Raw genomic sequence first — 57,671 nt, forward strand, 5'->3', positions numbered from 1 at the left:
TGGTTCGGGGCTTTTTTTGTGAACCGTCATCGGACGCGCGATGCAGACAGCGTCAGTTTATGACGGGATCCAGACCCATAAGGTAACTCAATGGCGCGTGATCATCGGTCAGGATCTGCGCGTTTTTCCGCTGAAGAATGGTGTCAACAAACCCGGTCTCCAGCACTTGGAAGCGGGTAACATCCGGGGCCGCCGTCTCGATCGTCGATACAGGGCTGTCCTTTGCGCTGGCCAGCAGGACAAAAACCCGACGCTCACCCGGTCGGGGCGGATTTCCTACAGTCCAGACCTCGACGCTTGGAAAAACCTTGCGCAGAGTTGCAACGACTGCGGCCAGCGCATCGAGCCGGTCCATATTATCCAGGAGGTTCATGGCAAAGACTCCACCTGAGGCCAGCCTGTCGGAAACCAGGGTAAAAAACTCCAGCGTCACCAGATGTTCAGGAACGGCAATATCGGTGAAGGCATCGCCGACGATGACATCAAACCGTTGAGCGTTGTTGCGCAGCGCCAGCCGTGCGTCGCCGTGCAGGACCGAGGCGGTCTTGGGATCAAACCAGAAGCGGTTGACGGCCATAGCCGTCACTTCGGCGTCGATCTCGGCAATCGTTATGCCTGAAATCCCCCTATCCGCCCAGGCCCGAGGCACTGAGTAGGATCCCCCACCAATATGAAAAGACGTGAAATCCGTTCGCCCCATACGCATTCGAGGCAAAGCATCCAGCATTGCCGCGTGTTCGGTAAACATGACCCGAGGTGCATCTCGGGCGCTAATCCCATGCGCAAGATGATCGACGATCATCAGGTTGATCGGATCCTGCGAATTGTCCGAAACTGCCACCGTCCGGATGCAGTAATAGCTGCTTTCCCGGTCGCATACGGGCGGCAGACCAAAAGCACTAATTCCGATCAGAGAGACTATGCTGATGCCTGAGACAGAGGTAATGAACTCGCGACGTGACGCGCCGCCGAGCCAGAAGCAAACACCCGCAGCAATGAGATAGACCACGGCAATCACGAACAGGGTTGCCACCGAGCCTAGCCATGGGACAAACACAAAGCCCGCCAGGAGTGTCCCGGCAATTGCGCCAATCGCTCCTGCCGCAAACATTGCACCGAGCGCACGCTCGGATTGGTCATTGTTGCGCATCGCGGCCACTGTCAAGACAGGTGCCGGCACACCTGCGAAAAGTGAAGGCAGGAAGAATGCCAGCGTGCTGAGGGCCGTAATTGCAGCCAAAGGATGCTGGAGAGTTTCAAGAACAGGACTGGCGACAGCCCGTAGGAAAACCGTTGCCGCGGCAGTCGTGCAGGCGGCTGCGATCATGGTCCAGCCCGTAAACCGCAGAGCGCGGCCGGTCTGGAGCCCGGCGATCCTTCCGCCCCACCAGTGGCCGGCTGAAAAGCCTGCAAGCACCACCGCGATGATAGATGTCCAGGTGTAAAGGCTCATACCGACATAGGGCGCAATCATGCGCCCCGCGAGGATCTCGACAACAAGGCTCGACGCGGAAATGCCAGCCTGAAGGAAGATCAGCAACCAAAGCGGTATCAGCCTGGGGAGGGAGGGTTTTGTCATCAGCAGACGAGTATCTCTACGCCGGAAAACCAGTCAAGTGGCCTTGACTGTCTCCCGGACAAAGAAGCTTCATCCACGTCATGCGCAAAGCTGTCATCTGTGTCGAGCGTAGAGACGGTCCTCCCGCCCAAGTTTTGAAGTCCGCCCCAATTCGCCGCCTCTCATTTCCCAGCCCTACTTCAGCCCCGTCCTGGCGATCTTTTCAGCCAGCTGTGACGTTGCCGCGCTGCGGGCGGTGGCGATCTGGATCGGGGTGGGTTTTGCCGGCAGGGGTACCGAGATCGAGAACTGGCCGGAGCGGTCGGCCTTGGCATTCTCGGGGGCTACGAAGAACTGGCCGGCAATCCTGAAGGCACCGTCAGACGTCGCCAGCATTTCCTCGATGCGGACATCGACCCTGGCCTCGGCACGGCCGCGGAATGGCCATGGCTCGGGCACCACCCTCGCGCCGGTGATGGCTCCCATGTCGCGCGCCAGCTTCAAGGTGATCGCCCGCGCAGGATTGTCGGCCCATAGCGGCCCGAGCTCGGTGATCGCACCGTCTGCGCCTTGCGTGAAAATCTGCTCGGAAGCCGCATAGACCGGCAAGGTGACCTCGACCACTTCCACGGTCTCATAGCGGGAACTGATCCGCGCGGAGGGTTCGATCTGCTCGCTGGCGTAGCGGATATCCTTGGTGGTGCAGGCGCTCAGCGCAACGGCCGAGAGCACAAGCATCAGCGTGGAGATATGGCGTTTTGGCATTGGTTTACCGTCCCAGAAGAAGCGAATTCGGGTTGCGTTCGATGGCGCGGGCCAGGCTTTCGATGGCGCGCGCGGCTGCGTCGATCTTGTTGATGGCGCCGCGGGTGTCGCGGCTGAACTCTGAATCGCCGGAATAGGCCTGCAGCGTCACACCGGCCTGACCTGCGACCTTGCGCAACTCGCCGGCAAGCTGCGGCAGCGTTGCCGAGGCTTCGGCGATGGCGTCAGCAGCCTCACGCGCCGAGGACAGCGTCGCATTGGCATTGTCGACAAGACCACCGTTCTGCAACTCATCCAGCGTCTGGCGCATGGCGGCGAGTGCGCCATTGAGTTCTGCGGGCAATTGCCGGGTCGAATCCTGATCGAGCAGCAGATTGGCTGCCTCGAGCAGGTTTGCAGCCCTGTCGGCGAGTTCGTTCAGCGGCACCTCGCCAGCGTTTTTCAGGATGCCGCGCGCCTCTTCGACCAGTTGCGGCAGGCCGTCAGCGGCGGTTGCGACAGCATCAACCGTCTCGGTCAGGCGTTCGATGGTCTTTTGGGTTTCGAGTTCGCGCATCAGCCGGTTGAGCGTCGCGCTGGTGGTCTTGAGTTCATCGAGAAGCCCGCCGATCTGCTCGGGCATGCCCTGGACACGCTGGCTTTCAGCCACGGTGCGGACAGCCGCCAGCAGGCCGGTGAGTTCGGCCGGTGCGGCTTGCAGTTCCTTGGAGCCGACCAGAGCGGTGGCATTGCCGAGAAAGGCGATCACCGACTGCATCAGTTCCTCGATCGGGAGATCGCTGACACGCTGCAGCACGCCCTGGGCGGTGGCCCCGACATCGGCGACATCAGCCGGTGCGGTGGGAATTGTCGGCAAGGGGGTGGCGGCACGGTCAAGTGTCGCCGGCTTGGCATCGGGCAGATCGGCGAGCTCGATCTTGAGGCCGCCGGTAAACAGCGATGCGTTGACAAGCCGGGCCCGCAAACCATCCTTGGTGCGGTCTTCGAGGTAATCCAGCAGCGCGTCTTCGCCGGCGCCCTCGCCCAGGCCGAGCCGGCCCGGATTGAGCCTCACCGAGGCGATGAGACGGACATAGCTGTCGCCGAAACGCTCCTTGTCGACCAGCCCATTGATGCCGGTGACATCGCCGACCCGCAAGCCGCCGAGTTCCACGGCCGCACCTGTGGACAGTCCGGGCAGGTTCTGGTCGAACACCATGGCGACATCGACGGCCTTGCCTTCGTCTTCGATCAGGAATTCGTCGCGGGCCTCATCTTCGGACTTGAACAGATCATAGACCGTGCCCTCGGTCAGCGGCTCGCCACCCGATCCGATTGTCTCGAAGGTCACGCCGCCGGAAATCAGTGATGCGAGAGAGTTGAAATTGACCTTCGCGCCGGTGGCGCCGAGCGAAAAGCTGAAGCCTGAAATGTCCCAGAAGCGGGTCGATGTGGTGACGAAACCGGTCATCGGTTCATAGATCACCGCATCGGCGATTACCCCGGTGCCGTCCTTGTTGAACGAAGTCTCGCCAATCGCGCCAACCTCGACATCCTTGTAAAGGATCGGCGTACCGGCGCCCGGCAGGCCTTTGGTGGAGCGCAGCTTGAAGGTGATGCCTTCGCGGCCCAGACCGATCAGCGGCGCGTCGGCCAGCCCTTCGAATGTGGCTCTGGGGCTGGCAATGACATTGTCCCAGACACCCTGAATATAGACGCCCGAGAGCACCGTATCGAGGCCGGAAACGCCGCGGGCGCTGACTTCCGGACGTACGACCCAGAATTTTGCATCGGCATCAATGTAGCGGGCCAGATCCTTCTCGATGCGGATCGACACCACGACCTTCTCCAGATTGTCGCTGAAGCGGATCTGCTCGACCTTGCCGACGCTGAGGTCGCGATAGCGAAGCTGGGTCTCCTGCGCCTTGATCCCAGCGGCTTCGGTAAACGAAATCTCGATCAGCGGGCCGCGCTGATTGTAGCTTTGCCAGGCAGCCGCAAGCGCAATGCCGAGCGCTATGACCGGGATCGCCCAGATCAGCGACGCGCTGTCCCAAAAGGTTTTTTTTCCGGGCTTCACCGGAACGTCGCCGGGCCTGCCGGAAGCGGGAGTATCGATATCGTTCATCCGGTCGTGTCGCTTTCTTGAAGAGGTTCGTCCCAGATGAGACGGGTATCGAAGGACTGTGCGGACAGCATGGTGAAGACAACCGACAGCGCAAAGGTCAACGCCGCCGGTCCGGGATGAATGGATGCGACAACGGACAATTGCACAAGCGAGCTGAGAATTGCCACGACGAACACGTCGATCATCGACCAGCGGCCGATGAACTCGACCACCTCATAAAGATGGTGGCGGCGGCCGGACGACATCTTCGTGCCCCTGCGCACAGAGATTGCCAGATAGGCAATGGCCATGAATTTCCCCACCGGGATCAGCACGCTGGCCACAAGGATGATACCCGCGACACCGAATGAGCCGTGCTGCAGCAGTTCCACCGCGCCACCGACAATGGTACTCTCCGAGTGCTGCAACAAAGTCTGGGTCACCAGCATCGGATAGATATTGGCCGGAACATAGCAGATCAGTCCCGCCAGCCACAGCGCCCAGACCTTTTGGAGACTGTGGGTGTCGCGCGATTGCAGATGACTGCCGCAGCGTTCGCATTGCACGGTTCCAGCCGGCCAGACCCGCGCACAATGGCGACAGGCAACCAAACCAGCCGCGCGTGCGGTCAATCCTGTTGATGTTCCAGTGATTTCCATACCGACCATGTACAGTAAAAGTTGTCGCTAACAAGGACTATGAACACGAAAGCCGTGAACATCCAGAACGCCGGCCCGAAGCCGATTGATGCCAAAGCGGCGACCTTGACCAGTGCAACCGCGCAGCCAATGGCAAAAATTTCGGCCATGGCCCAGGGCTTGAGCCGCTGCGACAGCCCGAATGCGGATTTCGCATACCGATAGGGAACGCGGTCCCGAACGATCGGAGTCAGCACATAGAGCACCAGCAACAGGCGTAACGCCGGGATCAGCACGACCATGGCGGCTGTCGCCACCGCCAGCAGTGCCATCAGGCCAGAGCGGAACGACAGCGCCGTGTCGAGAATGGAGGCCTGATTGGTGAAGCCGGAGACCTCGATGTTGAGAAACGGAAAGAACACCGCCGAAACGATCAGGATCAGCATGGCCACCGTCAGCGCGATGATCTTGAGGCCAGCCTTGCGGATCGGCGCAATCAGCACGGTGTGACAGCGCGCGCAGACCGCCTGCTCACCGCTCGCGGGCACGTGGGCCGTGTAAAGCGCGTCGCAATGCGGACATGCAATCAGGTCTCCGAGGTGCACTGCACCGGGAAGAGCATTCCGGGGAAATTCTGCGTCGGTCTCTGCCACTCAATCCAGTCCTTTCCCGGTGAGATGTTTCATGTAGCGACGATCATAGCGAAAAAGAGGCGAACACGGCCTGGGCACAAAGAAATGCCGGCACAGGCGATTCACCACCATGCAGCAAGCGATCAGGCACTTTGTTCCCGTGCGGTTTGTTCTTGGCTTTTCAACTCGACTTCGCAAGTGCGGCCGGCGATCACCTCGACGATCGGGCAGCCCAGAATCCGCGCCTCGGCATCGGAGAGCGCGGTCAACAGGCGACGAATCGCAGCGGTTTCCTCAGCAAGCCCCTCGATGGCTTCGAGGCCCGTATCAGCCTTGCGATCGGCAGCGATACCCAATGCCAGTTCCATTTCCGTCGCCAGTTCGAAGATTGTCGTGGTGTGGAGATCGCGAGCCAGCACCACGCTGCCTTCTTCGGTCTGCAGAACATAGCCCGAAGCCTGAAGGATGTTGTAAATTTCGTCACGGGCCTCGATAGGGATCGTTTCAACCAGTTCTTCCTCGGCCACGGCACCGCCGGTCTGCGCTTGCTGATAGAGCTTTGCCAGGAGTGCGATGGCGATTGTCAGCTTTCCGGAAGCTTTCAAATGCACGCTGAGCACAGCGGCCCTGGCCAATCTCCAATCGGGAATGGCTGCGGCCACAACCGCGCCCAGAATGATCACCGTCCACGATGCGTAGATCCAGACCAGGAAGACGGGAACCGCGGCGACTGCGCCATAGATCGTTTCGTAGCTTGAACCAGAGGTGAGAAACGAATTGAACCCCCACGACAAGACCTCAAGCACGACAGCTGCAAATGTTGCGCCGATCGCGGCGTGACGGATACGGACACGGCGTGCAGGAACAAGAACAAACAGGGCCGTAAAGCCGCAGATTTTGATTGCCAGGCTCAACAGGTTGCTCAGCGACGACCATCCTTCCAGAAGCACCTCGTCGACTGCGCCGCCCAAGTCAAAGAATCCGGACCGGCGGGCAATCGCGGCGATGTCCGAGGTCATGGTGAAGCTGGCGCCGAAGACAAGCGGACCCATGGTCAGGATCGCCCAGAAGATCAGGAATCTTACAAAGATCGGACGCGGCCGTTCGACATGCCAGACACGATTGAGCGTGTCCTCAATTGTCGAGAGCAGCAAAAGTGCTGTGATCGCCAGTGCAACCACGCCGACAGCGGTCAGATTGTTGGCGCTCTGTGTGAAATTGGACAGGTATTCGGTGATCGCCGCACCCGCCTCCGGCACCACGGCGGCGAAGAAAAGCGCCTGCATCCGATCCTTGACCACATCGAAGGCTGGAAAACTCGACAGGATCGCGAATGCGATAACCAGCATCGGCACCAGCGCCAGAAGTGTCGAATAGGTCAGCGAGGCGGCGGCGCTGCTCATGCGCTCGTTGAAAAACCTGCGGATCGCAAACACGATGAAGTGTCCGATGTTCTTCAGGATTGGGCTGATGCTGGGTTGCTGCCATTTGCTCATGCAGTCTTTTACAGTCTTCGTCTTTCTACAGATAGACCTGAATATCGGGAAGATTTCTCACAACGACCTGCCCGCCAAAACGCGAAAAACCCCCGGATTTTGCAATCCGGGGGCTTTTCAATTTCTCAGCTCGGGCAGCGCGCCGCCCCTGGCCAGTTGTCGTCGGGGCTTATTCGCCGCCTTCGACTTCCTTGCCGGTTTCCTGATCGACGACCTTCATCGACAGGCGGACCTTGCCACGTTCGTCGAAGCCCAGGAGCTTGACCCAGACTTTCTGGCCTTCCTTGACCACATCGCCAGTCTTGGCAACGCGTTCGGCGGCCAGCTGCGAGATGTGGACCAGACCGTCCTTGGGACCGAAGAAGTTCACGAAGGCGCCGAAATCGGCGACCTTGACGACTGTACCTTCATAGATCACGCCGATTTCAGGCTCGGCAACGATCGAGTGGATCCACTTCTTGGCGGCCTCGATTTCCTTACCCGAGGACGAAGCGATCTTGATGGTGCCATCGTCGTCGATGTTGATCTTGGCGCCGGTCTTTTCGACGATCTCGCGGATGATCTTGCCGCCTGTGCCGATGACATCACGGATCTTGTCGACCGGGATGTTCATCACTTCGATGCGCGGAGCGAACTCGCCCAGCTGGCCACGGCTTTCGGCAATGGCGTTGCCCATCTCGGTGAGGATGTGCAAACGACCGTCCTTGGCCTGGCCAAGCGCGATCTGCATGATTTCCTCGGTGATGCCATCGATCTTGATGTCCATCTGCAGGGCAGTGATGCCGTCGGTGGTGCCGGCAACCTTGAAGTCCATGTCGCCGAGGTGATCTTCATCACCAAGGATGTCGGACAGGACTGCAAAGTCCTTGTCTTCCTTGATCAGGCCCATGGCGATACCGGCGACAGGCTTGGCCAGAGGCACGCCCGCATCCATCAGCGCCAGCGATGTGCCGCAGACTGTGGCCATCGAGGACGAACCGTTGGACTCGGTGATTTCCGAGACAACGCGCAGCGTGTAGGGGAACTGGTCAGCGGACGGCATCATCGGGTGGATGGCGCGCCATGCGAGCTTGCCATGGCCGATTTCGCGGCGGCCGGGCGAACCGGTACGGCCGGTTTCGCCAACCGAGTAAGGCGGGAAGTTGTAGTGCAGCATGAAGGTGGCCTTCTTGGTCCCCGTCAGGCTGTCCACATACTGCTCGTCTTCGCCGGTACCCAGCGTGGCGACAACGATCGCCTGGGTTTCGCCGCGTGTGAACAGGGCGGAACCATGGGTGCGTGGCAGAATGCCGACTTCGGAAACGATCGGACGCACGGTCGAGAGATCGCGGCCGTCGATGCGGCTCTTGGTCTCGATGATGGCGCCACGGACGACCTTGGCCTGCAGCGTCTTGAAGACAGCGCCGATGACTTCGGAGGAGAAGCGGGCTTCTTCGCCGTCAGCCGGTGCGAAGTGAGCCTTCACAGTAGCCTTGACCGCGTCGAGTGCATTGTAGCGGGCGGTCTTGTCGGTGTTCTTGTAAGCGTCGCGAAGACCCTTTTCGCACATGGCGAGCATTTCGGTTTCGAGTGCCGAATTGTCAGGAACAGAGAAGTCGCGCGGCTCTTTGGCAGCGGCTTCAGCCAGCTTGATGATCGCGTCGACGACCGGCTGCATGGCCTTGTGGCCGAACATGACGGCGCCGAGCATGACTTCTTCGCCGAGTTCCTTGGCTTCGGATTCCACCATCAGAACGGCGTCGGAAGTGCCGGCAACGATCAGATCGAGATCCGATTCAGGCATCTCATCGACATGCGGGTTGAGGACGTATTCGCCACCGATGTAACCGACGCGGGCGCCAGCGATCGGGCCCATGAAAGGAATGCCGGAAATGGTCAGTGCAGCAGAAGCCGCGACCAGAGCCAGGATGTCGGGGTTGTTTTCGAGATCATGCTGCAGAACGGTGATGATGATCTGGGTGTCGTTCTTGTAGCCATCGGGAAACAGCGGGCGCAGCGGACGGTCGATGAGGCGCGACGTCAGCGTCTCGTTCTCGCTCGGGCGGCCTTCGCGCTTGAAATAGCCACCGGGGATCTTGCCGGCTGCGTAGGTCTTTTCCTGGTAGTTGACGGTCAGCGGAAAGAAATCCTGGCCGGGCTTTGGCGATTTTGCCGAAACGACGGTGGCGAGCACGACGGTTTCGCCGTAGGTGGCGATGACGGCGCCATCAGCCTGACGGGCAACCTTGCCGGTTTCCAGTGTGAGCGGACGACCGCCCCATTCAATCTCGACCTTGTGGGTATCGAACATGTGTTGTCCTTCGTATGCGGGCATGTGGGCATGGCCTGGTTGAGGCCGCGCGCGTCACTGTCCCGGTTGTTTTGGGCGCATCTCGGGCAAGACAACAGGAGGCTTTGTGGGATTGGCCGCGCCCTGGGCGGGGCGGCAAAAGCATCCGGCAATCCTGCCCCATGACGGGCCATTGCGTATGCCCGGGACCGGAATGTCCGGTCCATCGGACGGTGTTGGCGCAATTTTCAGGGCCTCGCGGCCTGATGGCGTGCGCTTGGACGCCACGGTCCCTGCCCCGAGAGGGCGTTGCGGGGACCGGAGAATCGTTTCGGCGGGCGGCGCATGACACGCCGCCCGCACAAAATCAGTTTAGCGGCGAATGCCCAGACGGGCGATCAGCGACGTATAACGTGCTTCTTCCTTGCGCTTGACATAATCAAGCAAGGAGCGACGTGTGGACACCATCGTCAACAGCCCGCGCCGTGAGTGGTTGTCCTTCTTGTTTTCCTTGAAGTGGCCGGTCAGATTGTTGATCCGTTCGGTCAGAATAGCGACCTGGACTTCCGGTGAACCGGTATCGCCTGGCTTGATTGCGTATTCTTCGATCAGCGCAGCCTTGCGCTCAGGTGTAATCGACATCGTAAATCCTTTCAGTCTGGATGAATAATGGTGCCCGCTGCCGGGATGTCGTCCAGCAGGGGCCTCGAACGTCAGGCCGGACATAACCGGCGATAACGGCTGGGCTATAGGCCAATTCATCCCGAAATGAAAGGGAAATGTGCCGGACGCCGCCCCGGCGCAACGGCGTGGTTGCGGCTCCGGCGCGGGCTGCCGGTCCGGTTCAGCAGCCGCGCTTGACGTAGGCGTCGCGCACGGCCTCTTTCCAGGCGACTGATTCAGCTGAATCCCTTGAGACATAAGGCCCGTCGGCAACGCAGTAAAAGCCGTTGCTGAAGCCGCCGACATCCGAGGTATTGAGCACCCGCGAGCCAGCGCCGCCCCCGACCATCGGTCCCCCGAGCTGGTTCAAGGTGCGCTTGGCGTCGGATTGCCTCTTCGAACAGCCAAGAACGATGTACCAACCGCAACCGCTATTGTCATAGCCAGGCGTCTGCGCCTGGGCGGGCAAAGCCGCGGTTCCTGCGAAGGCCAAAACGAATATGCTCAAAGCAATACTGATGTTTTTCAAGATTTTCCCCCTTTTTCAGGCATTTTGACCCAATGCGGCAATGCAGACAAGCCGTGAACAGCCCGCAGGGTGTTTGAACAGACCAGACTTCCGTTTCCCGTGTCGGGGTGGCATGAAACAGGGTAATGGCCCTGCCCTCGGCGTATGCCTGTCCGATGCCCCGATCTTGAAAGGAACCACTAGCCATGACCGAGACCAGAAAAATGCGGCTCAGCCAACGTCATGTCGACCTTGTCCATCGCGACATCAAGGATCCCGGACCAAAGCTTCTGCCGGGTTTTCGCACAGCGACCGACGCGGATTTCGCTGAGGCTGTCGATGGCATGATGACGAGCTGTCCTGAGGGAGAATTCTGGCTGTTTGGCTACGGCTCTCTGATCTGGAACCCGGAAACCGCATTCGAGGAAAAGCGGCTGGCTACGGCGATGGGCTGGCGACGCAGCTTTTGCCTTGGACCGGACCACCGCTTTCGCGGCAGCCATGACACGCCGGGGCTGATGATGGCGCTGGATCGCGGCGGCCAGTGCAAGGGCATGGTGTACCGTCTGCCGCGTGCCGGGCTGGAGCAAGAACTGCACCGGCTGATCCGCCGCGAGCTGAGCCAGTTACCATCAGCTTTTCCCTGGCGCTGGATCAGCGTCAAGACCGAGCAGGGACCACTGCGTGCGCTGACTTTTGCAATGGACCGTAACAACGTCCGTTATGCCGCCGGGCTCTCCGACGAAGAGACTGCTGCGGTGCTGGCAAATGCCTGCGGCTTTCGCGGTTCAATGGCGGAGTATCTGTTTTCGACCGTCACCATGCTCGAGAGCCTCGGCATCCACGACCGCAAATTGTGGCGGCTGCAGGCGCTGGTGGCAGAGCAGATCGAGGCCGATCACGGGCTTTCGGCGTAGGGCACAGATTGTGCGATGATTGAGATGACTGAGACCGGGCTCAGTCCGATCATCAGCCCTTGAATACCCGCCGGGGCCTGAATTCACCTTCGGCAACATCACCGATGGCGAGCAGCGCACCGCGGACAAAGGCGCAGGCATCGTCGGTGGCAACCGGCGCGTCGCGGCCTCTGAGAATAATCGGGTTGCCCATGCGGATGCGGTGAGCCTGATCTTCACTGACATCGATGCGCGGCAGCATGCCGAGCGCCTCGCCTGCGGGCACGAGGTAAGCATCGAGCCTAGCCAGCCGTTCTGCCTCGTCCTCAATCTCTTCAAGCGCGATCAGATCGGCAAGTGGCACCATGGCTTCTTCGGCGAAGGGAGCCACCATTGTGCGGCGCAAGGCCGAGATATGACCGTAGCAGCCCAGTTCACGGCCAAAATCGCGCGCCAGGGCCCTGACATAGGTGCCCTTGCCGCATTCGACCTCAAACACTGCATGATCAGGATCGGGACAGCCGAGCAGCGTGATCCGGTGGATCTCCACTTCACGCGCCGGAATTTCCACCACAGTGCCTTCGCGCGCCATGTCGTAGGCACGTTCGCCAGCAATCTTGACGGCGGAGAAAGCCGGAGGAACCTGTTCAATCACGCCGGTATAGGCCGGCAGCAGGGCCTCGATGGCAGCCTGGTCAGGACGGATGTCCGAGCTGTCAGTTACCGCGCCCTCGAGGTCGTCGGTGTTGCGCTGTTCACCCCAGGCGACGGTAAATTCATAGATTTTGCGGCCGTCCATGACGTAAGGCACGGTCTTGGTGGCGTCGCCAAGTGCAATTGGCAGCATGCCCGATGCCAACGGATCGAGCGTGCCGGCGTGGCCTGCCTTTTCCGCCTTGAACAACCATTTGATCTTGGAGACAGCCTCGGTGGATCCGAAATCCCACGGCTTGTCGAGGACCAGCCAACCGGAGATCGGACGGCCCTTTTTCTTGCCGCGGCGACCCATATCAGGCGTATCCTGGCTTCTTGCGGAATGTCGCGCCGGATCGAGCAATCGTGCCTTCCGGCATCGGCTGCATCGGACCCTTTTCGAAATCGAGCGCGTAGAGCTTCTTGGCAATCAGGAAACCGGCGGCGGTGACCGTACCGTTCTGATTGTTATACTGGGTCTTCAGTTTCTTGGCGATCAGGTGTTCGATGGCAGCCAGCGGCGGCGTTCCGGCGAGGGCTGCTTCGATCAGGCCCGCATTATTGCCCGGCGCATTGACGATCAGTTCGATCATCCGCATTTCCGGGTCGGCATGCGAGATTTCCTTCTTGCGGGCATAGGGCAATTCGCTGGCGACGATCATCTCGACAATCGAAATGGCGTCTTCATTGTTTACCGTCCGCATGCAGTTCGCATAGAGCGTTGTCCGGTCTTCGGTGGACATGGCTTCAATTTTTTCCGGTGTTACGAGCGTTGCCATCTTAGTTTCCACCGTCTTGGTTGTTGTTATTGGTGTTGTCGTCATCATTAGCGTCGTCATGCCCCAGGTCGCGTGCAACCTCGGGCGAGCGCAGAAGCGCGTCGATTTTTGCGTAATTTTCGAAGCTGGTGTCATCGCGGAAGCGAAGTTCCGGCATGTATTTGAGCTGCCTTATCATCGGCGAGACACGGCCACGCAGATAGCGGGCGTGCTTGTTGAGCGCCGTTATAACAGCGGTGTGATCTTTCTGACCCAGAGGCGTCACATAGGCGGTGGCGACTTTCAAATCCGGCGACATCCGGACTTCGGAGACTGAAATCACCGACGTCTCGATCAACGGATCGCGCACATCGCCGCGCTGCAACACCTGGGTAATGGCGATACGGACCTGTTCGCCAACGCGCAACATGCGCTGGGAAGGAGCCGAGGAGGATGGCTTGGTCATGGGATTCCAACCGAATTTGCGGGCCGTGAGGCCCGGGCGCAAGACCAGAGACCACTGCCCGGTGCTTTACGCGCCGGGCAGTGACCCAATCAAAGCGTGCGCGTGATGTGCTCGACGCGGAAGCACTCGATAACGTCGGCAGCGCGGATGTCTTCGTAATTCTCGAAGGCCATGCCGCATTCCTGGCCGCCGTGAACCTCGGCAACTTCGTCCTTGAAGCGCTTGAGTGTCTTGAGCTTGCCTTCGTGGATGACAACGTTGTCACGGATCAGGCGGACGCCCGAGCCACGTTCAACCTTGCCCTCGGTGACGCGGCAACCGGCAACCTTGCCGACCTTGGTGATGTTGAACACCTCAAGGATCTCCGCGTTGCCAAGGAAGGTCTCGCGACGTTCCGGAGAAAGCATGCCCGACATCGCCGCTTTCACGTCATCAACCAGATCGTAGATGATGTTGTAATAGCGGATTTCGACGCCATCACGTTCAGCTGCGTCGCGTGCCTGCTTGTTGGCACGAACGTTGAAGCCGATGATGGCTGCACCCGAGGCCTCGGCCAGCGAGATATCGGATTCGGTAATACCGCCGGCACCCGAATGAATGATGCGAGCGCGGACTTCGTCGGTTCCGAGCTTGTCGATCGCTCCGGCGATAGCCTCGATCGATCCCTGCACATCGCCCTTGATGAGCAGCGGGAATTCCTGGCTGCCGGTATCCTGAAGCTGCGTCATCATTTGCTCAAGCGAACCGCGCGAACCGCTCTGACGAGCAGCGGCCTTGTCGCGTGAGAGACGCTGACGATATTCCGCGATTTCGCGGGCACGGGCTTCATTCTCGACCACTGCAAAGCGGTCACCGGCCTGCGGCGTGCCCTGAATACCGAGAATTTCGACCGGGAAAGCCGGTCCGGCTTCCTTGACCTGTTCACCGCGGTCATTGACCAAGGCGCGAACTCGGCCCCACTGGTCGCCAGCCACGAGGATATCACCCGGACGCAACGTACCGGTCTGAACCAGCACGGTGGCAACCGAACCACGACCGCGATCCAGCTTGGCTTCGACCACGACACCTTCAGCGGTGCGCGACGGATTGGCCTTGAGATCGAGCAGTTCTGCCTGCAGCAGGATGGCGTCCAGCAGCTTGTCGAGATTGGTGTGCTTGATCGCCGAAACCTCGACGTCAAGGACCTCACCGCCCATACTTTCAACAAACACCTCATGCTGCAGAAGACCGGTACGGACCTTCTGAGGATCAGCGGACGGCTTGTCGATCTTGTTGATCGCCACGATGATCGGAACACCAGCCGCCTTGGCGTGGTTGATCGATTCGATGGTCTGCGGCATCACCGAGTCGTCAGCCGCCACCACCAGAATGGCGATGTCGGTTGCCTGGGCGCCACGGGCACGCATGGCGGTAAAGGCCGCGTGTCCCGGAGTATCGATGAAGGTGATCAGCTTGCCGTTCTTCTCGACCTGATAAGCACCGATATGCTGGGTGATACCGCCGGCCTCACCGGACACGACATTGGCGTCGCGAATGGCGTCGAGCAGCGATGTCTTGCCGTGATCGACATGACCCATGATGGTGACCACCGGAGGCCGCGAAACCAGTTCGCCGCCTTCATCCGTGACATTGAAGATGCCCAGTTCGATATCGGATTCCGAAACACGCTTGACGGTGTGACCGAATTCGCCGGCGATGATTTCAGCAAGGTCGGCATCAATGATGTCGCCCGGCTTCATCATCTGACCTTCCTTCATCAGGAACTTGATCACATCGACCGAACGTTCGGACATGCGCTGCGAGAGCTCCTGAATGGTGATGGTTTCGGGCAGCGTGACTTCACGCATGACCTTTTCACGCGGCTCCTGCATTGAGGAACGGCGCATCTTTTCCTGGCGGCGGCGCATCGCAGACAGCGAGCGGCCACGCGAGTTGCCGTCATCATTGAGAGCAGCGGTCAGCGTCAGCTTGCCGCGACGGCGGTCTTCTTCGACCTTGGGCCGTGTCGGCTTGGGTGTTTCAGGACGCGTGACCTTGGCGCCCGGACGAGCCGGACCTCCGGTTCGTGCCGGTGCTTCGCTTTCGTTGTCGCGGCGACGGCCGCGAGCGGCTTCGTCGACCGGTACTGCAGCTGCTGCTGCGGCGGCGGCTTCCGGTGTCGGCTCGGTTGGAGCTGGCGCAGCGGCTTCGATCTTTGCCTGCTCTGCAGCTTCCTTGGCAAGGGCAGCGTCTTCGATTGCCTTGAGGCGGGCAGCCTCGGCATCAGCGACAGCCTGGCGAGCATCTTCCTCGGCGCGGCGCACAGCGTCGGCCTCGGCGCGCTTGCGATCCTCGATGTCGCGGACGCGGCTGTCCTGCAACGCACGGCGGCGAGCCTCGACTTCACCAGCAGAGAGCTGGTTGAGCACGGCGCCGCGTGGCGGTGTGGCAGGGGTGCGCGGCGGTGGCGGCGGCACAACTGTGACCACCGGCTTTTCCGTGACGGGCGCCGGGCGCGGCTTGAAGGTCACGGGCGGCACCGGATTTTCGTCTTCAGGACGGGTTACGCGGCGCTTGCGCGTTTCCACCACCACTGACTTGGTGCGGCCACGGCCCATCTCCTGGCGAACCATCCCCTGCTCAATAGCGGGGCGTTTCAGCGAGAAGGTCTTCTTGCCGGTAACACTGATCGTCTTGTCGTCGTTGCTGTCGCTCATTCCGTATCCGTTTCCGCGGGAAACCGCATCGCGCACATGCGCGTCGGCTTCTTGATCGATTGCATCCGGGCATGTCGCCCGTTGCCCGTTTTCAGTCCAGTCCCGTAGCGGGACCGTTTCTGTAGCGCGCAAGCATCTTTGCGCGCTTCACTACACCTTCTCCGGCCTGCCCTGCAAGCGCTGCGGCATGGATAAAAGCGCCGTCGCCCAAGGCAAGCGTCAATTCATCGGCTGAAAACAGCCGAAAGACGGGTATCTCCGCCTCTTTCACACCCATCGCCCGGGCCGTATTGGCCTGGCGCAATTTGCGCACACCGTCGTCAGCTGCATCTGTGGCATGCATCAGCGCCACTGCGCCGCCTGATCGTATCGCGTCTTCAACCTTGCCGGATCCGGAGATGAACTGACCCGATTTGCGCGCCAGGTTCATCATCCCAAAAAGGCTGTCACAGAGCAACCTCTCAACCACATTCCCCAATTCGGGGTCGATACTGACTTCGGTCTTCAGCGCCCGACCGAACAATTTGCGCTTGATCGCCTGATCAAGCACTGCCCGCTCAGCAGTCACCCAGCAACCGCGCCCGGGAAGTCCCAGACGCAAATCCGGAACGACGGACCCATCGGGTCCGGCAACAAACCGGATCAACCCATCGGGCTGACCCCGTTCCCGGGTGACAATGCACATTCGGTCGTTCACGGGCTCGATCCTGACCTTCACTGCAAAGCCTCCGCGACGTTCAGCCTCAGGCCTCTTCGCCGCCTGCTTCGGTTTTTGTTTCCGTCTCCGCTTCAGCTTCACCGGATTCGGCTTCAGCTTCGGCATCTTCGTCCACTTCCTGCATAACCACCTCATCCTCGGTGATCCAGCCGACAGCAAGTCGGGCTGAGAGGATCATCGATTCGGCTTCAGGGCGAGTGATGTCCAGCCCCTTGAACAGGCCGTCAAACCGCTTGGTTTCACCGTCCTTGCGTTCCGACCAGCCGGTCAGATCGTCAACAGCGCAACCGGCGAAGTCTTCAACGGTCTTGATGCCGTCAGCACCCAGCGCCACCATCATCTGCGTGGTTATACCGGGAACAGTACGCAACTCATCCTCAACGCCAAGCTCCTTGCGCTTGTTGTCGAGTTCGGCTTCGAGCCTGTCGAGATATTCCTTGGCGCGGGTCTGAAGTTCGCTTGCTGTTTCTTCGTCGAACCCCTCGATCGCGGTGATTTCACCGAGATCGACATAGGCAACTTCCTCGACCTGGCTGAAGCCTTCGGAGGCGAGCACCTGACCGACCATTTCGTCGACATCAAGCGCTTCCATGAATAGCGCCGTGCGTTCGCTGAATTCCTTCTGGCGACGCTGACTTTCTTCTTCTTCGGTCAGGATGTCGATATCCCAGCCGGTCAGCTGCGAAGCAAGACGGACGTTCTGGCCGCGACGGCCGATGGCCAGCGACAACTGCTCGTCGGGCACAACGACTTCGATACGCTCGGCATCTTCGTCAAGCACAACCTTGGACACTTCTGCCGGCTGCAGTGCGTTGACGATGAAAGTGGCCGGCGATGGCGACCATGGAATGATGTCGATCTTCTCGCCCTGCAATTCACCAACGACTGCCTGAACGCGGCTACCGCGCATGCCGACGCAGGCGCCGACCGGATCGATGGAGGAATCATTGGAGATCACGGCGATCTTGGCGCGGCTGCCCGGATCACGGGCGACCGAGCGGATCTCGATGATGCCGTCATAGATTTCCGGCACTTCCATCTGGAACAGCCGAACCATGAACTGCGGATGGGTGCGCGAGAGGAAAATCTGCGGGCCGCGCTGCTCGCGGCGAACGTCATAGACATAGGCGCGAACCCGGTCGCCATAGCGGAAGGCTTCGCGCGGAATGGTCTCGTCGCGGCGGACGATACCTTCACCGCGGCCGAGGTCGACGATGACGTTGCCATATTCGACACGCTTGACTGTGCCGTTGACGATTTCGCCAATGCGATCCTTGAATTCGTCGTACTGGCGGTCGCGTTCGGCTTCGCGCACTTTCTGCACGATGACCTGCTTGGCCGACTGGGCGGCAATGCGGCCGAAATCCATCGGCGGCAGCGGATCAGCGATGAAATCGCCAAGCTGCGCATCAGGGTTGCGATCGCGGGCCAGGGCCAGCGGGATCTGCAGGGAATAGTCTTCGGCGTGCTCGACAACTTCCAGCAGACGCTGGAGACGAATTTCGCCGGTCTTGGCGTTGATGTCGGCACGAATATTGGATTCCGAGCCGTAGCGCGAGCGCGCGGCCTTCTGGATCGCATCAGCCATGGCTTCGATCACGATTTCGCGGTCAATGGACTTCTCGCGTGCGACCGCATCGGCGATCTGAAGAAGCTCAAGCCTGTTTGCACTGACTGCCATGTCTGTCTCCATGTATCGGCCTGCAATCGGCAGGCCTTGTCTGGTTTGGGTCCATCAAGCGGACCGGATCAATTGCGCCGCAACCTGGCGCCATTCAATTCGTTTCGAACCCGGCTCAGTCCGGGGTTCCTGTTTCCGAGGTTTCAGGAACGTCCGGGACTTCCCCGGTATCATTGTCTTCAACTGCGAGCGCGGCCTTGGCCAGTTTGTCGGCGCGAAGCGATTCGCGGATCAGGTCATCGGTCAGCACAAGCTTGGCTTCGGCCAGCGCCGTGAACGGGATGACCGCGAGATTGTCCTCACCATAGGCCGGCTGATCGCGCTCAATCGAAAATCCGGTCTCGGTGACATCGCGGATGAAGCCGCGAAAACGTTTGCGACCATTGATCAGCACAGAGGCGTCACAACGGGCGAGATGGCCTTCCCAGCGCACAAAATCGGACCGGCGAACCAGAGGACGGTCGATGCCTGGCGACGAGATTTCCAGATGATACGCCTTTTCCACCGGATCCTCTACATCCAGCACCGGCGAAATCGCCCGGGACACCGCTTCGCAGTCCTCGACGTTCATTGTGCCGTCCTGGCGCTCGGCCATGATCTGCAGGGTGTAACCGTTCTGACCCGACAACCGTACCCGCACCAGACGCATGTCCAGCGACTCGATCACCGGCTCGACGATCTCGGCAATGCGCGCATCAACGCCGGTCTCGGTGACCAGTCTTGGATCGTTCGGCACTGCGGTGTCTTCTGTCATAGAGTCCGGTCCTGGCTGTTTGTGCGTCTGACCGTCTGGCCCGACGAGAGCGGGGCAACAAAAAAGAGCGGGTCCTTGCGGGCCCACCCTTGCTCAGTACGATCAAGAATTTGAATGGTATATAGTCTGTTTTACAGCCACGAGCAAGGGCATTCCCCGATACAGGCCGCCTACACCGTGAAATCAGACGAAATTCAATGCATATCAGGCCGTTAAAGCCAATTGCATTTCGAGTTCATTGAAAAATGCAAATCACTTCAGGCTCGGCGCTGAAATTCGAGATAGCACGGCGTGCGACCCTCGCGGATGGCCTTGGCCTCGTAGCGGGTGCCGGGCCATTGCGGCCAGGGCTCACGCCAGTCGGCGGCAGCTTTCGCAGTCCAGACAAAATCCGGATGCGCCTCGATATGGGTCAACGTCCAATTGACATAGGTGTCGATGTCGGAGGCGAAGCAGAACCGGCCGCCTGGCTTGAGAACACGTGCGAAGCGGTCAAGATTGACCTTTGAGACGAAGCGGCGTTTCCAGTGCTTTTTCTTGTGCCAGGGATCGGGATAAAGCAGATCGATCCGGTCCAGACTGGCATCCGGCAGCCAGTCGAGCACCTGGGTGGCGTCGTCATCATGAACACGGATGTTGCTCAGACCATCGGATTCCAGCACGGCAAGCATCTTGGCCATCGAATTGATGAAGGGCTCGACCCCGATGAATCCGATACCGGGCGCCTGTCTTGCCTGGTGCAACAAGTGCTCACCGCCGCCAAAACCGATTTCGAGCCGGAGCTCGGAGACAGGCTCTGGCCAAAGTGCGGCCAGCGGATCAGGCGGTGAATTTTTCAGATCAAGCTTCAGCGGCGGCAGCACCCCCGAAAGCGCCGCAATCTGCGGCGCCTTGAGAGTCTTGCCGCTGCGGCGACCAAAAAAGGCCTCGGTGGCGCGGCTGCGCCGCGGAGCATTGATCATTTCATCCTCGGCATCATGCCTGCCAACAGCCATTCACAAACCCGAAGAATTCCGAATTCAGCCCTTGATGGCTTCCTTGAGCGGCTTGACCAGGTCAAGCTTCTCCCAGGAGAACGATCCGTCACGACCAGCCTTGCGGCCGAAGTGACCATAGGCTGCGGTGCGTGCGTAAATCGGCTTGTTGAGATCGAGATGCGTGCGGATGCCGCGCGGGGTCAGATCCATGACCTTGGGCAGCGCCTCTTCAAGGGCCTCTTCCGAGACTTTGCCGGTGTCATGAAAATTGACGTTGATCGACAGCGGCTGCGCCACGCCAATGGCGTAGGCGAGCTGGATGGTGCAACGGTCAGCGAAACCGGCAGCGACTGCGTTCTTGGCAAGGTAGCGCGCGGCATAGGCTGCAGACCGGTCAACCTTGGTGGTGTCCTTGCCGGAAAACGCTCCGCCGCCATGGGGCGCCGCACCGCCATAGGTATCAACGATGATCTTGCGGCCGGTCAGGCCGGCGTCGCCATCCGGGCCGCCGATTTCGAACTTGCCGGTTGGATTGATATACCACTTGCAATCGTCGGCAATCTTGAGACCATCGAGGGCTTCGCGGATGTAGGGTTCAACGACCTGGCGAACCTTGGCCGAATCCCAGCTGCCATCGAGATGTTGCGTGGACAGCACGATAGACACGATATCTGACGGCTTACCATCGACGTAACGCACGGTAACCTGGCTTTTCGCGTCTGGACCAAGCTTGCCGGCATCACCTTCACCCTTGTGGCGGGCCTCGGCGAGCAATTCGAGGATCTTGTGGCTGTAGTAGATCGGCGCCGGCATCAACTCAGGCGTCTCATTGCAGGCATAACCGAACATGATGCCCTGGTCGCCAGCGCCTTCAGACCCCTGTTGGTCTGACGCATTGTCGACGCCTTGCGCAATGTGAGCTGATTGAAAATGCAGCAACACATCGATCTTGGCGGTCTTCCAGTGAAAACCGTCCTGCTCGTAGCCGATGGACTTGATGGCTTTGCGCGCTGCGGATTTGAATTTGGCCGGATTGATGACTTCCTGGCCTGCCTTGTTCAATTTGATGAGCGATGGCGGCACCCGGACTTCACCGGCGATCACGACGCGGTTGGTGGTCGCCAGCGTTTCGCAGGCAACGCGCACGCTCCACGGATCAACGCCGGTTTTCTTCGCTTCGCGATAGACCAGATCGACGATTTCATCCGAAATACGGTCACACACCTTGTCGGGGTGGCCTTCGGATACGGATTCGCTGGTGAAAAGGAAAGTCGAGCGCTCCATGGCGGGCTCCATCAGATTGAAGTGTTGAAGCCTGTTTAGTGGCAACTCACAACCCTGACAAGGCCAGAATGACATAAATATATCTTGATGTGATTAATTAGAGCCAAAGCCGCCGGGTCGCCAGCCGACCATTTCAGCGCAGCGTCGCGCCTTGCACTCAAAGAGCACATGACGCGACACCGCAACACTCAGCCTTCAAACCGGTTGCGGTTTGAACAGAGGCAGATCAGTCGGATTCGGGCTCGGATGCGAGCGACTTGACCAGATCGACCAGCTTGCGCCGGACCTTGGGATCGGGAATCTTGATGAAGGCGCGATTGAGCTGCAAGCCCTCGGAAGACGACAGGAAATCGACCACGTAATTGGAGCTGTTGGCCTCGGCCATTCCAGGCTGACCGGTCGAAGGGTCGCCCGGTGCGTCTTCGAAGAAGAAGCTGACAGGCACATTGAGAACGGTAGAAATGTTCTGCAAGCGGCTTGCGCCGACACGATTGGTGCCCTTTTCGTATTTCTGGATCTGCTGAAAAGTGATTCCCAACGCTTCACCAAGCTTCTCCTGACTCATGCCGAGCATGGTGCGCCGAAGACGCACTCTGCTGCCGACATGAATGTCGATCGGATTGGGCTTTTTCTTGTTCTCAATCATTAATTCGTCCTGACAAGAGCCTCAGACTCTCTGGTTGATTTATCCCGCAGCAATTGCATTCATAAAATTCCGAGAACGACGGTTCAGTCACAGCCAATCTGGAGACGGGAAACGGGTTGACGAAACAACTATGCTATTTTAGGGGTTTTTCGTCAATCTAAGCCTTGTCTTTTGCGCCTACGCGACCACAGGGCCGTGCCCAGCATTATGACTATAATCAATCCAAAGTTAAATTGCCTATTTTTGATGTACGAAAAATCACCTGCGCCCGGTGGCAAGTCGACATCGAAGACACCCGATTCTCCGAGCCCCATGCTGGCAACAATACGTCCACCGGCGTCAACGACGGCAGAAATTCCGCTGTTGGCGGCCCGCACGAGAGGCAAGCGGACTTCAACCGCGCGCAGTTGTGCCTGCCGCAGGTGCTGGTAGGGGCCGGGTGTATTGCCGTACCAGGTGTCATTTGTAACATTGAGCAATAATGTGCCGCGACCATCGGACACATGCGACAGATCGGGGAAAATAGCCTCATAGCAGATCAGCGGAATGGCACCCAAACCGCCGGGGAGTTCCAGCAATCCACGCCGGTCAGCTGCGGAGAAGCCACCAAACGTCTCTGCGATCGGCTCGAGGCCATAACGCCGCAACAGCGTCTCGAAGGGAAGGTACTCCCCAAAAGGAACCAGGTGCGCCTTGTCGGCAGAGCCGATGATCTGGCCTTCGTCATCGATCACATAGATGGTGTTGTAGTAGCGTGGCGGCGCCCCGCCCACACCATCCTCAAACCGGACCGCCCCTGTCACCAGGGTTTGACCAACCTGCAGCATGTCGGCGATGCGCGACAATGCGCCGGGATTTTCGGTCAGCAGGAACGGCAACGCGGTTTCAGGCCAGACAACATGGGTTGGACGCGGTTTGCCCTCGCGCGGAGGCACTGCGCTCAGTTGCAGCAATTTGGCAAAGATCCTTTCGCGCTCGGCCATATCCCACTTCGCGGACTGGCCGATTGCTGGCTGGACGATCCGGACCACCGCCTTTGATGGCTGCAAATCGGTCGTATCCAACCGGTCAAGAGCGTACCAGCCATAGCCGACATGCGCCGAAAACAGCACCAGCGCCGCCAGAATTCCGGCGACCGCGCCGCGCCTTGTGCCAACCAGGGCCGGTGCGGAAAACACGAACACGGTCAATGCCGACATGCCAAAGATGCCGACGAGTTCGGCCGATTGCATCATAAGCGGCGCCGGCATTGCCGCATACCCGATGGCGTTCCAGGGAAATCCGGTAAAGAAATATCCGCGCGCCCACTCGCCCAGGCCAAAGGCGGCAGAAAGGGCTGCGATGCGGCCGAGGCCGTCAGACCACAACAGCCGCGCCAGAGCGGTCGAGACGCCATAAAACAGAGCCAGGACTGCGGGCAATCCGAGCACGGCAAAGGGCAAAGCCCAGGCAAAGCTGTCGCCTTCCACCAGCAACGCGTTGCCAAGCCACCAGAGGCCGGCCACGAAATAGCCAAAGCCGAACCACCATCCGGTGGCAAAGGCCGGGCGCAACCGGCCCAGAAAGCCGGCATCAGCCGGGCCGCTGGCGCCATCGAGAAGCCAGACCAGGACGGGAAACGAGACAAACAGTACCGCGAAGAAATTGAATGGCGGCAGCGCCATAACAAACAGCGCTCCGGCGCCAAAGGCCAGCAGGATCCGCTTGCCGCCCCAACTCAGCATGATGGCTTCAGCTATCCGTTCCAAATCCCGCCTACTCCCCGCCGACGCCAGTCGGGCTCATCTGACGCTTTGCTATCAAGCGAATCAGTTGCTGCATCTTTTCAAAAAACAACGGCATTGTCCGTTGCGGTGCACGGCTTTTTTGCAGGAACATCCAACGCGATATGCCCAACCCCGCACAACGCCGTCACCAGCTGTTCAAACCGGAACCGGTTCAGGTGGCGCTGGCGTCATCGGGCTGTTTTGGGGAAGGCTGCTCGCCGCGGACCGGCCGGCGCCTTGTTCCCTGCCGCTTCCTGACAATGCGCACGCGCTTGACACGGCGCGGATCGGCATCGGTAACGTGGAACTCAAACCCGAGCAAAGCCTGCACCACCTCGCCGCGCACGGGCACGCGACCAAGTTCGGAAAAAATCAGGCCGCCGATGGTGTCGACTTCTTCGCTTTGTGCGCGAATATCGAACTCCGGTCCGATTTCGGCGGCAAGATCATCCAGTTCAGCCTTGGCGTCGACGATCCAGACGTCTTCACCGATCCTGCTGATCAGCGTTTCATCTTCGTCGTCATGTTCATCGGCGATATCGCCGACCACCATTTCGACGATATCTTCAAGCGAAACCAGGCCGTCGGTGCCGCCATATTCATCGATCACCAGCGCCATCTGGATTCGGTTGGCCTGCATCCGCTGCATCAGATCAGACGCCAGCATGGAGGCCGGAACGAACAGCACCTTGCGGGTTATGCCCGATTCCTGAATCGTCTTGCTGAGGTCAACGCGGGAGAGTTCCAATGCATTGAGCGCGTTGCGCTTCTGAATAGCGACCGCGCTCTTGGCGACGGATCTGCGTTTGGAGCGGGCCTGCTTGGTGATCCACCCCAACAGATCCCTGATGTGGATCATGCCGCGCGGATCATCAAGATTTTCCGCATAGACCGGCATGCGTGACCGACCCGATTCCTCGAAAATCTCGAGCAACCGGCCAAGCGTGGTTGTCTGGTCGACAGCCTCGACATCGGCACGCGGCACCATGACGTCTTCGACACGGACTTCGCGCAAGCGCAGGATGTTGTTGAGCATGGCGCGTTCATCGGCTGAAAACGCTTCATGCAATTCCCCGCCCGACTGCAGCGCGTCGGTCAGATCCTCGCGGATGGATTCGCGATCGGAAGGCGGAAATAGCGCGCGGACCAACCGCTGCCAGAGCCCCATGCCATTGCGCTCGTCCGGCGCTCCAACATAGGGCACGGGAAGATAACTGGGGGCTTCTTCGGTGGAAGGTGCGCTCGAAGCGCTTTGGGCGTCTCCGGTTGTGGCCGGGGCATTGCTATCGGTCATCGTCTCTTCGGTGTAAAACCGGCTCAGTGTCGCCGTAGGGGTCAGATAGGCCAAGCGAGGCCAGAATGCGAGTCTCGATCGCTTCCATTTTCTCGGCATCGTTGTTTTCAATGTGATCATAACCGAAAAGATGCAGAAATCCATGCACAATCAGGTGGGTGATGTGCGCATCGATCGGCTTGTCCAGTTCAGCGGCTTCCTGCTCGATGGTTTCGCGGGCCAGAATGATGTCGCCGAACATCGGTCCCGGCATGCCGCCAGGCGTCAGCGGAAAGGCCGGAAATGACAAGACATTGGTCGGTTTGGGTTGATCGCGCCATTCGGCATTGATCCCGGCCATCATCGCATCATCGGCAAGAACAAGCGACACTTCCGGCGGATCTTCGGGGAAGGGCTGGGCCTCGCGCTGCGCCAGATCATTTGCGGCAGCATCAAGTGCGCTCAACGCCAGAGCCTCGAGTGCGGTAACATCGCCCCATTCGCCGGCCTCGACCGCGATCGCCAGGCTGATTTCCGGACTGCCACTCATGCAGTATCGTCAGACTGGGAAGAGGCTCGGCGTTCATAGGCTTCAACGATGCGCTGCACCAGAGGATGACGCACAACATCGGCCGCGCGGAAACGGCAGGTGACAACACCGTTGACGCCCTCAAGCAGCGACAGGGCCTCGACAAGGCCGGAAGTGACGCCGCGCGGCAGGTCGACCTGGCTCGGATCGCCGGTGACGATCATACGGGAATTCTCGCCCAGACGGGTGAGGAACATCTTCATCTGCATCTGCGTGGTGTTTTGCGCCTCGTCGAGGATCACGGCGGCATTGGCGAGTGTCCGTCCGCGCATGAACGCCAGAGGCGCGATCTCGATGACGCCAGCGGTGATGGCGCGCTCGACCTTGTCGCCGGGCATCATGTCGTAAAGCGCGTCATAAAGCGGCCGCAGATAGGGATCGACCTTCTCCTTCATGTCGCCAGGCAGGAAGCCCAGGCGTTCGCCAGCCTCCACCGCCGGGCGCGACAGGATGATGCGTTCGACCGAACCACGTTCAAGCAGCTGGGCAGCATGGGCAACAGCCAGGTAGGTCTTGCCTGTGCCTGCCGGACCGGTGCCGAAGACCAGTTCGGTGCGCTCCATGGCGCGCATATAGGTGTCCTGCATCGGGGTCCGGGCGATGACGGTCTTTTTGCGCGTCGAGATCTGCGCCAATGCAAGTTTGCCTTTGCGCTCAAGCGTCGGCAGCACCAACTGGTCGTCCGCCGCCAGCGCCATGCGGATGGCGCCCTCGACATCGGAGGTCTCGACACTGGCACCCTTGAGCAGCCGGTCATAGAGAAAGTCCAACGCCCGACGTGCCTGGTTGGTGGCGATTTCCTCACCACGCAAGGCCACCGTGTTGCCACGGGCGCGGGCGTCGATTTTCAGTTTTTTCTCGATCAACGCCAGATTCTGGTCAAATTGACCAAAAAGCTCACTGGCGAGACGGTTGTTTTCGAAGGTCAGCTCAAGGTGGGTCGGATCCGACGCGCCCGAGGCGGGCGTCGCAGCTTCTGTCCGAGACAGGTGCTCAGCGGTCAAACGATCTGGCTCCATAATTGCCCGAACACATCATTCCACTGGTTCCGCGAAAAGACTGCTCGTGCCGGGTTGTGTGATTCGCACTTTGACAATGTCACCGATTTTCCCAAGCTTTGCATCAACTATTACCGGTTGCAGCCAGGGTGAGCGGCCTACAATCTGGTCAGTGTTGCGTCCGGGTTTCTCGAGCAGCAATTCCACGGTTTTGCCGACGCATTGCTGGCCGAACTCGCGGGTCTGCTGACTGAGAAGCTCCTGCAGCCGCAATAGCCGCTCTGACTTGACCGCCTCATCGACCTGATTGTCCATGCCTGCGCCCGGCGTGCCGGGGCGGATCGAGTATTTGAAGGAGAAGGCGGCGGCGTAGGTAACGTCGCGGATCAGTTGCATGGTGTCTTCGAAATCGGCATCGGTTTCGCCCGGGAAGCCGACGATGAAATCGCCCGACAGGGCAATGTCGGGACGCGCGGCGCGGATCCGCTCGACCAGCCGGCGATAATCCTCGCCGGTATGGCGGCGGTTCATCGCCTTGAGAATGCGGTCCGATCCCGACTGCACCGGGAGATGCAGATAGGGCATCAGTTCGGGCAGGTCGCAATGGGCGGCGATCAGCGCGTCATCCATGTCGCGCGGATGGCTGGTGGTGTAGCGCAGCCGGTCGATGCCGTCGATTGTCGCCAACCGGCGAAGCAGTTCGCCCAGCCCCCATTCGCGGCCATCTGCGCCCTTGCCGTGCCAGGCATTGACGTTCTGGCCCAAAAGCGTGATTTCGCGCACGCCGGCTGCGGCCAGCCGTTCGGCTTCAAGGATGATCCGGTCGACCGGACGGGAGACTTCCGAGCCGCGGGTATAGGGCACGACACAGAAGGTGCAGAACTTGTCACAGCCTTCCTGCACCGTGAGAAAAGCCGCAACGCCGCGGGCGCGGATGGATTTTTCCGGCGCGTCGGGCAGTCCGTCGAATTTGTCTTCGGCCGGAAAATCGGTTTCGACCACGCGTTCGCCCTTGCGCGCCTTTGCCAAGGATTCAGGCAGCAAGTGATAGGTCTGCGGACCGATGACCACATCGACCACCGGAGCGCGGCGGATGATCTCGCTGCCCTCGGCCTGGGCGACACAGCCGGCAACAGCCACCATCAGGTCGCCGCCCTCGGCGTTGCGCTGTTTCTTCAGCTTGGCCAGCCGGCCCAGTTGCGAATAGACCTTCTCGGCGGCTTTCTCGCGAATGTGGCAGGTGTTGATCAGCACCAGATCAGCGGCCTCGACCGAATCGACGGTCTGGTAGCCGTCGCGGGTCAGGGCGTCGCCCATCCGCTCGCTGTCATAGACATTCATCTGGCAACCATAGGTCTTGACGAAGACTTTTTTGGGCTGTGCATCGGGTTCAGCGCCTGTCACGGCGGCCGGTTTGGCGTCTGGTGTAAGGAGTGCTTGTGTCATGGGGGGCTTTTAGCTGCAAAACAGTGGCTTGAAAATGGCGATCTACTCATTGAGTTTTCCGCGCAGCGCCGCATTGAGACCGTCGCGGACCCGAGCCTCGACAAGACGCGCGGTTTTCTTGCGATCGGTGGCGGCATCGAAGGCGATCGCTTCACCGAAAACCACATCGACATCCAGTGCTCCATTGCGGATGACGCGAAGCAAATGCGGCCCCAGCGCCACGTCACCAGGCCATCCCGCGACCGGCCGGTGATAGCGCCCCATAGCCATGCCGTGAATGCCGGTATAGGCAATCGACACCGGCTGAATATGAACCTTGCCTTCAGGCGCATGGGCAATGGCCGCGCTGGCGGCACCGAACAGAGACGAATTGAACGGCATCACCCGGTTGCCGTCAGACGTGGTGCCTTCGGCAAACAGCACCACGACTTCACCGGACAGGAGCCGCTCGGAGACCTCGGATATTTGCGCCCCTGTCTTGCGCCGTTCCGCGCGCACGACGAACACCGAGCGCTGCAGCCGCGCCAGCCAGCCGAGCACCGGCCAGCTGCGGACTTCGGATTTGGCGATAAAGACCACGTCGGCAACGGATCCCAGGACCAGAATGTCCTTCCAGGAAATGTGATTGGAGACCAGCAGCAGCGGACGATCTTGCGCCAAACGGCCATGCGGCCGCACCCTGAGCCCGATAGCCCTGCACATGATCCGGTGCCACCAGCGCGGCAAGCGCCGCATCACCGAATGGCCAAATCCAAGCGCGATCAGCTGAACCGGCAACAGCGCACAGGTCAGCAGGATGAAAGCAGCAACCACAAAGAAGACGCGCACTGCGGCGATCATGGCCGGGCAGACGAAACAGGATTGCGCGCGGGCCCCATGCTCACGGCGCGCTAGGTCTTGTCGGTCTTGAGCGGAATTCCGTAAAGTTCGAGCCGGTGATCGACCAGCCGGAAGCCATGTTCGCGGGCAATGCGTTCCTGCAACGCTTCGATTTCAGGTGAATGGAACTCGATCACGGTGCCGGTGCGCAGATCGATGAGATGATCGTGATGCTCTTCGGGCACGGTCTCGTAGCGCGAGCGACCGTCGCGAAAATCATGCCGCTCGATGATGCCTATATCTTCGAACAGTTTGACCGTGCGGTAGACGGTGGACATGGAAATGCGCGAATCAACCAGCACGGCGCGCCGGTGCAATTCCTCGACATCGGGGTGATCATCAGCGCCGTCGAGCACCCGGGCAATTATGCGCCGCTGCTCGGTCATGCGCATTCCGCGCTCGGCACATCTGTCTTCCAAGGGTTTCTGCTCGTCCATCGCCTGTCCCGCCTGCTTGTGTGCAGAGGATTTGCCGGCGCCAATGCCGCCGACGGTCACTTGGGGACTAGCGAAGATCGCGGCGCATGACAAGCGCAGTCGTGCGCGGTGCGCCTTCCTGGACATAATAGGCCCGCCGTTCGCCGACCTGAATGAATTTGAGCTTGCGATACATCAAAACAGCCGCCGCATTGGTTTCGTCGACTTCAAGGAATATTTCCTCGGCGCCGCGCCGCTTGGCTTCCTGCATGGCGCTGCGCATCAGACGCCATCCGAGCCCGGTTCGGCGCTGTTTCGGAGTGATGCCGATCGACAGAATTTCGGCTTCCCCGGCTGCTTCGCGACACAAAACGAATCCTGCCGCACCGTCGCGAGCGCGACCTTCCGGACAGGCCAGAAAACCAAAAACCGAATGCTGGGAGATCAGGCTTTCGAATTCACCGTCGCCCCAGGCGCGGGCAAAAGCTTCGCCATGAATGCGCGATGCGGTGCGTGCATCTTTCATCTCAATCTCGAGAATAAGGCATTCCGGCGTTCGGCCAAACGGATTGAAAACCATCAGAGCGAAGCCTCATGCGGTACCGCAAAGCCGGCCTGCGGCTTGGCGTCGGCGTCGCGCAGATAGCGCGGTTCAGCCGGATCGGTCTGCGGATCAAGCCTCGCTGCCAGACGCGCCACACTTTCGATTGCGGGAGCCACCAGATCCGTCAGCACATGGGGTTCGAGCGAGGGCTCGAGACCGGCCAGAAGCGGCGCACCGCTGCCACTCAACCCGCATTTGGCCTCAAGCGCCAACGAGACGGCAGCCACAGGTGTCAGTTCAGAGGCAGGGGCAGACAGGCTGCCGTCGGCAACGACCAGCAGAGCCCAGACGCAATCCCGCCTTGCATCGAGCACCGCCATGACAGGCTTGCCGCTCTCATGCGCCGCAGGGATTGCGATGGCTTCCAGGGAACCGACGCCGACAACAGGAACGTCCAGCGCCAGAGCCAGTCCACGGGCAAAGGCAACACCGACGCGGATACCGGCAAAGGAGCCGGGTCCGATGCAGACGCCGATTCGCTCGACCTGTGACAGTTCCGTACTGGCAGCATCAAGGACGGATTGAAGAACGGCAGGCAGATGCTCAGCATGGCCGCGGCCGATGTCCGGACTGGCAGATGCAAGGATCTGGCCCGTGTCATCCTGGAAAAGGGCTACGGAGCAAAACCGAGCGGAACAATCGATGGCAAGTATCAACACCGGGCATATCCGTTGGAATGGCCGCGCAAACAGCGCACGGCACTACATTACCGACGTCAATAGGGGCATTGGCCAGCGCGGTAAAGCCAGGCAGCGATCAGACGGCCTCGACTTCGCGCACTTCCGGGACAAAATGCTTGAGCAGGTTCTGGATGCCGTGCTTGAGCGTCGCCGTCGAAGACGGACACCCGGCGCAGGCGCCCTTCATGTGCAAGAACACCGTACCTTCGCGAAATCCGCGGAATGTGATGTCGCCGCCATCCTGCGCCACCGCCGGGCGGACACGGGTTTCAAGCAATTCCTTGATGGTGGCGACAATGGTCTCGTCGCCGGCCTCGAAGAATTCCTCATCGGACGCCGGCGCAGCGCTCTCGTCGCCCGACAAGATCGGCGCGCCGGACATGAAATGCTCCATGATGGTGCCGAGCACGGCAGGCTTGAGGTGCTGCCATTCGGGGCCATCCTTTGTGATGGTGATGAAATCATAGCCGTAAAACACGCCGGTGACGCCGGGAATGCCGAACAGCTTCGCCGCCAGCGGCGATGCGGTGCCGGCTTCATCAACGCTGCGGTAATCGGCGGTACCCTGATCCATGACAACCTTGCCCGGAAGAAATTTCAGGGTCGCCGGATTGGGTGTGGATTCAGTCTGGATGAACATCTGTTATCTCCCTGCCTGGTGTGTGACCGGCCAGTTTAGAACTCTTCAAAACAAGATAAGCCTCGAAGGCCTGTCAATCAAGGGCAATCGAGATCAACTCAGCGCATCGATCTCGTCATCGGAGAGTGCGTCGGGAATTACCGTGACCGGAATCGGAAACGCAGCACCACGGCCGGCGATGGATGTTACCAGCGGCCCGGGACCATCCTTGGCCGAGCCTGCGGCCAGCACCAGAATTGCAATATCCTGATCTTCCTCGATAACCGAGTGGATTTCCTCGGTCGTCTTGCCCTCGCGGATGACCACTTCGGGATCAATGCCGATGATCTGGCGCATTTTTTCGCTGGCCTTGGCGAGGGTGGCTTCCGCCTCTTCCCGCGCTTCAGCGCGCATGATTTCCTCGACACCCAGCCAATGCTGGAAGTCTGCGGGTTCGATGACATAGACCAGAACCAGACCGCCGCCGGAATTGTGGGCGCGCATGCCGGCGTAGCGCATGGCGCGCTCGCATTCCGGGGTGTCGTCTATGACGGCGAGAAATTTGCGCCGGTGTCCGGCTTCGCGTGAGAGTCGTCTTGATACCATGGGGCGGACAATGCCATCAGAGCGGGCTTTTCCGCAAGACCGTTTTTTGCACCGTCCACGAGCATGCCACAACGCCGTGCATTCAGGTGAGCGCACGGCGTTATAAGCTATTGAATTTTATTCGGTATTTACAGAAATCCGATGATTTCGCGAACGTCAGTCATGGTCTTCTCGGCCAGGACATTGGCCCGCGCGCTGCCATCCTTGAGGATCGCATCGATGTGGCTAGGGTCGTCCATCAGCCGCGTCATCTCCGAGGTGATGGGGGCGAGCACCTCGACGGCAAGCTCGACCAGCGCCGGCTTGAACTCCGAGAATTGCTGGCCGGCATATTCCTCAAGCACATCCTTGCGGGTGCGGTCGCTGAGCGCCGCGTAGATGCCGAGCAGGTTCTGCGCCTCAGGCCGGCCCTCAAGCTCTTCCAGCGTTTCGGGCAAAGGTGCCGGATCGGTCTTGGCCTTGCGGATTTTCTTGGCGATGGTGTCGGAATCATCCGTCATGTTGATACGCGACAGATCAGACGGATCTGATTTCGACATCTTCTTCGATCCATCGCGCAAGCTCATGACTCGCGGCGCCGGACCTCCGATCAGGGGCTCGATCAAGGGGAAATAGCCCGAGACCTTCTCCTCGCCAACCATCATATCGATGCCCAGACCGGCATCCGAAATGCGGGAGGAGAAATCATTGTTGAATTTCTGGGCGATGTCGCGGGCCAGTTCGAGGTGCTGCTTCTGGTCATCGCCAACCGGCACATGGGTGGCGCGGTAAAGCAGAATGTCAGCCGCCATCAGGCTCGGATAGGCGAGCAGGCCGAGCGAAGCCTTTTCGCGATCCTTGCCGGCCTTGTCCTTGAACTGGGTCATGCGATTCATCCAGCCGATGCGGGCGACGCAGTTGAAGATCCAGGCGAGTTCGGCATGGCCGGGAACGGCGGACTGGTTGAAGACGATGTGCTTGGTTGGATCTATGCCCGACGCGATGAAGGCTGCGGCAATGGAGCGGGTCTGGGTCTTGAGATCCTCATGCACCAATTGCGCGGTGATCGAGTGCATATCGACCACGCAGAACAGGCAGTCGTGCTCCTCCTGCAGCGCCACGAACTTGCGAATGGCTCCAAGATAATTGCCAAGATGAAGATTGCCGGTGGGTTGAACACCGGAGAAGACCAGCGGCTTGAAAGTGGCGGACATGATAGGCTCCCGGCAGGCTTGTGGAGGGCCTGCATTCCTCGTTGAAATCGGGCGGGGTTATGCGGCTGCGGCGGTATGAGGTCAAGCCCAATCCGCCGCCAAGCCGCCGTTTCAGCTCTTCTTGCTGCGCTTGAGCAAACGGGCGAACTCGGCCCGGTTGAGCGCGCCGGTGGCAAAGGCAAAGCCGAAATAGACCACGCAAGCTGCGGCGATCGTCATCAGAACGGTTGCCAGACGAACCAGCAGGCTGGCATCGAGCAGCCAATGCGGGAATGTGGCTTTGGTCCACCACAGCAGCCCACCCATCAGCGCCGCGCCAATGACAATGAGCCCTATACGCCTGATGGTAACGGCGGCAGGCCGGAACAGATCCCGCGAAAACAGTTGCTGGCCAAGATAAAACACCGAGATCCAGCCGGCCAGACTGGTGGCGATCGCCAGCCCCATCACGCCAAGACGCGGAAACAGAACCAAGCTGCCGACGATGTTGATGACCACAGAGACCACTGAGGCCTTCAACGGTGTACGCATGTCCTCGCGGGCGTAAAACACCGGGGTGAATATCTTGGACAGCACGAATGCCGGCAAGCCTATGGAAAAGGCTGCAAGCACGGAGGCTGTCACAAGCGTTGTTTCACGGGTAAAGGCGCCACGTTCAAACACCAGGGCGATGATCGGTTCGGGCAGCAGCGCCAGTCCTACGGCGGCGGGAACAGTGATGGCCAGACCGAATTCGAGACTGCGATTTTGCAGATATTTCGCTTCCTTCATGTCGCCAGCCTGCAGCGCTCGCGACAGTTCGGGCAGCAGCACAACGCCGATGGCAATGCCGATCACCCCGAGCGGCAACTGGTTGAGCCGGTCGGCATAATTGATGATGGCGATGGCCCCATCCTGGGCAGAGGCGATGATCTGGCCGATCAGCAGGTTGATCTGGGTGATGCCGCCGGTCACTGCGGCTGGCAGCGCCAGCCACAGCAATCGCTTGACCGCAGGTGTCAGTCTTGGCCGGACAAAGCCGAGGCCAAAGCCTTCCCGCTTGAGCGCCCAGACCAGAAGACCGAGCTGCAGCAGTCCCGAGACCGTCACAGACCAACCCAGAACCTCGCCGATGATCGGCGCCGACAGGTCCAGATATCCGGCCGCGACGAGGCTTGCGACCAGAACCACATTGAGCAGCACCGGGGCCAATGCAGCGAGGAAATAGCGCCGCAGCGAATTGAGAATGCCTGCCAGCATCGCCACCAGGCTCATCGCGGCGAGATAGGGAAACATGATCCTTGCGAGCAGCACGGTAAGCTCGAATTTTTCCGGGTCATCGGCAAATTTGGGCGCAATGACGGTGCCTACCAGGAACGGCATGAAGATCATCGCCAGGGCGCTGATTGCAAACAGCGACAGCAACAGCACCGACAGCACCTGCTCGGCGAATTTTTTCGCTGCCGCCGGGCCGCCGCCTTCGATTTCCTTGGCGAACAGCGGCACGAAAGCTGCGTTGAAGGCGCCTTCGGCAAACAGCCGTCGAAACAGGTTGGGAAAACGGAAAGCTGCATAGAATGCGTCGGCGACAGGCCCGGCGCCCAAGAACCCGGCGATCATCGCCTCGCGCACAAAGCCCAGAACCCGACTGGCCATGGTGGCGCCGCCGACGCTTGCGAATTTCCTGATCAGGCTCATGCTGGCTTATCCGTGGTTGCGAGAGCGCTTCATGGCTGGATGGCAGCCGCTAGGCCGGGGTCCGGCCGCGGCGGGTGGAGCCTTGCGGCGCGATCATACCTGCAGGCATCTTGTCGCGCACTTCGTCCTCTTCCTTGGCGAGCACCGCCTTGAGCCTTGCTGCGATGTTGATCTGACGGGTCTCGCTGGTAATTTTCATGCCGACCAGATCCCGCACATAGAAGGTGTCCACCACCTTCTCGCCAAAAGTGGTGATATGCGCCGAAGCGATGTCGAGCGAAAGGTCCGACAACACGGATGTGACTTCGGACAGCAATCCGGTGCGGTCAAGGCATTCAAATTCGATCACCGTGAACTTGTTGGACAGCGTGTTGGAAATGGTAACCTGGGGCTTGACGATGAACGGCCGCACCTTGCGCCTGGCGCTGGTCTTGCGGGCGATTACTTCCGGCATGTGGGTCTTCCCGGCCAGCACATCCTCGATCATTCGGCCAATCGAGGCGCCGCGCCTGAGTTCATCCTCGTCGTCAGGCAGTTCGCGGTTGATCAGGATGGTGTCGAGTGCGCGCCCGTCGGATGTGGTGAAGACCTGCGCATCGGCGATGTTGGCGCCGGCAGCGGCGCAGGCGCCGGTGACGATGGACAAGAGCCGCGGATGGTCCGGCGACAGCAGCGTGATCTCGGTGATGGCGTGGAACGCGTGAGTGCGAATCATGGTGGCCAGTTGCTTTCCGGCCTTGTCGGTTTCGCGGATGAACTCGGCGTGACGCACCTGTTCCTCAAGCGGCACCGCCAGCAGATAGGGCTCGTAATGCAGTTTGAGATAGGCGGCGCGCTCCCGGTCGCTCCAGTCTGACAGCGCCTCGCCAAGCGCTTCGCGGGCGTGCGCCGTGCGCTGCTTGCGCGAGACTTCCGAAAAGCCGCCTGACAGCATCAACTCGGTTTCGTAATAGAGCGTGCGCAGAAGTTGACCTTTCCAGCCGTTCCAGACACCGGGACCAACGGCGCGGATATCGCACACCGACAGCACCAGCAGCATTTTCAGACGCTCCAGTGTGCGGACCTTTTCGCCGAAATCGGTGATGGTCTTGCGGTCATTGAGGTCGCGCGTCTGCGCCACCATCGACATGGTCAGGTGTTCAGAAATCAGCCAGACCACGAGTTCGGTCTGATTGGCCGACAGACCCAGCCGCGGGCACAGCTTGCGTGCCACCTTTGCACCGGCGGTGGAGTGGTCTTCCGGCCGGCCCTTGGCAATGTCGTGCAGGAACACGGCGACGTACAATGCTTCGCGTTCTTCGATGCTCGGCAACAGCTTGTTGGCCAGCGGATGCTCGCGCTCTTCATCACCCTTGTCGATGGCTGACAGCACCGAGACAGTGCGGATCAGATGTTCGTCGACGGTATAGTGATGGTACATGTTGAACTGCATCATCGCGACAATCTTGCCGAATTCGGGGATGAAACGGCCCAGAACTCCGGCTTCATTCATCCGCCTGAGAATGATCGCCGGCTGCCGCCTCGAGGTCAGGATCGACATGAACAGCCGGTTGGCTTCCTCGTTTTCGCGCAAATCGGCATTGATCAGCCGAAACGAGCGGGTGACCCGCTTGAGCGCGTCGGGATGGAACTCGAGCCCGCGGATATCGGCAAGATGAAACAGCCGGATGATGTTGACGGGATCGTTTTTGAATACATCCGCATTGGCAATGTTGATCCGGCCCTTGTCCTCGATGAAATCGAGTGTGCCGGGGATTTTGCGCGGACGGCTGGCAAAGCGGGTGATGACGCCGGTCAGACCCGGTGCCTGCTTGGCCTGCTGGTCTTCGAGGCCGGCGCAGAAGATGCGGGTCAGGTCGCCAACGTCCTTGGCGACCAGAAAATAATGCTTCATGAAGCGCTCGACAGCGGACAGGCCGGGGTGATCCTGGTAGCCCAGGCCCGAGGCAATGTCGCGCTGAATGTCAAAAGACAGCCGCTCTTCGGATTTTCCGGTGAGAAAATGCATGTGGCAGCGCACCGCCCAGAGAAAATCCTCGGCCTTGACGAACAGGTTGAACTCCCGTTTTGACAGCACCCCGAGCCCGACAAGCTCCTTGGTGTCGCGGATATCGTAGAAATATTTGGCGATCCAGAACAAGGTGTTGAGATCGCGAAGGCCGCCCTTGCCTTCCTTGACATTGGGTTCGACCAGATAGCGCGTATCGCCGGCCTTGCGGTGACGTTCATCGCGCTCGGCAAGCTTGGCGGCGATGAATTCCGGTCCGGTGCCCTCCACCACTTCCTTGTCGAAGCGGTCGGCCAGATTGGCAAACAATGTGCGCTCGCCGCACAGGAACCGCGCTTCAAGAATGGCGGTGCGGATGGTCATGTCGGAGCGCGACAGCCGGATGCATTCATCGACATTGCGGGTGGCGTGGCCGACCTTCAGTCCCATGTCCCACAAAATGTAGAGGATCCACTCGACCACCTGTTCGGTCCAGGCGGTGTTCTTGTAGGGCAGCACGAACAACAGATCGATATCGGAGCCGGGCGCCAGGGTGCCACGGCCATAGCCGCCGACAGCGGTGACTGTCATGCGTTCGGAGGTCGAAGGATTGTCGACGCGGTAGACATGGATGCTGGCGTAATCATACAGCGCCGACGTGATGACGTCCTGCAGATGCGAGATCCGGGTGGCGCAGGCAGTGCCGCCGCCGTCTTCGAACAGCATGGTGCGGGCGGTTTCCCGACCTTCGGCATTGACGCGCTTGACTTCGGCCAGCACCGCCTGACGGGCCTCCAGGCTGGCGCCGCCGTGCTCGGCTGCAATCGCGTCGAGGGCTTGCCGCAACACCGCCGGATCGACAATCTGGTTGAGATTGAGGCTGTCTTCGGCGGTTTTCAACATGCTTCGGGGTCCTGGTCGCTGTCAGTGATCACGCTCGGCGCGCCAAGCGGGGCTGCTATAGCCTGTTTCGCGCCGAAACGACAGTCCGCGCCACGAGGCTTTGCCGGGACCGGACGGTCAGGTGGCAATCCGTTCGATGAACCAGTTGGTCAGCCGGGTCCAGACCTCGTCCTTTTCCGCCGCATCCTCGACGCCGTGCTCGAGATTGGGATTGTCGTTGACCTCGATGACAAACACGCCGTCATCGGTTTCCTTGAGATCAACGCCATAGAGCCCGTCGCCCACCGAACTGGCGGCGCGCAGGCCAGTGTCGAGAACCAAGGGCGGCACCTGCGCCAGCGAAAACGACTTGAAGCCGCCTTCCAGCGGCTTGCCGCCGGTGTCGTGCTTGACGATCTGCCAATGCTGCTTGGCCATCAGATATTGCACGGCGAACAGCGGTTTGCCGCCAAGCACGCCGATGCGCCAGTCGAAACTGGTCGGCATGTATTTTTGCGCGATCAACACCTCGGAATCATGCAGCCAGGCGCCGGCCAGCGCCTTGAGCTCCGCCATCGAGGCAACCTTCTTGACGCCTCTGGAGAAGGAGGAATCGGGCACCTTCAGGACCATTGGAAAGCCCAGAAGATCGGCGGCGCGCTGGAAATCCTCAGCCCCGATCAGCATCACCGTGTCGGGCACAGGAATGCCGTTGGCCGACATCAACTCGTCGAGATAGACCTTGTTGGTGCAGCGGATCATCGACACCGGATCATCGATCACCGGCATGCCTTCCTGCTGGGCGCGGCGGGCGAAGCGATAGGTGTGGTTGGAGATCGAGGTGGTTTCGCGGATGAACAGCGCATCGAAATTGGCCAGCCGCGGCAGGTCCTTGCGGGTGATCGGTTCCACTGACACGCCCATCCGCGCGGCGATCCGCGACCAGTGCTTGAGACTGGAGATCGAAGATGGTGGCAGCGCCTCGTTGGGATCGACCAGGGTGGCGAAGGAATAGCGCGCCGGCGCCCGGGATTTTGCGTCTTTCCACTGCCTCGCGGTGTAGCGCGCCATGGCCTGAAACAGTGCTTCGCGACCTTCTTCATCGAGCTTGCCAAAAGGCAGCAGAGCAATCTTGGAGATCGAGACCCAGTCTCCCTGCTTCAGCGTGAGCTCGAGAATGGGGGCGCGAAACCAGTCAAACAGCAGCCGGCCGAAGCGCTCGAGCCGCGGGTCGGTGCTGGTGCCGAAAAACACCCGCAGCCGCGACGGCAGCGGATCGCCGCCCTGCTCCCGCAGGCTCTTGTTGAGCGAATCCTCGAGTTCAGGAACCGCATTCTCGTAAAGCTTGCGCGCCGACAGATCGATGATGGTCTCGACCGACGGAATCACCCGCTGGCCGCGGGCAGCCGCCAGCAGCGAGGCGTAGTAACCGCGGCTCTGATAGGCATAGGAGCGCGACAGGTTGATGATATTGGGCCGCGCGCCACGAAACATTTCCGGCTTGGCCAGATAATCGCGGGTGGCGAGCACCTTGTGCTTGGTCGCGGTGTGGTCAAAGCCCGCCAGGGCGGTCGACAGAATGATCCAGTCAGACATGGAGCAGATTTCCCTTGATAAGGACTGCGGCGCGCAAGCCGGTACGGCCGAATCGGGCGATCCGGTCAAACACGGCATAGGGCACCGGGATATTGGCGGCGTCATCGGTGGTCTCGCCGACCTCGTCCTCGACCCAGGGATCATGAACGAAGATATGGCGACCGTCATCGCCATGGGCAAGCACCCAGTGCGGAACCTTCTTGCCCATCATCAGATAGCCGCTGACCAGGATGATGGCGACATGGCCCTCGGCCAGCCGGGCGCGCAACCAGTCAAGCGTGAACGCCTCGGAGTGCACCGGCGTGCCGGCCTCGGCAACGCGGGCGCGAAAATCGGTCTGCGCCAATTCCATGACCCGGCGTTTTTCCGGATCGCGCACGGTTTCGAGAAACAGCATGTCTTCGGTCGAGCACCAGACTTCCGGATTGAGCCCGTGTTCGCGCGCCACCATGGCCAGGCCGAAGGGTTCGCAGCCGCCCGGGCCTGCCAGCATGAACACGGTGGTGGCCTCGCGCCAGAGGCGGATTTCCCAGACCGGATCGAGAAAATTGGGCGAACGGTACCGGGCCAGCGCCATCAGCAGGCAGGCCGAGCCACAGGTGAAATCCGCAGTCTGTTCATAAAACGGGGTCAGCACATCCGGCGCTTCGGGCCCGCGCAACAATTTTTCGAACCGGAGCGCCGCCATGCCATCGGCATAATACTCCGCCACGCGGCCGATCCGGCGGTAAGCGGCATTCTTGTAAAGCGCAATCGCAGTTTCGTTGTCCTCGCGCACCTCGAGCCGCAGGAGAATACGGTCGTGATCCATGGCCGCGGCTTCCGCCGCCGCCAGCAAGGCCCTGCCATACCCCTTGCCGACATGGCCGGGGGCGACGGCCAGCGAATAGAGCCGGGCGAGTGCCGCACCGGCACGAAACAGGATCATGGCGTAACCGCAGACCTGACCATCGGTCTCGATGACAATGGTTTCGGCGGTTGGTCGGTCAATCAGCGTGCGGAAAGAGCGGCGGGAAATCCGGTCAGCGGAAAACACTGCGGTCTCGATGGCATCGAGCGCATCAATGTCAGAAATGGTGGCTGGGCGTATCCGCGGTGCGGACATGGAAGTTTCCGAAAAAACGAGTGATCACAGCCATTGGCGGCAAGCCTCTCAGGCGCGTGAATCATGGCTGATTTGTGTCGTTCTGTCACCGGGTCGAGATGAGATTTCCCGGCGGGATGCCAGACCCGATAGTGGACCAAAAAGTTGACGCGGATGACTTCCATCCCCACATGCCAACCCCCCGCCCGTGCAGACAAGGAAAAGCCAGCGATGATCATTGAAGCCGCAAGACTGAGTGGATCCAACCTGCTCTCATCCGCCTCGCGGTCGGTTCTGTTCAAGTCGCTCGGCCTGACCATCCTGCTGCTGATCGGGCTGTGGTTCGGGCTTGGCGAATTGTTCGCGATGACGGCGATGCCCTGGCTCGAAGCGTTGCTGCCCGGCCTGCCCGACTGGGCCGGATGGGCCGGCACCCTTGCCGCGATCATCGCCGGCATCGGGCTGGCGCTGGTGCTGGCCTTGTTCATAGCGCCGGTAACGGCGGCAATGGCGGGGCTTTATCTCGACGAAATCGCCGAGGTGATCGAGGCCCGGGATTATCCCGCTGACCAACCCGGTCGCCCAATGCCTCTCGGCCAGTCGATCCGGCAATCGCTGGGATTTTTGCTGGTGGTGGGACTGGGCAATCTGTTTGCGCTGGTGCTGCTGATCGTGCCCGGCATCAATCTGGTGGCGTTCTTCGTGGTCAACGGTTACCTGCTGGGCCGGGAATTCTTCGAATTTGCCGCGATGCGGTTCATGAGCCCGGCGGATGCAAAACGGCTCAGAGCCCGCAATAGCACCACAGTGTTCTTCGCCGGCCTGATCATCGCCGGCTTTCTCTCGGTGCCGCTCTTGAACCTGCTGACCCCGATGTTCGCGGCAGGCATGATGGTGCATCTCAACAAGATGATTGCGGCGAAGACGGGGGGATCTCCGGTCAGTGCCAGGCGCTAACGTCAGAGTCGATTAGGAAAAGTTAACGTTTGACCGTTTTGGGCGGGAAGCGTGAATTCGCCGCAACCGCGCAGAGGTTGTTTGAATTTGCAAAAAGCGGACATCCATCCAATGGGTATTCCTTCCGTGATGCTGCCTCGCCGCATGACCGCTCCGAGCCCTTCCGCGGCAAGGACGTCCATGCGGCCTTAGATGCAACGAGCCTCAGATACTAGTTTTACCCGGTATGACTAACCCGGATTACCGGATAGACTGATGTCAGCAAGGAGAGCGACATTAGCGTCCGAATTGGTATCCCAGTAGCTGTCGCAATCGCCTGCTCCGTCGCGGCCGGGAACGCAGAGGTTCTGTCTTGCGACGGTATTCCCGTAACCGTCAGCGCGCCGGACCTTGCGCTTGCAGAGCAAACCTGTCGGGCTGCAGCACACGCGGTGCCTCTCATTGCAGACTGCGGAGTGGTTATCTCTCAGTCGTTAGACATTGATGTTGCGGATGCAATTGCGGAAGCACCCGATTGCATGGGGATCTATCATTGCGGAGCAGGTAGAATTGAGATCCTTACGCCAGCATCCGTAGAGAGCCTTCGGCGCGACGATAGCGCCTTTAGCTCAATTCCCACGGAAACCTTTTTCGACAGCATCGTTGCACATGAACTCGCTCACGCTGCATATGATGCCGTGCCCTGTCCCTATTCCGACTGCCTGGTGACAAGCGAATACGTAGCCTACGCAATGCAGGTGTATTCATTACCGCCGCCGGACCAGAAGGCGTTTGCAGAGAATTTTGCCTTGGAAGACCGGGTAAGTCGATACAAGATCAGCGCTATCAGTCTCATGATGGCCCCTGACCAATTCGCGCGCAACGTCTGGGCTCACTTCTCTCAAAGAGAGGATGGCTGTGCTTATGTCGCGGATATGATGCGAGCTAACTTCTATCTCGACACCGAGCGGCCCTGACTATGGCTCACATTCGGCAGATCAGCCAAGTAGCACGTCTTCCAAGGGCCAGTAGCAGCGATCAGCAGCCAAGGCCACTGGAAATTGGCCGCCCCGCCGAACGGTGACTTCTTTCGCCGTGCCGAATTTGGTCCACCAAAAATGCTGCGTGATTGACGGATGTCAGCAATGCTGAAGCTGCAGCGCAGCATCTGAGAAGGTGACAGAGGTCCGCAACGGGCCGAAAACGACAACTCCACCAAGGGCGCCGGAACATTCACAGTCTTTTCGCGTGACTTAACGATGTCGGCGATGCCCTAGCTCTGATGCTGGCGCAGATCATTGCATCGGTGACGGCTGCGATGACCACTGCAAACCGGTCATTCGGATATGCCGCTTGAATCCATTCGGCGGAGCTCCGGATTCCCATTCTTGCTGGGTTTCATGCATGATTATTGCTTGCTTGGCTCTTTTTCCGTTCATCTCGCCACCAAAACCCTTCCATATTGCGCGTTCTGCGCATGTGTTTTCAGCTATCAAAGAGGAGATCGCGACAGGGGAGAATACCGATGAGCAATACAATGCATTTCCATCAATCCGTTGCCCGAGCGGCCTCTGACCACGGGGTCGATACGATGTTCGGGCTGATGGGTGACGCCAATCTGTTCATGGTCGACAGTTTCGTGCGCGACTGCGGCGGGCGGTTTGTGCCGGCTGCGCATGAGGGCAGTTCGGTGCTGATGGCGCTGGCCTACGCCCATGTCGCCGGGAAAATCGGCGTTGCGACAGTGACCCATGGCCCGGCGCTGACCAATTGCATGACTGCACTGACTGAAGGCGTGCGGGGCCATATCCCGATGGTGCTGCTTGCCGGCGATACGCCCGTGGCCAGCCCGCGCCACCTGCAAAGTATTGACCAGCGCGAACTGGTCAAGGCGACCGGTGCGGGATTTGAGCAGGTGCGGGCGCCTGAAACTGTGAGCAAGGATGTTGCACGGGCCTTCTACCGGGCCCAGGTCGAACGCCGTCCCATCGTGCTCAACATGCCTGCCGACTTCATGTGGGAAGAGGTGGAGCATCAGGTCGAGGTGCTCGACGTTTTCACCGCACCGGGTGGCGTGGCCGAAGGAGGAATTCTGGACGAGGCCATCGGCATGATCGCCTCGGCCCGCCGCCCGTTGATCCTGGCCGGTGGCGGAGCGGTTGCGGCGCGCGATCAGTTGATCGCGCTCGCCGACCGGCTGGAAGCGCCGCTTGCCACAACTTTGAAAGCCAAAGGGCTGTTTGGCGGCCATCCCTACAACATCGACATATTCGGCACGCTTTCCACGCCGGCCGCCTATGAGCTGATCGCCCAATCCGATTGCATCGTCTGTTTCGGTACCGGACTGCACGAGTTTACCACCGACCGCGGCAAGCTGATGAAGGGCAAACGGATCGTGCAGGTGGATATCGAACCGACCGCCATCGGTGGCGGGCTGCATCCTGACGCAGCCCTTGTCGCCGACGCGGGCCTCACCGCCGAGACCATTGTGTACTGGCTGGACCAGGCGGAGATCCCGGCGAGCGGCTTTACCCGCGAACTGGACATCAGGATGCTCACCGCGCATCCGGCGGGGACGGGCAAGGCCGCGGATGGTTTTGTGAACTTTGTTCACGCGCTGGAACGGCTCGAACAGGCTTTGCCGGGTGATCGTGTGCTGGTCACCGACGGCGGGCGCTTCATGACCGAAGTCTGGTGCCGCATCTCTGTTCCCGATCCGCAAAGCTTTATCTGTACCGTGAATTTCGGCTCCATCGGGCTCGGCCTGCAGGAAGCTGTCGGTGCGGGTCTCTCCGCGCCGGGCCGGCCGGTGGTGCTGTTTAGCGGTGACGGCGGTTTCATGATGGGCGGGATCAACGAGTTCAACACCGCCGTGCGGCTTGGGCTGGATCTCATCGTTATCGTCGCCAATGATTCTGCCTATGGCGCAGAGCATATTCAGTTTCTTGACCGGAAGATGGACCCGAGCCTGACGGAGTTCCACTGGCCTTCATTTGCCGGGATCGCCAGGTCACTTGGCGGTCAGGGGATCGAAGTGCGCTCAAACGCGGAACTGGAAACCGCGCTTGCAGCTCTCGAGACCCGCGAAGGTCCGGTCCTGATCGAACTGCGGCTCGACCCGCACGATGTGCCGCGCATGCGGACCTGACACGCGGACACGCTGGCCTCCCCCCGCACAACCTAAACCGGCAATTCCACCAGTGGCGCCGGGATATCGACGGTCTTTTCGGGTGACTTGCAGATGTCGGCGATGACGCAGCGTTCGCATTCGGGCTTGCGCGCCTTGCAGCAATAGCGGCCGTGCAGGATCAGCCAGTGGTGGGCCTGGAACAGATATTCGTCCGGGATGATTTTCAGGAACGCGGCCTCGACCTCGTCCGGGGTCTTGCCCGGTGCGATCTTCAGACGGTTGCCTATGCGGAAGACATGGGTGTCGACGGCCAGCGTGGGGATGCCGAACGCCATCGACATCACCACATTGGCGGTCTTGCGGCCGACGCCGGGCAGCGTCACCAGTTCCTCACGGGTGCGCGGCACCTCGCCGCCATAGTCATCAATTAGCTTCTGGCTCAGCGCGATGACGTTCTTGGCCTTGTTGCGATAGAGCCCGATGGTCTTGATGTAGTCACGCACCCGGTCTTCGCCGAGCGCCAGCATTTTCTCGGGCGTATCGGCAATGGCAAACAGCGCCCGTGTCGCCTTGTTGACGCCGACATCGGTGGCCTGCGCCGAAAGTGCTACGGCGACCACCAGCGTGAACGGATTGACGTGCTCGAGTTCACCCTTGGGTTCGGGCCGCTGGATTGAAAAGCGCCGGAATATCTCGTGGATTTCTTCCGAACTGTAGGGAATTTTCTTGCGGCGCGCAGCCGGCTTGCGCGGGGTGGCCGGCTTGGCACGCGCTGGCTTTTCTGCCGCCGTGGCAGACACAAGCGACACTTTGGCAGGTTTTGGGCTCTTGGGCTTTTGCATTCCATCCCTATAATCATTGTCAGGGGGCAATGGCAAACAAAGCAGGATGGAGGCCGGCGCGCATGAATGACGAACCCTTGTTCGAAGCTGTGCTGAAACCGTACCGGTCGCTGGGCCGCACCGGTTTCGTGATCCTGATGAGCATCGCGACAGTGATCACGGCTGTGCATATGGTCATATTCGCCAAGGTCGGCGCCTGGCCGGTGTTTGCGTTTTTCGGGCTCGACCTGGCGCTGTTGTTCGGCGCCTTCTGGCTCAGCTATCGCTCCGGACGGACGCGCGAATTGATCCGCCTGTCGCGCACCGATCTGGAGGTGCGCAAGGTCGCGCCTTCGGGACGGACTGTCGATCATCAGTTCAACCCGTTCTGGACCCGCTTCAACATCGCCCGCCACGACGAGATCGGCATCACCGACATGTGGATCAGCGGTCAGGGCCGACAGACCGATGTTGGCTCGTTTCTCAACCCCGACGACAAGGAGAGCTTTGCCAGCGCTTTCCAGCGGGCGCTGGCGACAGTGAAGAAACGCTAGACGGATTTTTGCGCGTTGGCGCGTTTCGGGTGGCGGGGCACGGCGGCGCGTGGTTGAGTGCGATCATGACATGCAGCAGCGGAGATTTGGGTGTTTGATGAAACGCCCGGCGCTGCAGGGAGCCAGACCATGAATGTGACCGCACAGCTTGACCGCGACATCACCCCGCAAGGCGACGACTATGATCTCGTCCGCAAAACCATCGAGCGGATTTCTCTGGATTACCGGGCGCAGCCATCACTGGAGGACATTGCGTCCGATATCGGCGTGGCGCCGGGACGCCTGCAAAAGACCTTCAGCCGCTGGGCCGGACTGACGCCGAAAGCGTTTTTGCAGGCCGTCACGCTGGATCACGCCCGCCGGTTGCTCGGCGCCGAGGGTCTGCCGCTGCTCGACGCGAGCTATGAGCTGGGCCTGTCAGGCCCGGGGCGGCTGCATGATCTGTTCGTCACCCATGAAGCCATGAGCCCGGGCGACTTCAAGACCGGTGGCGCGGGACTTGAGATCTCTTACGGCTTTCACCCCTCGCCGTTTGGCACGGCTGTGGTGCTGGCGACCGAGCGCGGCTTGTGCGGGCTGGCATTCGCCGATCCGGGCGAGGAAGCTGCATCGCTTGTGGACATGAGCCAACGCTGGCCCGGTGCAAAATTGACGCAGAACCAGGACGCCACCGCACCCTATGTGGGCAGGGTGTTTTCGCCCGACCAATGGCGCGCCGACAAGCCCCTGCGGATTGTCATGATCGGCACGGATTTTCAGGTGCGGGTCTGGGAAGCGCTGTTGCGGATTCCGCTCGGGCAGGCCTCGACCTATCAGGATGTGGCGCGCGCCATCGGCAAGCCGTCCGCCTCACGCGCGGTGGGCGCCGCAGTTGGACGCAACCCGATTTCCTTCGTGGTGCCGTGTCACCGGGCGCTGGGCAAATCCGGCGCGCTGACCGGTTATCACTGGGGGATCACCCGCAAGCGGGCGATGCTCGGCTGGGAGACCGGCTGCGCGCAGTCGGGTTCGGCATAACGGTCGGTGCTAGGGGCACTTACCCCCCTCTGTCACCTACGATGACATCTCCCCAGCAAGGGGGAGATTGGAGGCATTAGCACCTAAGTTGAGGCTCAGTGCGCCTTGGACATATCGCCCAGAACTTCCTTGGACGCGACAGTGGAATCGGCGTTGAGCTTGTAGACCATCGGCACGCCGGTGGCGAGATTGAGCTTGACGATCTCTTCGCGTGACAACCGGTCGAGAATCATCGCCAGCGAGCGCAGCGAATTGCCATGGGCTGCGACAAGCACGGTCTCGCCGCGCAGCACGCGGGGCAGGATCTCGGTCATGTAATAGGGCCAGACGCGGGCGCCGGTGTCCCTGAGGCTTTCGCCGCCCGGAGGCGGCACGTCGTAGGAACGGCGCCAGATGTGAACCTGCTCCTCACCCCATTTCTTGCGAGCGTCATCCTTGTTGAGACCAGCCAGATCGCCGTAATCACGTTCATTCAGCGCCTCGTCGCGGATCACCGGCAGATCGGTCTGGCCAATGCCTTCCATGATCAGGTCGAGCGTATGCTGGGCGCGGATCAGAACCGAGGTGAAAGCGACGTCGAATTTAAGGCCTGTGTCCTTGATGGCTTGCGCGCCAGTCTTGGCTTCTTCAATACCGAGTTCGGTGAGATCGGGATCCTTCCAGCCTGTGAACAGGTTTTTCAGGTTCCATTCGCTTTGGCCGTGGCGGACAAGCACGAGTGTTCCGGACATGATGATTTCCTTTGTTCAGGCGGTTTGGATTAGTGGTCAGTCAGACCAAGCACGTCGAGCATGGAGTAATAACCCGGCTTCTGATGCCGTGCCCAGAGGGCTGCGCGAACGGCGCCGCGGGCAAAGATCGAGCGGTCGGTAGCCTTGTGGCTGAGTTCGATGGTTTCGCCTTCGCCGGCCAGAATCACCGAGTGCTCGCCGATGACAGATCCGCCGCGCAAGGTGGCAAAGCCGATTGTGCCTGCCTCACGTGCACCGGCGTGGCCGTCGCGGACCCTGACCGAATGGTCTGCGAGCGCAATGCCGCGCCCTTCAGCGGCGGCCTCGCCCAGCAATAATGCCGTGCCCGACGGCGCGTCGACCTTGTGGCGGTGATGCATTTCCAGCACCTCGATATCCCAGTCGGCAGCCTCCAGAGCCTTGGCAGCCTGGCGCACCAGCACCGAGAGCAGATTGACGCCGAGGCTCATATTGCCCGACTTGACGATGCGGGCGTGACGGGAAACGGCCTCAAGCCGGGGCTCGTGGCTCTCATCCATGCCGGTGGTTCCGATGACGTGGACAATGCGGGCCTGGGCGGCAAGATCGGCAAATTCCAGCGTCGCGGCGGGTGCGGTAAAATCAAGCACGCCTTCGGCCTGGGCAAAGACCGGCAGCGCATCATCGGTGATCAGAACTCCGTTGGGGCCGAGACCGGCCAATTCGCCAGCATCGCGGCCAAGCGCCTCTGAGCCGGGCCGTTCGACGGCGCCGACCAGATGCACGCCGTCAATTTCGGCGATGGTGCGAATCAGCGACTGGCCCATGCGGCCGGCAGCGCCCACCACGATAAGTCCCATGCTGTCGGATGCTGCGGTCATGGCTTGCTTCCTTCTGCTTCCGTGTCGGCTGCAACGGGTGTGCTCGGCCGAGCCATCTCGCTAAAGGCCTGAAGCCGCGCGTAGAGCCCGTCCTTGGTGGCGCTGAGATCGGCATGGTTGCCGACTTCCACCACCCGGCCGCCCTGCATGACGACAATGCGGTCGGCCTTGGCGATGGTCGACAGCCGATGAGCGATGACCAGCACCGTGCGGTTTTTCATGGCGCTTTCCAGCGCGCTTTGCACCGCAGCCTCGGATTCATTGTCCAGCGCCGATGTCGCTTCATCGAGCAGCAGGATCGGCGCATCGCGCACCAGAGCGCGGGCGATGGAAATCCGCTGCCGCTGGCCGCCGGACAGATTGACACCATTCTCACCGAGCAGCGTGTCGTAGCCCTGAGGCTGCGTCAGAATGAATTCATGGGCATTGGCCAGCCGTGCGGCGTCCTCGATTTCGGCGTCGGTGGCATCAGGCCGCGCATAGCGCAGATTGTCGCGTATCGAGCCCTCGAACAGCCAAGCCTGCTGCGAGACATAGGCGATCTGGTGACGCAACGATTTCTTGGTGACTGTGGCGATGTCGACACCGTCGATCAGCACCTGTCCCGAGGCGGGATCATAAAACCGCGGCACCAGCGAAATCAGCGTCGACTTGCCAGCGCCCGATGGACCAACGACCGCCGTCGTCTTGCCGGCTTCGGCGGTAAAACTCACGTCTTGGAGAACATTTTCACCCTTGCCATAGCCAAATCCGACGTTGCGGAACTCGATCTTGCCGCGCGGGACCGCTATGTCGGTTGCCTCTGGCCGGTCACCTTGGGTGGGTTCCTGATCCAGAATCTCGTAAATCATCCTGGCGTTGACGACCGCGCGTTCGAGGCTGATCTGCAGCCGCGCCAGCCGCCGCGCCGGATCATAGGCCAGAAGCAGCGCGGTGATGAAGGAGAAGAAAGCGCCGGGCAAAACATCGCCATAGATCGAGCGGAACGCCGCATAGGCGATGACGCCGGAGATCGCCAGACCGGCCACTGTTTCGGTAAGTGGCGACGTGCGCTCGGTCAGACGGGCGATGCGATTGGAGCGGCCCTCGGCAGCCTTGATCAGTTCCGCCGTGCGGGCGCTGATCTGCTCTTCCATCGTAAACGCCTTGACGATGGTGATGCCCTGCACCGTTTCCTGCATGGCGGAAAGCACGCGGCTGTTGAGATCGATCGATTCGCGCGTCGCGCTGCGAAGCCGCTTGGAGATGTAGCGAAGCGCAATCAGCACCGGCGGCGCACCGATAAAGACAATGATCGAAAGGATCGGATCCTTGGTCACCATCACCGCCAGCAGCGCGATCAGTGTCAACAGATCGCGGGCAAACGATGTGATCGTCAGGTTCATCACGTCGCGGATACCGGCGACATTCTGGGAGATCTGGGCAGCGATCTGGGCCGAGCGGGTATCGCCGAAATAGCCGACGCCGAGGCTCATCAGATGGTCGAGCAGGCGCTGCTGATAGCGGGCGACAAGATTGTTGCCGACCTGCGCCAGCGCCACGGCCTGTCCGTAGGATGCACCCCCCCGGATCACGAAGGCGGCCAGCACCGAGCCGCAGATCAGCCAGATCGCATCGGCATTCTTCTTGGCAAAGGCCTCATTGATGACCGCTTCCATGATCCAGGCCATGAACGCCGTGGACGCAGCGACCAGAACCAGACAGAAAGCGGCAAACAGGTAGGTCTTGACGTAGTCACGGCCGTTCTCACGGATGATCCTGCGGATCATCGCTGTCAGCGACTCTACATCCTGCTTGATGTTTCTGCTGCGCGCCACGTTTCGTCATCCTGTCAAGCGATCCGCAATGGCCGCCATGTCTCGATCATGCAGGAGAACCCTGCCCTGTTCATCGCGGCTCTATAGCCGGTTGAAACCGCTTTGCCTATGCTTTCCAGCGGCGGCCTTCGGTCGAAACCCCAAAGCGCACGGGCGTGCGGGCATAGGCCGCAAGGCCCGACAATGCCGCCAGTGGATGGGTGATCACGAATGTCGGAATCATCCGGAGTATGGCTGAATGCGGCGCCTTGTCCTCGAATGCCTGGCGGAATCGCGGCTGCTTGAGCGCCGGGATGATTTTTTGGGCGATGCCGCCGGCCAGAAACACGCCGCCACGCGCCATGAAGATCAGCGCCATATCGCCAGCCACCCGGCCGAGATAAGTGACAAACAGCTCTATCGTCTCCACCGCAGCGGTGTCCGATCCGGCGGCCCAGCGTGAAGTCACCTCCGAGGGGGTGGCTGCTGCCGGCTTGACGCCATTGGCCTGGCACACGGCGCGGTAGATGTTCATCATTCCACGGCCGCACAGCAATTGCTCGGCGGAAATGCGGCCCTCGATCGGTTCGTAATGCGGAAACAGCTCGAAATCCCGGGCCGAACGCGGACCAATATCGACATGACCGCCTTCGCCGGGCACCGGAAACCAGGTGTGACGCGCATGAACGAGGCCTGCGACACCGAGGCCGGTGCCGGGCCCAACCACGACGCGCGACGAGGAGTCGCGGATTTCGCCGCCGCCGATCTGTTCGAGATATTCCGGTCCCAACGATGCCGCAGCCAGGGCCTGGGCTTCGAAATCATTGATCACCACCACGTCTTCAAAGCCCAGGTCGCGGATCATCTCCCTGGGCCGGATCACCCAGTCGCAATTGGTCAGGTCGATCTCGTTGCCCTTGACCGGACCAGCCACCGCGAGAATGGCCGAGCGCGGCTGCAGCGAAGTCTTGTCGAGCACACCGGACTGGATCGCCAGGTCAATCGTCACAAAATCAGCGGTGGCGATGATCGGAAATTCCTTTGGCTCCGCATTGGCATCCACCAGAATGGCGAAACGCGCATTGGTGCCGCCGATATCACCGATCAGAATCGGAAATGCGATGGTGTGGTCGGTGTCAGTGGACATGGGTCGGATCCCTGTTTGGCGGCGGGCCCCAAGGGCCCTGGCAGAATGAATGTTGCCGTCTACCTGAGTGCTTTGAGCAAGGTTTCGGCAGTGGCGCGGTTGAGCGACATGGGAATATCGTAGACGATTGCCAGCCGCATCAACGCCTTCACATCGACATCATGCGGCATGGCGGTCAGCGGATCGACAAAAAAGATGACAAGGCCCACCTCGCCGGTGGCAATCATCGCGCCAATCTGCTGATCACCGCCCAATGGACCGCTCTTGAGCCGCTTGATTTCAAGGTCGGGGCAGGCCTCGGCGATGCGGCTGCCGGTGGTTCCGGTCGCGACAATCGGAAACCGCGACAGGGCCTGCTGATGCGATCTGGCGAATGCGGCCAGATCGTCTTTCTTCTGGTCATGCGCAATCAACGCAACGGCTTTGTGAATGGTCATGGCGGCCCGGGATTTGGCGAAATCAGGCATTGGCAGCCAATTCCGTCGTTTCAATCGATTTGAAGGTCCATTCTATAGCCGTTCCGCTTTGCAAGCGAAAGATGCGGAAGGTGAATTTTGGATGACAGCCGACTGTTGGAGCTTCAGTTTGTGGGCCGGGGCACCGGCACTGGAATTTGGCCTGGCGATGGCAGTGGTGCAAATCCGGAAGCCATGATGGCGGCAGCCGCGTTGGCCCTGGCGATGTTGCCGATCGGGTCGGCGGTTCCGAAGGTGACCTGGGCTTCCGACGCGGGCCCGGGCGCCGAGGCGACCATGGCGCAGGCCGACGGCAGATCGGAGATCTGGATCTCACGCTTTTTCGGCGTGGGCTTGTCGTCCTTTTTCGGCTTGGCCGGCGCCCAGGGCTCATCGGTAAACCACCAGGCCAGCGACTTGTCGCATCCCGAGCTTTGCGACGGCGGGTTTTGACTGCGACACCCACTGGCGCCGGGCGGGCATTTCATGCGGATGTGAAAATGATAGTGGTGGCCGTAATAGGGTCTGAGTTTGCCCATCGCCGAACGATCGCCTTTCCAGGTGTCGCAGAGCTTTTTCTTAATCCCGGGATGGATGAAAATGCGCTCTACTTCGGGGTAGCTCGCCGCCCGCATCAGCAAACGTGCATGTGCCGGGGTCCAGATCTTGTCATCGACATAGAGCGTGTTGGTCTTCAGCATCGACGTGGCCGACAGGTTTTCGCGTTCCGTCACCGACAGGGTGCGGCCCGGCATCGGTGTCAGCCAGACATCGGCATCGAGCCCAACCTGGTGCGACGCATGGCCCGACAGCATCGGACCGCCGCGCGGCTGGGAAAAATCGCCGAACAGAAGTCCGGGCCAGCCATCCTTGGCCGCAGCCTCTCGCGACAAGCGCTCGACAAGAGCGATCAGATCCGGGTGACCCCAGCGGCGGTTGCGCGACGGCCGCATCGCCTGCCATGTCGGACCGTCGTTGGGAATTGCCATGCCGCCGGCCAGACAGCCCTTGGAATAGAACCCGATCGGGCTGGCGGGAAGCAGGGCGGGGAGTTTCGCCGCTCCGAAAATCTGCTTGGCGGGCTGGTCTGCCTGAGCAGTGGTCAAGGTAGCGGCGCTTCCGGTGGCCACAATCAATACCGCACCGATCATCCGGCGTGCAAGCTTGCCATAGTGGCTGATGCTGTTCATCTGGCTCCGACTCCCGGTCCTGCTCGCCTGCCGTCCGGCGCAAATCACCTCGGGCGAGTTTAGTGCTTTTCGGGACGCGAGGGAATCGATTTGAAACGGACCGGCGCCATGCCCGCAACCTGTTGCAGGCTCAGGGTCAGGCTTAAGGACTGATGCGGTAAAGCTGCAGCGGCGAGTTTTCTGTCCCGGCAACAGGTGCTAGCCAGTCCGGTACAATGCCCTTGTCCAACTGCGCATACAGTCCGTCCGGCGCCACGGCCGCAACATTCGATATCTCGCCATCGCTCTTGCAAAAGGCGAGCACGGTAACGCCGGCGCCGCGCAGAAACTTGACCGCATCCGCCGGTGTTGCCATTCCGGCATGCAGTTCCGTGAGCATGCCGCCCTGATTGCGGTGGTAGGGTGCGGCTATGGCACGATGCGAGGTAAAGCGCAGGATATGCGCGCCCAGATTGGACGGCCCGGCGACAACGCCAACAGGCTCACGCGCCAGAGGTGCCATGGCAGCGGCGTCGGTGCAGAGATTTTCCTGCTGCGTCGGCAAACTCCCGACTTCCTCGCCGTTCACCTTGTTGACCCCCATAGACAGCAGCGCACCGGACAAGGCCCAGACGAAGGGTACGGCGGCAAAGGCGGAGCCTGCAAAGACCAACCCCTTGCGCAGGTTTTTCGGGTCGGCGTTGGATCGCTGCCGCAACTCGGCCACCAGCGCGGCAAACGGGATAGCCGAAAGCATGTTGGAAAACACCGCGCCACGGACCTGAACAAGGGCAATGGCCCAGGAGACGGCCAGCAGCGCCAGCAACACACCATGAGCATGAACATTGCGACCCTGGCGAATGCGGTGCGCGCACAGCACCATGGCCAGCACAGGAACCGTATAGAAACCGCCGGCCGTCCACGGTTCGGCGCGCAGTTGCGAGACTATCGACTGGGCTTCGGTGACATTGTTGAGCCACATGCTGACCAGCAGCGGGTCAAGCGTCGCCAGAGGATTGCCCAGGCATTGCGGCGCAATCAGCAGCGTGAAGCCGATGGTGGCGGCGCCAACACCGCCCAGGGCAGCAAGGCGTGTCACAAAACTGCGCCCGGACACTGCCGAAACCACGAGAAAGAACGCCCCGGCGCCGACAACGCCCAGCGAATAGAACCCTGTCGACAAGGCATCGCAGGCCACCAGTCCATACTGTGCCGGTGGAACGGTAAGGAAGAACACGGCCGTCAATGCAGCAGCCATGGCAAGCGCGAATGCTGCAGCAGCGGCTTTCATGTCTTCGCCGAGCCAGAGCCATTGCACCGCCACGATGGCTGCGACAATGGCTATATGCGGCGTGGTTTCGGCCCCGATGGCAATTGCCAGCGCAGCGGCCACGCCAGCCAGCGCATGGGCAAACGGTGGGCGTCCCGGCAGAATCAGGCAAGCGGCGATGGTGGCAATCAGCCCTAGTTGAACATTGTGATGGTCAATCGATCCGGGCTGAAACCGGTTGATCCCGAGCACGAACAGAAACGCCAGCACGAGGCCGATGAGGCGGCCGGAGGGCCCGCCCAGAATGGCGCCACCCAAAGCCAACGCGTACAACACCGGCAGTGTGGTCAAAAGCGGCCAGACAAATAGCGCCGTTGCCTCTGCCATGACCGGGCTCATAAACAGGGAGAAAAACATGATCAGATTGGCAATCGGAAGATCGATCAGCCGCGACCAGTGCATCAAGGTGCCGCTCTCGAGACCGAGCCGGTATTGCATAAGGTCAAACCAGCCCTGGCCGCCGAGCAGGTCGCGCACCTCGACCAGACGCATCACATCGTCATTGTCGGCGCCGACATAATCGACGTAGGAACTGAAATGCATAACCACGGTCAGGGCGACCAGCAGCACAAAAGCCAGCAGAACCGGGCGATGCAGCGGAGCCAGCGGGCTGAGGCTACCGGAGCGGGGCGCAGCGGCGGCAGATGTGGGGCCGATTTGGCCGGCGACCGGGTTACTCTTGAACAACAGGAACTCCAACGCACACTTTCTTGGGTGAACTCAACTTAGCCTTAACCTTCTCAAGAAATAGTAAAGCCACGGGCGAAGGCCGCCCGCAGGCAACGGTGATTTCCATGACAGACGGTTTGTTCGAAGGCCTCGACATCGCGGTGCTTTTGCCCTGCTACAATGAAGCGGCGACCATCGGCGATGTCGTCGCCGGTTTCCGCGCGGCAATTCCCTCGGCCAAAATCTATGTCTACGACAACAATTCAACGGATCAGACCGCTCTGCGCGCGGCCCTTGCCGGGGCCATCGTGGTGCGCGAGCCGCGCCAGGGCAAAGGCCATGTGGTGCGCCGGATGTTCTCCGACATCGAGGCCGACATCTATCTGATGGCTGACGGCGATGGCACCTATGCGCCGGCCGATGGCCCCGAACTGATCCGCACCATGCTGACCGAGCGTTGCGACATGGTTGTCGGCACCCGGCGCGGCGTCACCGATGATGCCGGCCGCCGTGGCCACGCCTTCGGCAATTCGATCTTCAATGGTCTCTACAAGTCCATCTTCGGCAATGATTTCTCCGACATCTTTTCGGGCTACCGGGCATTTTCCCGCCGTTTCGCCAAGAGCTTTCCGGCCGTCTCCGACGGGTTTGAAATCGAAACGGAAATGAGCGTGCATGCTTCGGTGCTGAAACTGCCGGTGACCGAACTGGCGCTGGATTACGGACGCCGGCCGGAAGGATCGCATTCCAAGCTCTCCACCTTCGGCGACGGCGCCAAGATCCTGTGGATGTTCGCCATGCTGATGAAGGAAACACGACCATTCACATTTTTCAGCTATCTCAGCGTCATCACGCTCGGGGTGTCGATGATGTTCATGGTACCTGTGCTCAACGAGTATTTCCTCACCGGCCTGGTCACCCGGATGCCGTCGTGGATGCTGGCCATGGCGCTGATGATGATGGCACTGATGATCTTTGCAGGCGGCGTCATACTCGATTCGGTGGCACGCGGACGGGCAGAACAGAAGCGCTTTCACTACATGTCGATTGCGCCGATACGGCTTGATCTTACCAATGCTGTGGCGCAAGACGTGCGAGCAAATGCACAAACCGGTTCCCTGACAGCCGAAACCGAAAGCCGAAAACGCGCTACATGAGAAAAATTGCTTTCTTCCTGTTCGCAGGTGCCGTGGGATTCACCGTGGACATGGGCGTGCTTTGGATGTTCCTGGATTCGGGACTTCTGGACCCGTTCAGCGCACGCATTCTGGCAATCGGGTCGGCCATGCTGAGCACCTACGGGATCAACAGGACTTTTACCTTCGGCGCATCACACCGCAAGGTGGCCGCCGAAGGCGCGCGCTATGGCAGCGTCGGCATCGCATCGGCGCTGCTCAATTACTCCGTCTATTCGGTAGCGCTGATCTCCCTGCCCGGCATCTCGCCTTACCTGGCTCTGATACTGGGCTCCGCTTCGGCGACGGTGTTTTCCTATCTGGGCTATTCGCACTTTGTTTTCGGGGCAAAAAAGTAGTCGGGCTACACCGTTTCCCAGCTATCATGCTTGGCGGCGCGATAGACCGCATCGATGAGTTTCTGGTTGAGCACTGACTGCTCCAGAGTGAACACCTCATCATCGCTGCCACCAACCTTGCGGACAAAGGCTTCGGCCTGAAGCCGGTACTGCCGCACGCCGCCAAAGCGGAAAGTGGTGGCCTCGTCATGGCCGCGCCGTTCCAGCACCACCCTCGGATGGCCGTAATCGCCGGAATTGAACGGCGCGGTGACTTCGATGTAGCCATCCTCGCCGTGGAAAACCATCAGTTGGCGCGCCGCCATCTGGGTGGAGCAGTAGAAGCTCATGGCGAAATCGCCGAAATCGGCATTGATGTTGGCATAGCGGTCGGTTCCGAAATCCGGATCGAACTCGACGCTGGCCTGCACCCGCAGCGGCTCCTTGCCAGTCGAAAACCGGGTCACAACCGTAGGGTAGACGCCGATATCGGGCAGTCCGCCGCCGCCGAGCGCAGCATTGTTGCGCATGTTGGACGGATCGGTGTTGAAATAGGAGAACGCACCCTGGACATGGCGCAGGCGTCCGATGGCGCCCTCGGCAATCAATGCGCGGACCTTGTGCCATTGCGGGTGGTAGGTGACCATGAAGGCCTCGCTGACCAGTACATTGGCCGCGTCGCGGGCGGCAATCAGCGGCGCTATCTCGTCGGCATTGAGAGATATCGGCTTTTCGACCAGCACATGCTTGCCGGCCTTTGTCGTCTTGATCGCCCATTCAATGTGCTGCGAAGTCGGCAGCGGAATGTAGACGCCGTCGACATCGGGTGAGGCCAGCAGTTCCTCGTAGGAGCCGAAGGCCAGCGGCACGCCAAAGCGGTCGCAGACAGCACGGGCGCGGTCATGATCGCGGCTGGCAATGGCGCTGACCACGGAATTCTCGGCATCCTGGAATTGCGGGATGACGTGATCGCGGCCGATCTTGGCGGTCGACAAAATTCCCCATCGAAACATGATTTTCTCCCACTATTTCGCTCTGTGCTGACTGCAGCGCTGCGGCTGTTG

At 60.5% G+C, this 57,671-nt stretch carries 51 protein-coding genes and 1 pseudogene; 8 read left to right on the plus strand and 44 right to left on the minus strand.

All coding sequences use genetic code 11. The annotated features are described in order from the left end of the window. Positions 1-52 precede the first annotated feature (52 nt). The 9 genes from IMCC20628_RS19210 to IMCC20628_RS19250 form a co-directional block, all read right to left on the minus strand. Positions 53-1,579 (minus strand): fused MFS/spermidine synthase, encoded by a 1,527-nt coding sequence (locus IMCC20628_RS19210; protein WP_047031535.1) that lies wholly within the window; start codon positions 1,577-1,579, stop codon positions 53-55. Between the two features lie 174 nt (positions 1,580-1,753). Beyond that, positions 1,754-2,323, minus strand: coding sequence for an ABC-type transport auxiliary lipoprotein family protein (locus tag IMCC20628_RS19215; RefSeq protein ID WP_047031536.1), 570 nt, complete (start codon positions 2,321-2,323; stop codon positions 1,754-1,756). Between the two features lie 4 nt (positions 2,324-2,327). Then, on the minus strand, positions 2,328-4,430 hold the full coding sequence (locus tag IMCC20628_RS19220; protein ID WP_047031537.1) for an MlaD family protein: 2,103 nt from the start codon (positions 4,428-4,430) through the stop codon (positions 2,328-2,330). Next, positions 4,427-5,041: a paraquat-inducible protein A gene (locus tag IMCC20628_RS19225; RefSeq protein ID WP_210165843.1), complete on the minus strand. Its 615-nt coding sequence runs from the start codon at positions 5,039-5,041 to the stop codon at positions 4,427-4,429. Before IMCC20628_RS19225 ends, IMCC20628_RS19220 begins: the two co-directional genes overlap by 4 nt. Then, on the minus strand, positions 5,038-5,700 hold the full coding sequence (locus tag IMCC20628_RS19230; RefSeq protein ID WP_047031539.1) for a paraquat-inducible protein A: 663 nt from the start codon (positions 5,698-5,700) through the stop codon (positions 5,038-5,040). Before IMCC20628_RS19230 ends, IMCC20628_RS19225 begins: the two co-directional genes overlap by 4 nt. Positions 5,701-5,822: 122 nt before the next feature. Beyond that, positions 5,823-7,175: a YihY family inner membrane protein gene (locus IMCC20628_RS19235; protein ID WP_047031540.1), complete on the minus strand. Its 1,353-nt coding sequence runs from the start codon at positions 7,173-7,175 to the stop codon at positions 5,823-5,825. A 169-nt stretch (positions 7,176-7,344) separates the two neighbouring features. Continuing rightward, complete coding sequence (pnp, locus tag IMCC20628_RS19240; RefSeq protein ID WP_047031541.1) at positions 7,345-9,465, minus strand: polyribonucleotide nucleotidyltransferase; 2,121 nt, start codon at positions 9,463-9,465, stop codon at positions 7,345-7,347. Positions 9,466-9,816: 351 nt separating this feature from the next. Then, positions 9,817-10,086 carry a 30S ribosomal protein S15 gene (gene rpsO / locus IMCC20628_RS19245; protein ID WP_047031542.1) on the minus strand — a complete coding sequence of 90 codons (270 nt, stop codon included), beginning with the start codon at positions 10,084-10,086 and terminating at the stop codon, positions 9,817-9,819. A gap of 202 nt (positions 10,087-10,288) precedes the next feature. Beyond that, positions 10,289-10,636, minus strand: coding sequence for a hypothetical protein (locus IMCC20628_RS19250; protein WP_047031543.1), 348 nt, complete (start codon positions 10,634-10,636; stop codon positions 10,289-10,291). Between the two features lie 185 nt (positions 10,637-10,821). Between IMCC20628_RS19250 and IMCC20628_RS19255 the strand changes: the two genes are divergently transcribed. After that, positions 10,822-11,532: a gamma-glutamylcyclotransferase gene (locus IMCC20628_RS19255; protein WP_052766556.1), complete on the plus strand. Its 711-nt coding sequence runs from the start codon at positions 10,822-10,824 to the stop codon at positions 11,530-11,532. A gap of 52 nt (positions 11,533-11,584) precedes the next feature. Here the strand turns inward: IMCC20628_RS19255 and truB are convergent, their stop codons facing one another. From truB to IMCC20628_RS19385, 26 genes and pseudogenes are all read right to left on the minus strand, one after another. Then, the gene (truB, locus tag IMCC20628_RS19260) at positions 11,585-12,520 is read right to left on the minus strand and encodes a tRNA pseudouridine(55) synthase TruB (protein WP_047031544.1); all 936 of its coding nucleotides are present in this window, start codon (positions 12,518-12,520) and stop codon (positions 11,585-11,587) included. A gap of 1 nt (position 12,521) precedes the next feature. Beyond that, positions 12,522-12,983: a hypothetical protein gene (locus IMCC20628_RS19265; protein WP_047031545.1), complete on the minus strand. Its 462-nt coding sequence runs from the start codon at positions 12,981-12,983 to the stop codon at positions 12,522-12,524. A 1-nt stretch (position 12,984) separates the two neighbouring features. Continuing rightward, positions 12,985-13,428, minus strand: coding sequence for a 30S ribosome-binding factor RbfA (rbfA, locus tag IMCC20628_RS19270; RefSeq protein ID WP_047031546.1), 444 nt, complete (start codon positions 13,426-13,428; stop codon positions 12,985-12,987). 89 nt (positions 13,429-13,517) lie between these two features. Next, positions 13,518-16,124: a translation initiation factor IF-2 gene (infB, locus tag IMCC20628_RS19275; protein ID WP_047031547.1), complete on the minus strand. Its 2,607-nt coding sequence runs from the start codon at positions 16,122-16,124 to the stop codon at positions 13,518-13,520. Between the two features lie 91 nt (positions 16,125-16,215). Further along, positions 16,216-16,845: pseudogene (locus IMCC20628_RS19280) on the minus strand (RNA-binding protein); the annotation flags it as partial. A 22-nt stretch (positions 16,846-16,867) separates the two neighbouring features. Further along, positions 16,868-18,523 carry a transcription termination factor NusA gene (gene nusA / locus IMCC20628_RS19285; protein ID WP_047031549.1) on the minus strand — a complete coding sequence of 552 codons (1,656 nt, stop codon included), beginning with the start codon at positions 18,521-18,523 and terminating at the stop codon, positions 16,868-16,870. A 115-nt stretch (positions 18,524-18,638) separates the two neighbouring features. Next, positions 18,639-19,277, minus strand: coding sequence for a ribosome maturation factor RimP (rimP, locus tag IMCC20628_RS19290; RefSeq protein WP_047031550.1), 639 nt, complete (start codon positions 19,275-19,277; stop codon positions 18,639-18,641). A gap of 257 nt (positions 19,278-19,534) precedes the next feature. Next, on the minus strand, positions 19,535-20,272 hold the full coding sequence (trmB, locus tag IMCC20628_RS19295; protein ID WP_047031551.1) for a tRNA (guanosine(46)-N7)-methyltransferase TrmB: 738 nt from the start codon (positions 20,270-20,272) through the stop codon (positions 19,535-19,537). Positions 20,273-20,296: 24 nt separating this feature from the next. Beyond that, positions 20,297-21,538 (minus strand): methionine adenosyltransferase, encoded by a 1,242-nt coding sequence (gene metK, locus IMCC20628_RS19300; RefSeq protein ID WP_047031552.1) that lies wholly within the window; start codon positions 21,536-21,538, stop codon positions 20,297-20,299. A 226-nt stretch (positions 21,539-21,764) separates the two neighbouring features. After that, a complete protein-coding gene (locus IMCC20628_RS19305) occupies positions 21,765-22,184 on the minus strand; it encodes a helix-turn-helix domain-containing protein (RefSeq protein WP_047031553.1) in 420 nt (139 codons plus the stop codon). Between the two features lie 152 nt (positions 22,185-22,336). Further along, entirely contained in the window at positions 22,337-23,932 is a 1,596-nt protein-coding gene (gene lnt / locus IMCC20628_RS19310) for an apolipoprotein N-acyltransferase (RefSeq protein ID WP_047031554.1), read from the minus strand. Positions 23,933-24,122: 190 nt separating this feature from the next. Then, positions 24,123-25,244, minus strand: a complete 1,122-nt coding sequence (locus IMCC20628_RS19315; protein WP_047031555.1) for a hemolysin family protein — start codon at positions 25,242-25,244, stop codon at positions 24,123-24,125. Then, positions 25,234-25,773, minus strand: coding sequence for an rRNA maturation RNase YbeY (ybeY, locus tag IMCC20628_RS19320; RefSeq protein ID WP_047031556.1), 540 nt, complete (start codon positions 25,771-25,773; stop codon positions 25,234-25,236). Before ybeY ends, IMCC20628_RS19315 begins: the two co-directional genes overlap by 11 nt. Beyond that, positions 25,770-26,801, minus strand: a complete 1,032-nt coding sequence (locus IMCC20628_RS19325) for a PhoH family protein (protein WP_245307964.1) — start codon at positions 26,799-26,801, stop codon at positions 25,770-25,772. Before IMCC20628_RS19325 ends, ybeY begins: the two co-directional genes overlap by 4 nt. A gap of 45 nt (positions 26,802-26,846) precedes the next feature. Further along, the gene (gene miaB, locus IMCC20628_RS19330) at positions 26,847-28,256 is read right to left on the minus strand and encodes a tRNA (N6-isopentenyl adenosine(37)-C2)-methylthiotransferase MiaB (protein ID WP_082128240.1); all 1,410 of its coding nucleotides are present in this window, start codon (positions 28,254-28,256) and stop codon (positions 26,847-26,849) included. Positions 28,257-28,298: 42 nt separating this feature from the next. After that, positions 28,299-29,096, minus strand: a complete 798-nt coding sequence (locus IMCC20628_RS19335) for a 1-acyl-sn-glycerol-3-phosphate acyltransferase (RefSeq protein ID WP_047031558.1) — start codon at positions 29,094-29,096, stop codon at positions 28,299-28,301. Between the two features lie 50 nt (positions 29,097-29,146). Further along, positions 29,147-29,572 (minus strand): Fur family transcriptional regulator, encoded by a 426-nt coding sequence (locus IMCC20628_RS19340; protein ID WP_047032785.1) that lies wholly within the window; start codon positions 29,570-29,572, stop codon positions 29,147-29,149. 67 nt (positions 29,573-29,639) lie between these two features. Continuing rightward, positions 29,640-30,077, minus strand: coding sequence for a GNAT family N-acetyltransferase (locus IMCC20628_RS19345; RefSeq protein ID WP_245307825.1), 438 nt, complete (start codon positions 30,075-30,077; stop codon positions 29,640-29,642). A gap of 53 nt (positions 30,078-30,130) precedes the next feature. Then, the gene (gene tsaB, locus IMCC20628_RS19350; RefSeq protein ID WP_047031560.1) at positions 30,131-30,814 is read right to left on the minus strand and encodes a tRNA (adenosine(37)-N6)-threonylcarbamoyltransferase complex dimerization subunit type 1 TsaB; all 684 of its coding nucleotides are present in this window, start codon (positions 30,812-30,814) and stop codon (positions 30,131-30,133) included. Between the two features lie 97 nt (positions 30,815-30,911). Beyond that, a complete protein-coding gene (locus IMCC20628_RS19355) occupies positions 30,912-31,475 on the minus strand; it encodes a NifU family protein (RefSeq protein WP_047031561.1) in 564 nt (187 codons plus the stop codon). A 93-nt stretch (positions 31,476-31,568) separates the two neighbouring features. Next, positions 31,569-32,060 carry a universal stress protein gene (locus tag IMCC20628_RS19360; RefSeq protein ID WP_047031562.1) on the minus strand — a complete coding sequence of 164 codons (492 nt, stop codon included), beginning with the start codon at positions 32,058-32,060 and terminating at the stop codon, positions 31,569-31,571. A gap of 128 nt (positions 32,061-32,188) precedes the next feature. Further along, entirely contained in the window at positions 32,189-33,253 is a 1,065-nt protein-coding gene (gene trpS, locus IMCC20628_RS19365) for a tryptophan--tRNA ligase (protein ID WP_047031563.1), read from the minus strand. 111 nt (positions 33,254-33,364) lie between these two features. Further along, entirely contained in the window at positions 33,365-34,930 is a 1,566-nt protein-coding gene (gene murJ / locus IMCC20628_RS19370) for a murein biosynthesis integral membrane protein MurJ (protein WP_047031564.1), read from the minus strand. A 49-nt stretch (positions 34,931-34,979) separates the two neighbouring features. Further along, positions 34,980-37,820, minus strand: coding sequence for a [protein-PII] uridylyltransferase (locus tag IMCC20628_RS19375; protein WP_047031565.1), 2,841 nt, complete (start codon positions 37,818-37,820; stop codon positions 34,980-34,982). Positions 37,821-37,937: 117 nt separating this feature from the next. Next, entirely contained in the window at positions 37,938-39,395 is a 1,458-nt protein-coding gene (locus IMCC20628_RS19380; RefSeq protein ID WP_047031566.1) for a RimK family protein, read from the minus strand. Further along, on the minus strand, positions 39,388-40,500 hold the full coding sequence (locus IMCC20628_RS19385) for a GNAT family N-acetyltransferase/peptidase C39 family protein (protein ID WP_047031567.1): 1,113 nt from the start codon (positions 40,498-40,500) through the stop codon (positions 39,388-39,390). Before IMCC20628_RS19385 ends, IMCC20628_RS19380 begins: the two co-directional genes overlap by 8 nt. Positions 40,501-40,710: 210 nt before the next feature. On the opposite strand from IMCC20628_RS19385, the gene IMCC20628_RS19390 reads away from it, so the two are divergent. The 3 genes from IMCC20628_RS19390 to IMCC20628_RS19405 all read left to right on the plus strand — a co-directional run bounded on the left by IMCC20628_RS19390 (position 40,711) and on the right by IMCC20628_RS19405 (position 44,563). After that, complete coding sequence (locus IMCC20628_RS19390; protein ID WP_047031568.1) at positions 40,711-41,436, plus strand: sulfate transporter family protein; 726 nt, start codon at positions 40,711-40,713, stop codon at positions 41,434-41,436. A 518-nt stretch (positions 41,437-41,954) separates the two neighbouring features. Beyond that, entirely contained in the window at positions 41,955-42,392 is a 438-nt protein-coding gene (locus IMCC20628_RS19400; protein ID WP_052766557.1) for a hypothetical protein, read from the plus strand. Between the two features lie 548 nt (positions 42,393-42,940). Continuing rightward, positions 42,941-44,563 carry a thiamine pyrophosphate-binding protein gene (locus IMCC20628_RS19405; RefSeq protein WP_047031571.1) on the plus strand — a complete coding sequence of 541 codons (1,623 nt, stop codon included), beginning with the start codon at positions 42,941-42,943 and terminating at the stop codon, positions 44,561-44,563. Positions 44,564-44,595: 32 nt separating this feature from the next. On the opposite strand, the gene nth is transcribed toward IMCC20628_RS19405, so the two are convergent. Beyond that, positions 44,596-45,387 (minus strand): endonuclease III, encoded by a 792-nt coding sequence (gene nth / locus IMCC20628_RS19410; protein ID WP_082128241.1) that lies wholly within the window; start codon positions 45,385-45,387, stop codon positions 44,596-44,598. A 62-nt stretch (positions 45,388-45,449) separates the two neighbouring features. On the opposite strand from nth, the gene IMCC20628_RS19415 reads away from it, so the two are divergent. Further along, complete coding sequence (locus IMCC20628_RS19415; RefSeq protein ID WP_156174586.1) at positions 45,450-45,920, plus strand: DUF2244 domain-containing protein; 471 nt, start codon at positions 45,450-45,452, stop codon at positions 45,918-45,920. A gap of 129 nt (positions 45,921-46,049) precedes the next feature. After that, the gene (locus tag IMCC20628_RS19420) at positions 46,050-46,937 is read left to right on the plus strand and encodes a bifunctional helix-turn-helix domain-containing protein/methylated-DNA--[protein]-cysteine S-methyltransferase (RefSeq protein ID WP_047032787.1); all 888 of its coding nucleotides are present in this window, start codon (positions 46,050-46,052) and stop codon (positions 46,935-46,937) included. Between the two features lie 95 nt (positions 46,938-47,032). Here IMCC20628_RS19420 and IMCC20628_RS19425 read toward each other — a convergent pair whose 3' ends face one another. From IMCC20628_RS19425 to IMCC20628_RS19455, 7 genes are all read right to left on the minus strand, one after another. Continuing rightward, entirely contained in the window at positions 47,033-47,668 is a 636-nt protein-coding gene (locus IMCC20628_RS19425; RefSeq protein ID WP_047031573.1) for a 2,3-bisphosphoglycerate-dependent phosphoglycerate mutase, read from the minus strand. Between the two features lie 29 nt (positions 47,669-47,697). After that, on the minus strand, positions 47,698-48,528 hold the full coding sequence (gene dapB, locus IMCC20628_RS19430) for a 4-hydroxy-tetrahydrodipicolinate reductase (protein ID WP_047031574.1): 831 nt from the start codon (positions 48,526-48,528) through the stop codon (positions 47,698-47,700). Further along, the gene (locus IMCC20628_RS19435) at positions 48,525-50,297 is read right to left on the minus strand and encodes an ABC transporter ATP-binding protein (RefSeq protein WP_047032788.1); all 1,773 of its coding nucleotides are present in this window, start codon (positions 50,295-50,297) and stop codon (positions 48,525-48,527) included. Before IMCC20628_RS19435 ends, dapB begins: the two co-directional genes overlap by 4 nt. Before the next feature lie 154 nt (positions 50,298-50,451). After that, entirely contained in the window at positions 50,452-51,471 is a 1,020-nt protein-coding gene (locus IMCC20628_RS19440) for a glucokinase (protein WP_047031575.1), read from the minus strand. Positions 51,472-51,530: 59 nt separating this feature from the next. Then, positions 51,531-51,908, minus strand: coding sequence for a methylglyoxal synthase (locus tag IMCC20628_RS19445; protein ID WP_047032789.1), 378 nt, complete (start codon positions 51,906-51,908; stop codon positions 51,531-51,533). Positions 51,909-52,051: 143 nt separating this feature from the next. Then, on the minus strand, positions 52,052-53,077 hold the full coding sequence (mepA, locus tag IMCC20628_RS19450; protein WP_245307965.1) for a penicillin-insensitive murein endopeptidase: 1,026 nt from the start codon (positions 53,075-53,077) through the stop codon (positions 52,052-52,054). A gap of 181 nt (positions 53,078-53,258) precedes the next feature. Next, on the minus strand, positions 53,259-55,112 hold the full coding sequence (locus tag IMCC20628_RS19455; RefSeq protein ID WP_052766558.1) for a hypothetical protein: 1,854 nt from the start codon (positions 55,110-55,112) through the stop codon (positions 53,259-53,261). 107 nt (positions 55,113-55,219) lie between these two features. Here IMCC20628_RS19455 and IMCC20628_RS19460 point away from each other — a divergent pair, with 107 nt between their 5' ends. Together IMCC20628_RS19460 and IMCC20628_RS19465 are read left to right on the plus strand one after the other, a co-directional pair. Then, positions 55,220-56,251 carry a glycosyltransferase gene (locus IMCC20628_RS19460; protein WP_047031577.1) on the plus strand — a complete coding sequence of 344 codons (1,032 nt, stop codon included), beginning with the start codon at positions 55,220-55,222 and terminating at the stop codon, positions 56,249-56,251. Next, on the plus strand, positions 56,248-56,628 hold the full coding sequence (locus IMCC20628_RS19465) for a GtrA family protein (RefSeq protein ID WP_047031578.1): 381 nt from the start codon (positions 56,248-56,250) through the stop codon (positions 56,626-56,628). The genes IMCC20628_RS19460 and IMCC20628_RS19465 overlap by 4 nt, the downstream gene beginning before the upstream one ends. Positions 56,629-56,633: 5 nt before the next feature. Here the strand turns inward: IMCC20628_RS19465 and IMCC20628_RS19470 are convergent, their stop codons facing one another. Next, positions 56,634-57,620, minus strand: coding sequence for a Gfo/Idh/MocA family oxidoreductase (locus tag IMCC20628_RS19470; RefSeq protein WP_156174587.1), 987 nt, complete (start codon positions 57,618-57,620; stop codon positions 56,634-56,636). Positions 57,621-57,671: the final 51 nt, after the last annotated feature.

Source organism: Hoeflea sp. IMCC20628, from assembly GCF_001011155.1.
Taxonomy (GTDB): domain Bacteria; phylum Pseudomonadota; class Alphaproteobacteria; order Rhizobiales; family Rhizobiaceae; genus Hoeflea.

Coding starts and splice junctions, on each gene's coding strand:
- IMCC20628_RS19210 (WP_047031535.1), bottom strand. CDS start 1,579: ATGACAAAACCCTCCCTCCCCAGGCTGATACCGCTTTGGTTGCTGATC.
- IMCC20628_RS19215 (WP_047031536.1), bottom strand. CDS start 2,323: ATGCCAAAACGCCATATCTCCACGCTGATGCTTGTGCTCTCGGCCGTT.
- IMCC20628_RS19220 (WP_047031537.1), bottom strand. CDS start 4,430: ATGAACGATATCGATACTCCCGCTTCCGGCAGGCCCGGCGACGTTCCG.
- IMCC20628_RS19235 (WP_047031540.1), bottom strand. CDS start 7,175: ATGAGCAAATGGCAGCAACCCAGCATCAGCCCAATCCTGAAGAACATC.
- pnp (WP_047031541.1), bottom strand. CDS start 9,465: ATGTTCGATACCCACAAGGTCGAGATTGAATGGGGCGGTCGTCCGCTC.
- rpsO (WP_047031542.1), bottom strand. CDS start 10,086: ATGTCGATTACACCTGAGCGCAAGGCTGCGCTGATCGAAGAATACGCA.
- IMCC20628_RS19255 (WP_052766556.1), top strand. CDS start 10,822: ATGACCGAGACCAGAAAAATGCGGCTCAGCCAACGTCATGTCGACCTT.
- truB (WP_047031544.1), bottom strand. CDS start 12,520: ATGGGTCGCCGCGGCAAGAAAAAGGGCCGTCCGATCTCCGGTTGGCTG.
- IMCC20628_RS19265 (WP_047031545.1), bottom strand. CDS start 12,983: ATGGCAACGCTCGTAACACCGGAAAAAATTGAAGCCATGTCCACCGAA.
- rbfA (WP_047031546.1), bottom strand. CDS start 13,428: ATGACCAAGCCATCCTCCTCGGCTCCTTCCCAGCGCATGTTGCGCGTT.
- infB (WP_047031547.1), bottom strand. CDS start 16,124: ATGAGCGACAGCAACGACGACAAGACGATCAGTGTTACCGGCAAGAAG.
- nusA (WP_047031549.1), bottom strand. CDS start 18,523: ATGGCAGTCAGTGCAAACAGGCTTGAGCTTCTTCAGATCGCCGATGCG.
- rimP (WP_047031550.1), bottom strand. CDS start 19,277: ATGACAGAAGACACCGCAGTGCCGAACGATCCAAGACTGGTCACCGAG.
- trmB (WP_047031551.1), bottom strand. CDS start 20,272: ATGGCTGTTGGCAGGCATGATGCCGAGGATGAAATGATCAATGCTCCG.
- metK (WP_047031552.1), bottom strand. CDS start 21,538: ATGGAGCGCTCGACTTTCCTTTTCACCAGCGAATCCGTATCCGAAGGC.
- IMCC20628_RS19305 (WP_047031553.1), bottom strand. CDS start 22,184: ATGATTGAGAACAAGAAAAAGCCCAATCCGATCGACATTCATGTCGGC.
- IMCC20628_RS19315 (WP_047031555.1), bottom strand. CDS start 25,244: ATGACCGATAGCAATGCCCCGGCCACAACCGGAGACGCCCAAAGCGCT.
- ybeY (WP_047031556.1), bottom strand. CDS start 25,773: ATGAGTGGCAGTCCGGAAATCAGCCTGGCGATCGCGGTCGAGGCCGGC.
- miaB (WP_082128240.1), bottom strand. CDS start 28,256: ATGACACAAGCACTCCTTACACCAGACGCCAAACCGGCCGCCGTGACA.
- IMCC20628_RS19335 (WP_047031558.1), bottom strand. CDS start 29,096: ATGATCGCCGCAGTGCGCGTCTTCTTTGTGGTTGCTGCTTTCATCCTG.
- IMCC20628_RS19340 (WP_047032785.1), bottom strand. CDS start 29,572: ATGGACGAGCAGAAACCCTTGGAAGACAGATGTGCCGAGCGCGGAATG.
- IMCC20628_RS19345 (WP_245307825.1), bottom strand. CDS start 30,077: ATGAAAGATGCACGCACCGCATCGCGCATTCATGGCGAAGCTTTTGCC.
- IMCC20628_RS19355 (WP_047031561.1), bottom strand. CDS start 31,475: ATGTTCATCCAGACTGAATCCACACCCAATCCGGCGACCCTGAAATTT.
- IMCC20628_RS19360 (WP_047031562.1), bottom strand. CDS start 32,060: ATGGTATCAAGACGACTCTCACGCGAAGCCGGACACCGGCGCAAATTT.
- trpS (WP_047031563.1), bottom strand. CDS start 33,253: ATGTCCGCCACTTTCAAGCCGCTGGTCTTCTCCGGTGTTCAACCCACC.
- murJ (WP_047031564.1), bottom strand. CDS start 34,930: ATGAGCCTGATCAGGAAATTCGCAAGCGTCGGCGGCGCCACCATGGCC.
- IMCC20628_RS19375 (WP_047031565.1), bottom strand. CDS start 37,820: ATGTTGAAAACCGCCGAAGACAGCCTCAATCTCAACCAGATTGTCGAT.
- IMCC20628_RS19380 (WP_047031566.1), bottom strand. CDS start 39,395: ATGTCTGACTGGATCATTCTGTCGACCGCCCTGGCGGGCTTTGACCAC.
- IMCC20628_RS19385 (WP_047031567.1), bottom strand. CDS start 40,500: ATGTCCGCACCGCGGATACGCCCAGCCACCATTTCTGACATTGATGCG.
- IMCC20628_RS19390 (WP_047031568.1), top strand. CDS start 40,711: ATGATCATTGAAGCCGCAAGACTGAGTGGATCCAACCTGCTCTCATCC.
- IMCC20628_RS19400 (WP_052766557.1), top strand. CDS start 41,955: ATGGGGATCTATCATTGCGGAGCAGGTAGAATTGAGATCCTTACGCCA.
- IMCC20628_RS19405 (WP_047031571.1), top strand. CDS start 42,941: ATGAGCAATACAATGCATTTCCATCAATCCGTTGCCCGAGCGGCCTCT.
- nth (WP_082128241.1), bottom strand. CDS start 45,387: ATGCAAAAGCCCAAGAGCCCAAAACCTGCCAAAGTGTCGCTTGTGTCT.
- IMCC20628_RS19415 (WP_156174586.1), top strand. CDS start 45,450: ATGAATGACGAACCCTTGTTCGAAGCTGTGCTGAAACCGTACCGGTCG.
- IMCC20628_RS19420 (WP_047032787.1), top strand. CDS start 46,050: ATGAATGTGACCGCACAGCTTGACCGCGACATCACCCCGCAAGGCGAC.
- IMCC20628_RS19425 (WP_047031573.1), bottom strand. CDS start 47,668: ATGTCCGGAACACTCGTGCTTGTCCGCCACGGCCAAAGCGAATGGAAC.
- dapB (WP_047031574.1), bottom strand. CDS start 48,528: ATGACCGCAGCATCCGACAGCATGGGACTTATCGTGGTGGGCGCTGCC.
- IMCC20628_RS19435 (WP_047032788.1), bottom strand. CDS start 50,297: ATGATCCGCAGGATCATCCGTGAGAACGGCCGTGACTACGTCAAGACC.
- IMCC20628_RS19440 (WP_047031575.1), bottom strand. CDS start 51,471: ATGTCCACTGACACCGACCACACCATCGCATTTCCGATTCTGATCGGT.
- IMCC20628_RS19445 (WP_047032789.1), bottom strand. CDS start 51,908: ATGACCATTCACAAAGCCGTTGCGTTGATTGCGCATGACCAGAAGAAA.
- mepA (WP_245307965.1), bottom strand. CDS start 53,077: ATGATCGGTGCGGTATTGATTGTGGCCACCGGAAGCGCCGCTACCTTG.
- IMCC20628_RS19460 (WP_047031577.1), top strand. CDS start 55,220: ATGACAGACGGTTTGTTCGAAGGCCTCGACATCGCGGTGCTTTTGCCC.
- IMCC20628_RS19465 (WP_047031578.1), top strand. CDS start 56,248: ATGAGAAAAATTGCTTTCTTCCTGTTCGCAGGTGCCGTGGGATTCACC.
- IMCC20628_RS19470 (WP_156174587.1), bottom strand. CDS start 57,620: ATGTTTCGATGGGGAATTTTGTCGACCGCCAAGATCGGCCGCGATCAC.